Origin of the sequence: Photorhabdus heterorhabditis (assembly GCF_018448905.1) — a bacterium.
Classification (GTDB): Bacteria; Pseudomonadota; Gammaproteobacteria; order Enterobacterales; family Enterobacteriaceae; genus Photorhabdus; species Photorhabdus heterorhabditis.
The window spans coordinates 1-57,671 of the sequence record NZ_RCWA01000002.1 but is presented as its reverse complement, the minus strand read 5'-3'; the positions used below and the strand labels follow the sequence as shown (position 1 = coordinate 57,671).

The window sequence follows — 57,671 nt, the reverse complement described above, 5'->3', positions numbered from 1 at the left end:
ATAGGTAACATAAATATTACCCCCATCTCCCCCTTTGCCTCCATTGCCCCCGTTATTCCCTTTACCTCCATTACCGCCACTCCCTCCTCTTCCAGCACTACAGTAAGAAGTGGAGCCACCTCCGTTACCCCCATTTCCTCCTCTTCCACCCTTACCACCAGTACCGCCATTACCACCATTACCGCCTGTCGATTCTAAGTTTACCGTGCCGGTGAGGTAAGCAATCTTTAGAACAATATCATTTGCGCCGCCGCCATTTTCGCCATTGCTTCCAGCACTACCATCTGTACCATAAGCCCCGTTAGTACCCGACGTTGCGGCCTTTGCACAGGAGCTTTTGTTATCCTGTCCAGCATTACCATGACCACCGGTCTTTCCATCAGTTCCATTCGCCCCATTGCCGCCATGATTTCCATCACTGCCCCGATTAATAATATTGGTCGGATCACTATCTGAACCCAAAGAGCTAACCATCGTCATGGTATTCGCTTGAACAGCCCCATTGGTGCGATAAATAATTTTTCCGCCAGGTTCAACCGTTATCTGCTCATAAACTAATACAATAGGTTCACCGTGATTATCTCGACTTTGAATGATCAATGGCTTGTCCGCAGAAATAATTATGCTATCACCACCATATAGTGCAACTTTCAGCGGGAAACGCTTAGCGTTAAGAATATCTTCATAATCTTTGACCAAAGCAGAATCACCATAGATATAAGCACTAAAGGCTTTACATAAATCGGCATGATTACCCGTGACATTCGCCAGCCGTTCAGCAGAATAAGGTTCAGGCAATGGATGATGCGGCTCCATTCCTCCAGGGCCATAATCACTATCAGGCACACCACCTAATCTTTTCAGTTCTTGTATCGTTTGTACGGTAAAAAATGCGGGTGGAACAGTAGCTATTTTCGGATCGTCGGAAAATATGACCGATCCACCGAAATCCGCTGTCTTCAATTGTTTTGGTTGCCGTTCTATACCCGTCAGACGATAATGTTCACGCAATTCCGCCAAAGTTTCAGCAATAACTTTTACTTTATTCATAAGAAATCTCCTGAGTTTAAGTGGGTATATAACGATAAAAAAAGAGTTATTTATGAACACACCTTCGTTGTCGCAAGTAAACCTTGCCACAAATGATACGGAAAATATGAACCCATTTCCCTTATTTATAGTCTTCAAGCCAGTCTAAAGCCTGATTATTGCTATGCTGCCGTTCATTATTGTTAACATATACCTTGCCAGAAATACCGTCACTACCGGATTCTCCATCAGCACCAGCTTCACCAGATACTCCGGGATGACCACTAGTATCTAATCCTCCATTACCAGCACCACCTATCCCACCTACTCCGCCTATTCCTCCCTTACCACCGACCCCTCCATTACCGCCATCACCTCTATATGACAAAGCATTAATTACTGGCTGACCCTGAGTGAAATTAATATATATGTTACCACTGTCCCCACCTTTACCCCCATTCCCTCCATTACCTCCATTTCCGCCATTACCTCCCCTTCCTCCACATCCAGCATTACATTTGCTTGTTGAATATCCCCCATTTCCACCATTCCCTCCGTTACCGCCATTACCGCCATATCCACCCCTTCCACCCTTACCACCTATCGATGCCGCATTGACTACCCCAGTAAAAATGTCAACATTAATAACTACGTCATTTGCACTTCCAGCCCTTTTGCCATCCATCCCTTGTGCTCCTGAAGAACCGCCAGTTGCATCAGTACCCGGTGTGGATGCAACAGCGCAACCGTGTTTATTATCTGAACCCATCTCACCATTGCTGCCATTCACCCCATTACTTCCCTGTTCACCTTCCAAACCATCGTTTCCATCAGAGCCTTTACTGATAATGCTCTGCTTTTTATCATTACTGCCATTCCCTACAACAGTATTAGCTTCGATCTTACCATTAGTGCGGTAAATAATTTGACCTCCTGGTTCAATGATTATCTGGTCATATATCAAGACAACGGGTTCGCCATAATCATCTTCATCTTCAACAACCAATGGTGCATCTGCGGTAACAGTGATTCTTTCACCAACGTATAACGCAACCTTCATCGGGAAACGCTTAGCATTAAGCATGTCCTCATAATCTTTGACTAAAGCAGAATCACTATAGATATAGGCCCTAAAAGCTTTGCATAAATCAATATGATAACCCGTGACATTTGCCAGTCGTTCAGCAGAAAACGGTTCCGGTAACGGATGATGGGCTTCCATTTTGCCAGGGCCGTACTCACTGTCAGGTACACCTCCAAGTACCTTCAACTCTTGTATGGTTTTTACCGTAAAAAACGCAGGTGGCACAGTCGCGGTCTTCGGATCGTTAGAGAATATTACCTTGCCGTCAAAATCCGAGGTCTTAAGTTGCTTTGGCTGCCGTTCTATACCAACCAGATGGTGATGCTGATGTAATACTGCCAAAGTTTCAGCAACAGTTCTTATTTTATCCACGGGAATTCTCCTGAATTTAAGTTTATATCCTTCATCTTTCAAGCTGCTGCTTTGTTGGCTGCGTTTACTTACCCCAGTCACATAGTTATCTATGCTCCTGGGGATGCGTTCACTTGCCGCCGCACTGCAACTTGAAATCTATTGGGTATATACGTTTAAGATAACTTCATATATCAGCTGCCCATTTGGTCAAGTTCCAAAATCTCTACTGCTATCACGACCGATTGCGGTACTAAATTACTAATAGCCAGAATATTGCCATTGGCTAATCACGAGATTAACCATAGTGAAAACATCGATTTTTTCTGGCAAAGGATATAAGTATTTCAACAACGGGTATGCCAGAAAAATAATTCCTATGATAATCAATTAGGCAAGCATTTATTCACGTTGCAAAAAGCGATTGAATGCGATATTTAAATGACACAATTTAAAATATTAATGCAATTCCCTTCTTTTTTCATTAATTAAAGAGAATATTTCTGTGATACATCACGACCTTTTAATACGAGCCAATTAAATAATTCAATTTTATATTTGTCTCATTAGGTATTATTAAAAAATACAAATAAAAGATAACAAACACGATGATATTTTTCAAAAATCACCACAAGATAGAAACCTATATACCCAATGGATTTCAAGATGGATCGCGACGGCAAGGGAGCGAATCCCCGGGAGCATAGAGAACTATGTCATAGATAACTCTGTGACCGGGTGAGTGCAGCCAACAAAGAGGCAACTTGAAAGATAACAGGTATAGATATTATTTAATAGGTCATAAGCAGGCATCCGTTGAGCAACGGGCACTATTGCCACGCCGATAACAATCGCCATTAATTATCCGGGAACCAATGCGAAACTGGCTTCATATCCAGAACATTTGTAAAACCTGAGTGGCAAAAACGAAGCCAAGCAAGCAAGGGCAGACCCAATAAGTATTCAGTAATTAATAATGTAAACCACTTGAACATAAGCAAAACCAAGATCTGACCCCATTTCCCCGCATTTATAGTCGTTCAGACCCGTCTGATTGCTACACCGCTAACGATTAAGTTTCCGATCAGATTCCCGTTCATGACCGTTGACATGTATTTTGCCGGTGTTACCGTCATCTCCAAATTCTCCTTTAAGACCATCTTTACCATAGTCTCCCTGCAAACCATGTACACCGAATATTCTGGTACTATTTCCAGGATCACCCCCCACTCCTCCCCAACCGGCCTTCCCACCTTCCCCACCAAGACCATTAATTGACATAACCTGAAGTACTGGACTACCGTCAGAGTAATTAATATATATGTTACCACTGTCCCCACCTTTACCCCCCCTGCCTCCATTCCCTCCATCTCCTCCATTGCCCCCATTTCCTGCATCCCCAGCAGAACACCACTTGATTGTTTCATTGCCCCAATTACCTCCATTACCCCCATAACCCCCATGCCCCCCAAGACCGCCTCTTCCACCATTACCACCGTTACCACCTATCGTTGCCGCATTTATTGTTCCAGTAAGAGATTGACTAGTAATAGTCAGGTCATTCGCATTTCCAGCCGCTGCACCATCCCCTCCTAATCCTCCGACAGAACCGTTGGCTCCATCATTACCTGATGTGGCGTTAATTAAGCAGCCATTTTTACTATCTTTACCATCTTTACCATTGCTGCCATCAGCCCCTGTATTTCCTGATGCACCATCAAGACCATCGGCACCATTACTACCTCTATTGACAACATTCTCCTTTCCCGTATTTTCATTCCCTACAATCGTGTTAGCTTCGATTCGACCATTAGTGCGGTAAATAATTTGACCTCCAGGTTCAATGATTATCTGGTCATACACCAAGACAACCGGCTCACCATAATCATCTTTATCTTCAACAACCAATGGATTATCGGAGAAGATAGTCATTTTCTCGCCACTGTATAACGCCACCTCCATCGGGAAGCGCTTAGCATTAAGCATTTCTTCATAATCTTTGACTAAAGCAGAATCACTATAGATATAGGCCCTAAAAGCTTTGCACAGATCAATATGATTACCCGAGACATTTGCCAGTCGTTCAGCAGAAAACGGTTCCGGTAACGGATGATGGGGTTTCATTTTGCCAGGGCCATACTCACTGTCAGGTACACCTCCGAGCGCCTTAAGCTCCTGTATGGTTTGTACCGTAAAAAATGCCGGTGGCACAGTCGCGGTCTTCGGATCGTTAGAGAATATTACCTTGCCGTCAAAATCCGAGGTCTTAAGTTGCTTTGGCTGCCGTTCTATACCAACCAGATGGTGATGCTGATGTAATACTGCCAAAGTTTCAGCAACAGTTCTTATTTTATCCACGGAAATTCTCCTGAGTTTAAGTTTATACCTGTTATCTTTCAAGTTGCCTCTTTGTTGGCTGCACTCACTCACCCCAGTCACAGTGTTATCTATGACATAGTTATCTATGCTCCCGGGGATTCGCTCCCTGGCCGTCGCGATGCATCTTGAAATCTATTGGGTATATACGTTTAAGATAACTTCATATATCAGCTGCCCATGTGGTCAAATTCCAAAGTATCTACTGCTATCACGACCGATTGCGGTACTAAATTACTAATAGCCAGAATATTACCCCTAGCTAATTATCAGATTAGCCATAACGGAGACATCAATTTTTTCTGGCAAAAAATGTAAACACTTCAGCAACAGGTATGCCAGAAAAATAATTCCTATGAAACTTAATTAGGCAAGTATTTATTCACTTTACAGCAAGCAATCGGATGCAACATTTAAATGACACAATTTAAGATATTAATGCAATTCTCCATTTTTTCATTAATTAAAAAGAATATTTCCATGATGCATCACTACCTTTTAATAGGTATTATCAAAAACCTCCATTCTATATTTACCCCAATGATTATTATAAAATACAAATAAAAACAATAAGCATGATTGTATTTTTCAAAAATCACCACAAGATAGAAACCTATCGATATTATTAAACAATAAAATTATGAATAGGATTTAAATTAAAAAACCCGAACTTACTCGTTTCCAAACAGTGTGTATTTAGGAGACGGAATGTTAACGCAATTTGCCGTTGATATATATCTGCCCCTTTTTTCCTGGCTCCCCAGACTCCCCTAACTTTCCATCAATACCCTTTATACCCGGCTTTCCACAACAACTTAAGTTTTTAGTTCTATCATCAATATTACACCACGAGTCACCACCATCACCGCCTTTTCCCCCCCTTCCCGCTCTACCGCTAGCCCCCGCCGAACTAGGTTCTGCCGAATAACTAATTTGTGGATAACCCGCAGAATAGTTAAATTCTATGCTACCCCCATCTCCACTATTCCCCCCATTACCGCCATTACCGCCATCCCCTCCATCTGCTCCATTCCCTCCATACCCAGAATTACACAGTATGCTAGTAGCAATACGACGACGACCACTATACATACTACCATAACCCCCATCACCACCATCTCCCCCATAGCCCCCATCACCACCATGACCACCATCACCCCCATCCCCTCCTTCAGACTGCAAACAAATCACCCCACGTGCCTCAGCACATGTGATAATTAGTTTATCCGCCCCTTGACCGGGTTGGCCATCCGATCCATTCATTCCCGGAGAACCGTGAGTTCCATCAGTACCTGATGTAGGCTGAGTTATACAGCGATTTTTATTCTCATAACCAGATTGACCTCTAACACCACTAACGCCATTGACACCACCTGTACCAACAATACCATTTGCTCCATCTCGCCCTTTATTGACAAAGTTCTGTGGGCCAAATCCAACCCCCTGGATGACATTCGCTTCAACCCTACCATTGGTGTAGCAAATAACTTTGCCTTCCGATTCAATGGTTATCTGGTTGTACACCAAAACAACCGGTTCACCACAATATTCTTTATCTTCAATAATCAATGGATTATCTGCGGTAATCGTGAGCTCCTCACCACTATATAACGCCACTTTCATCGGAAAACGCTTAACATTAAGCATTTCTTCATAATCTTTAACCAAAGCAGAATCACCATAGATATAGGCGCTAAAAGCTTTACGCAAATCAATATGATTACCCGAGACGTTTGCCAGTCGTTCAGCAGAAAACGGTTCAGGTAACGGATGATAAGATTCCATTTTTCCAGGGCCATATCGACTGTCAGGTACACCACCGAATGCCTTCAACTCTTGTATCGTTTGCACTGTAAAAAATGCAGGCGGCACAGTCGCTGTCTTCGGATCGTTAGAGAATATTACCTTTCCGTCAAAGTCGGAGGTCTTAAGTTGCTTTGGCTGCCGTTCTACACCAATTAGATGATGATTCTGATGTAATATTGCCAAAGTTTCAGCAACCGTTCTTATTTTTTCCATGAAAATTCTCCTGAGTTCACATTTATGTATTTAGAATAACTTCATATCTCAATTATCCATCTAACCAAGTTCCAAAGTCTCTATTGCTATCACTACCGGTAAGGATATAGTCACTTCAACAATAGGTATGCCAGAAAAATAATTACCATGAGAATTAATTAGGTAAATATTTACTCACTTTACAGCAAGCAATTGGGTGCAACATTTAAATGACACAATTTAAAACATTAATATAATCCTCCATTTTTTCATTAATTAAAGAGAATATTTCCATGATGCATCACTACCTTTTAATAGGTATTAATCAAAATTTCAATTCTATATTTACCTCATCAATCATTATAAAATACAAATAAAAACAATAAGCATGATTGTATTTTTCAAAAATCACCACAAGATAGAAACCTATCGATATTATTAAACAATAAAATTATAAATAGGATTTAAATTAAAAAACCCGAACTTACTCGTTTCCAAACAGTGTGTATTTAGGAGACGGAACGTTAACGCAATTTGCCGTTGATATATATCTGCCCCTTCTTTCCTGGCTCCCCAGGCTCCCCTAACTTTCCATCAATACCCTTTATACCTGGCTTTCCGCAACAACTTAAGTTTTTAGTTTTATCCGCAACATTACACCACGAGACACCACCATCACCGCCTTTCCCTCCCCTTCCCTCTCTACCGCCAGCCCCTGCCGAACCGGGTTCTGACGAATAACTAATTTGTGGATAACCCGCAGAATAGTTAAACTCTATGCCACCCCCACCGCCACTATTCCCCCCATTACCGCCATTACCGCCATACCCTCCATCTGCTCCATTCCCTCCATACCCAGAATTACACAGTGTGCTAGTAGCAATACGACGACTATCACTATAAATACTACCATAACCCCCATCACCACCATCTCCCCCATAGCCCCCATCACCACCATAACCACCATCACCCCCATCCCCTCCTTCAGACTGCAAATAGATCACCCCTCGTGCCTCAGCACATGTGACAGTGAGTTTCTCAGCCTCTTGACCGAGTTCGCCATCCGATCCATTCATTCCCGGAGAACCGAGAGTTCCATCAGTACCTGATGTAGGCTGAGTTATACAGCGATTTTTATTCTCGTAACCAGATTGACCTCTAACGCCACTAACACCATTGACACCACCTGTACCAGCAATACCATTTGCTCCATCTCGCCCTTTATTGACAAAGTGCTGTGGACCGAGTCCAACCCCCTGGATGACATTCGCTTCAACCCTACCATTGGTGTAGCAAATAACTTTGCCTTCCGATTCAATGGTTATCTGGTTGTACACCAAAACAACCGGTTCACCACAATACTCTTTATCTTCAATAATCAATGGATTATCTGCGGTAATCGTGAGCTCCTCGCCACTATATAACGCCACTTTCATCGGAAAACGCTTAACATTAAGCATTTCTTCATAATCTTTAACCAAAGTAGAATCACCATAAATATAGGCGCTAAAAGCTTTACGCAAATCAATATGATTACCCGAGACGTTTGCCAGTCGTTCAGCAGAAAACGGTTCAGGTAACGGATGATAAGATTCCATTTTTCCAGGGCCATATCGACTGTCAGGTACACCACCGAATGCCTTCAACTCTTGTATCGTTTGCACTGTAAAAAATGCAGGCGGCACAGTCGCCGTTTCCAGATCGTTAGAAAATATTACCGGCCCGTCAAAGTCGGAGGTCTTAAGTTGCTTTGGCTGTCGTTCCAGACCACACGGATGATAATCTTGATGTAATATTGCCAAAGTCTCAGCAACTGTTCTTATTTTTCCCATGAAAATTCTCCTGAGTTTAAATTTATACATTTAAAATAACTTCATATCTCAATTACCCATCTAACCAAGTTCCAGAGAAAACACCGATTTTTTCTGGCAAATAATATAGTCACTTCAACAATGGATGTACCAAAAAAAATAATTCCGACGAGAATTAATTAGGTAAATATTTATTCACTTTACAGAAAGAAATTAGATACGACATTGAAATGACGCAATGATAAAATATTAATGTAAATTCCCATTTTTTCCATTAATTATGGAAAATATTTCTGTGATACATCACTACCTTTTAATAGATACCAATTAAAAATTTCAATTTTATACTTATCTCATGAGGTATTATTATAAAATACAGATAAAAACAATAAGCATTATTGTATTTTTAAAAAATCACAACAAAATAGAAACCTATAGATATTATTAAACAATAAAATTATGAATGTGATTTAAATTAAGAATAGAAAATAATTCTTCTTTATAATAAGAGGATTTTTTACAAATAAGAGTTTGAATAACCGAATCAATCATTATCCTGATACAGTGCAGCCATTGGAAATAGCTGCACATCTTGTAGTTCAACACAGACAAATAATTCAACACGGGCAAATCGGCAATTTGGCATAGTGACGACTCCCCGGCCCTGTCGAAAGAAGCTTCCAACTTCATGGGCTATCTGACCCACTGCCGATTCATATCGATATTTCTTACTCCGATTAATCATTTGTCAAATTATTATACTTACCCATCTACACCAAATCGTCAGCTCAATTATAGTCGTTCAAACCAATCTGATTATTGTGCCCCCAGAGATTAACTCTGTACATTACCGTTAATATATATCTTGCCCGCTACACCCACCCCTCCCGATTTGCCATCAATACCATCTCGACCAGATACGCCTGATTGACTACTGTTACCAACTCCACCTTTTCCACCGTCTCCACCTTTTCCGCCTTTTCCGCCTTTCCCTCCATTTCCACCATTACCTCTATATGACTGAGTATTAATCACTGGCTGACCACCAAGGAAATTAATATATACGTTACCACTGTCTCCACCTTTCCCTCCATTACCCGCGTCTCCTCCATCTCCACCATTACCCCCATTTCCCGCACGTCCCGCACTAGATTTGCCTGTCTTATTACCTCCATTGCCCCCTATTCCACCATTCCCTCCATCACCCCCATCACCTCCATTTCCACCCTTGCCACCTATTGATTCCACATTTACTGACCCAGTAACAAGTTGAACATGAATAACTATGTCATTTGCATTTCCACCCTCTCCGCCCCCTACTCCCAATCCTCCTGAAGAGCCGCCAGTTGCATCAGAACCTGCTGTGGACTCAACAGCACAGCCGTATTTATTTTCTATACCCGCAACACCATCTCCGCCATTAGACCCATCACATCCTGTTTCACCATCAAAACCATCACCTCCATCATCACTTTTACTGATAATGTTCGGTTTCTGATCACTTCCATTACCTACAATCGTGCTGGCTTCGATCCGACCATTAGTGCGGTAGATAATTTGACCTCCCGGTTCAATGATTATCTGGTCATACACCAAAACAACCGGTTCGCCATAATCATCTTTATCTTCAACAACCAATGGATTATCGGAGGCAACAGTCATTTTCTCGCCACTGTATAACGCCACCTTCATCGGGAATCGCTTAGCATTAAGAATTTCTTCATAATCTTTGACTAAAGCAGAATCACTATAGATATAGGCTCTAAAAGCTTTGCACAAATCAATATGATTACCCGAGACATTTGCCAGTCGTTCAGCAGAAAACGGTTCCGGTAACGGATGATGGGGTTCCATTTTGCCAGGGCCATACTCACTGTCAGGTACACCGCCGAGTGCCTTAAGCTCCTGTATGGTTTGTACCGTAAAAAATGCCGGTGGCACAGTCGCGGTCTTCGGATCGTTAGAAAATATGACCTTGTCGTCAAAATCCAAAGTCTTAAGTTGCTTTGGCTGCCGTTCTATACCAGCTAGGTGGTGATACTGATGTAATACTGCCAAAGTTTCAGCAACAGTTCTTATTTTATGCACGGGAATTCTCCTGAGTTTAAGTTTATACCTGTTATCTTTCAAGTTGCCTCTTTGTTGGCTGCACTCACTCACCCCGGTCACATAGTTAGCTATGCTCCCGGGGATTCGCTCCCTTGCCGTCGCGATCCATCTTGAAATCTATTGGGTATATACGTTTAAGATAACTTCATATATCAACTGTCCATTTGGTCAAATTCCAAAGTATCAACTGCTATCACTACCGATTGTGACACTAAATTGCGAATAGCCAGAATATTGCCATTAGCTAATTACCAGATTAGCCATAACGGAGACATCGATTTTTTCTGGCAAAAGATATAAGCGATTCAGCAACGGATATGCCAGAAAAATAATTCCTATGAGAATCAATTAGGTAAGAATTAATTCACTTTATAGAAAGCGATTTGATGCAACATTTAAATCATACAATTTAAAATATTAATGTAATTTCCCACTTTTTTCATTAATTAAAGAGAATATTCCTGTGATACATCACGACCTTTTAATGTATGCTGATTAAATACTTCAACTTTATATTTATCTCATTAAGTATTATTAGAAATAAGAATAAAAAACAATAATTATGATTGTATTTTTCAAAAACAACGACCAGACAGGAACCTATAGATATTATTTAACAATAAAATTATGCATCCAATTTAAATAAAAGGCGGGAAATAATTCTTATCTATAAGAAGATCTTTTTGCGCACAATCTTCAATTTCTAAAAAATTAATTCTACAAATAAATTCTTAAATAACCGACAAAAAGTAAATATACCCAATAGATTTCAAATTGCAGCGCGGCGGCAAGTGAATACATCCCCAGGAGCATAGATAACGATGTGACTAGGGTAAGTGAACGCAGCCAACAAAGCAGCAACTTGAAAGATGAAGGGTATAAAATAGTCTTAATGAAGTCACCCAGTAAATCAAAATAGCGGAGAAATAACAATACAGATTCATAATCTGCATAACACGGTGCAGCCGTTGCCAACGGCTGCACATAAGACTATCAATATATAGGACCTATCAATATTCAAGCACTTGAGCTTTCTGAGGGGCTTTCAGCAAACGCCAGGCGAGCAATACCACGCCTGCGGTCAATACCGCTGTCATCCAACTCATCATATGAATAGCACTGGTGAATGATTCTGCCGCTGCCGCTATCAGTTGCTGCCCTTCCACCTCAGCTAATGAACTCGCGACGACGTAAGCACCGGCCAGAGTCTCTAACGCTAATCTACTATGTTCCTGAGAGATCCCATCCGGCAATTGCAGAGTGACACGATAGAAGGCTGTTACCAATCCACCTATGATAGTCGTGCCAAGTACAACACCAACTTCATAAGCGGTTTCACTTATGGCTGATGCAGCTCCTGCTTTAGATGATGGCACTGCCGAAAGCACCAGATCGTTGGACACAGAAGCAATTGCGCCCACACCAATATTTAATAATGCGAAAGCAATAATCAGAGTGGTTAAATCGCTACCAATACTGGCGACCAGCAGAAATGCCGCTCCCGCAAAACTCAGTAAAAGCGGCACTAGGTAGTAAGCAGGCATCCGTTGAGCAACGGGCACTATCGCCATACCAATAACAATCGCCATTATTTGTCCTGGAACCAGTGCCAGACTAGCTGAAATCGGTTTCATTCCCAGTACGATTTGTAAAACCTGAGTGGCAAAAAAGACAAAGCCAACCAGCAAGGCCAAACTCAATAAGTTGACCATAATCGAACCGGTAAACACACCATTGCGGAACAGAGAAAGATCCATCAGCGGGACAGACAAACTCCGCTGCCGGCGAACAAACAACACGCCAGCCACGAGACCAACAGACAGTTCCAGTACCACACTTATTTCAAACCCGTCACTGGCAAGATGTTTAATCGCGTAAACAATACCAACCAGAGCAATGATCGATAACAGAACGCTATACGCATCAATAATGCCAGTCTGCTTTTTATCGGACTCTGGCAACAACATAGGTCCGAAGATCAGCAGTGGCACTAATACCGGTACCGCCAACAGAAAAATTGAATTCCAATCGAAGAATTGTAATAGAACACCACCAACGACAGGGCCTAATGCCGAACCGATAGTTAATGTTGTCGCCCAAATAGCGACAGCTAACCGGCGCTGTTCTCGATCCTCAAAAAGAGTGCTGATTAAAGCCAAAGTTGAAGGCATCAGCATAGCACCAAAAAATCCTAGTACCGCTCGCCCTCCAATCAACTGTACGGGTGAAGTTGACAGTGCTGTTAACACTGAAACAACGGTAAATCCCAAAGATCCAAATAACAGCAATGAACGATGGCCGACACGATCACCAATACTCCCCATTGATACCAGCAACCCCGCCAATACCAATGAATAAGCATCAATTATCCATAATTGCTGACTTGCACTAGGTCCCAGCGCTTCAGCAATTTTTGGCAAAGCAAAGCTTAAGATCGTATTGTCCACAGTCACCAATAATACTGGCAACATCAATATCAGTAATCCCAACCAACTTCTGAGTCCTGCCCGCCCGTTAGCCTCAGCAACTCTATTTAATGACATCCCCTCAACTCCTTTTCTATATCATTCAAGCGTTGAAAAAATATGCTGGCAATCAGCAGCACTAATATTGAGCTGTTCCCCCAGTTGTTGTGCAATGTGTCTGAGGTTATCGCCAAATTCAGTTTGCTCACCAGCCTGCACTATTGCATCTAACTGTTGTATAGCATGCAGTAACTCTTGACGAGGTTCGGCAGCCATCGGATTTTCATATTGAACGTCCCAGTACACTTCCATTGGATTGCATAAGATCCTTGATAATAACGCCAGCATTGTACGCATAGGTGGCGGCGCAATAGTCGCCAAGGTACGAATATCTAACGGGCTTTTTGCCAGCACCATGCCAAAAATCAGTATCGCGGCATGGGGCAAAGCCTGACAAAACGCCATAACTCTATCGTGTTCCTCCGGCGTCATTCTGCTAATGCGCATGTCAGCCTGCATCAATACCCGCTCAATCCAATGCTCATTAACATGACAGTTATTAAGAACGACTGCAACTGGCCTTTTTTGCTCCGGTAAGGATGGCGAGAACATCGGGTTAACACCAATGAAAGGCTGCCCTGGGGCAGCAGCTCTCAATGCAAAATAGAATGGGGCCTGAACTGAACACGTTGATACCATCTGTACATCATCATCAACCACCGACAATACCCAAGGCAAAGCCTGTATTGCAACGGCTTCCGGTAAGGCAAAGACGACTGCCTTTGCCTGATTAAAAACTTCGCCAGAATCCGCAGCCGGATTTAAGATATCAACCTGATAGCAATTAGAACGCACTCCCTGCGTTCGTTTATCAACACTGTATACTACACAACCGAAGTGAGTAAAAAGACGCCCTAATAAAGAACCAATAGCGCCTTGCCCGCCAAGAATAACGACTTTGTGGTTACTCACACACTTCCTCCGCCATATGACTAAAACTGAAATAGGGCACACTGGCCTTTACCAATGTTTCTTCAAATTCACCATAAGGATCGGAGTGAGCAACAATTGCACCTCCTATGCCGAATTCAGCGCATTCTTGATGTAACACAGCCGTACGTATCACAATGCTCAATTCCACTTCACCACTGAAGGATAACCAGCCAAGTGCACCGGAGTAGACGCCGCGCGCCGATGATTCCAAAACGTCAATAATTTCCATCGTGCGCTTCTTCGGCGCGCCAGTCATTGATCCCCCCGGGAAACATGCCCGGATAGCCTCCATTGATGAGGTTTCGTCACATAATTCACCGCGGATCGTCGACACCAATTGATGTACAGAAGAGAAGCTCTCAACTTTAAACAACTCAGGGACATGCACACTACCGGGGCGACACACCTGATTAAGGTCATGGCGCACTAAGTCAACAATCATCAGATTTTCAGCTCTATCCTTAGCTGATTGACTCAATTCCAGCTGAAGATGTTGATCTTCTGCCTCTGTTTTTCCTCGTGGCCGAGTGCCCTTAATTGGTCTGGATTCAACACCTCGGGTTTCATCAATGCGTAAGAACGTTTCCGGCGATGCACTGAGCACAGAAAACTCTCCACATGCCAAATATGCGCCATAAGGTACAGGGCTGGCATGACGCATCCGTCGATAAGCGTCCAATGGTTGCCCGGAATAAGCCATCTTTGCCCTATTGGTCAGACAGATTTCATAAGACTCGCCATCTGTGATGTATTGAAGTGATTTATAGATTCCATTTATATACTTCTGAGCATCATATTCCAGACAAATCTTATTCTGATCGACAGCACCAGGAATAAAGTTGGGTATGGCTTTACCGGTGTTTTTTGCCGCTGCCACCAACAGCTCCGGTGGCCAATTTTGTGGTTGCCCTACCGGTGTGATAAGACACTCATAAAGCTTATTCTGCTGGTGATCGAACACAAAGAAATGCGGAGTAAATATTAAACTGGCATCAGGCTGTTCTGAATGATATTTGCTGCTACCAATTGTTAACGCCTTTAATTCATACCCCAAATAACCGACAAAGCCACCTTTAAAGACAAATGGCATTGGTTTTGCTGTTGAAATTTCCACAAAACCCAGCAGTTCAGACATCAGTGAGAAAAAATCACCCTGGACAATCTTCTCTCCATCAGGCCCGACCAGACGCAAATTCTCAGTTTGTACACTATATTCAAGCCGGATAGCGTCCTGTTCATTACCGCTTCCCATGATTGAGAAACGCGCATTAGGTCTGTCAGAGTTTTCACTGTCAAGCCAGAAAGCATGCGTATCATTGCCGTAACGATCAATGAACAGCGTTTCAGGATCAACGATGCCCTGACATTCACGATAATTCAGGTTGAGATGCTCACTTCCTCCTACCGCAAGATAAGCTTCATTGACAGAGAGGCGCTTATTCTGGGTGATGGCTTCCTGCTCGTTATTCTCTTTATATGTCTTAGCAATGTGCGCAAAATTACTGAGTAATTCACGCCCGTATTCAGAATCAATCGACTCAGGATGAAATTGAACCCCCCAAATAGGTTTTTGGGTATGCTCAATGGCCATGATTAAACCATCGTCAGTCCAGGCAGTGCACTTAAGATTATCAGGAAGCCGAGTACACACCAGTGAGTGATACCTGACCACTTCAAACTGTTCAGGCAAACCACGGAACAACCCTTCTCCTGTATTCTTGATGCGACTACGATAACCATGTACCGGATTGGGTGCATGTTCTACAAAGCCCCCAAATGCCAGACTGATTCCCTGATGTCCGAGACAAATACCCAACAGTGGAATTTTGGCCCGTGCAATAACTTCAGCACAAACACCAAAATCGCTGTTTTCAGCCGGATGCCCAGGTCCTGGGGAAAGGACTACCGCATCATAATCATCTATGGCTAACTCTTCATAGGTCAAGGAGTTAGTGACGACAACCGGTACATTACCAGTAACTTCATACAGATATTGAGCAATGTTTTGCGTAAAGGAGTCATAATTATCAATGAGCAATATTTTCATTATTATTTTTTTTCTCGCGTAATAACTGATCAATCAGCTCTTCTTCTTGACGGCAGGTTTCTTCGATAACCAATCGAAATACTAATTCAGTATATTCAGGCCGTAACCCAAAATCTGTTGACTTATCCCTTAATATATCCAACAACGAGGTAATACGTTGTGGCTGCATCATCGGAATATCCTGCTCCGCTTTTATTTCAGCGATTTTCATACAGATCTTCATCCGTTCAGAAAGCAGAGTCAGAATCTGCATATTAATAACATCCAGAGATTCCCTGTGAGGTTGCAATATGTCCTGCTTATTTATCATTGATAGAGTCATATATTCGCTCTTCGTCACGAGTTTATTGCGATCATCTTTTTTATCGATAAATTTGTGTCACTTATACCTGTGGAACGACAGCTTGTGGCTCAACCCAATTTAACCCTTTCTCCCGTATTTCGAGCAAAATATTTGCTAAGTGCCTAATCTCGCCGACCCTATGTTCACTGGAGAAGGCAAAACGCAACATTGCATTACCATCCGGGACAAGTGGATAAAATACAGGGAACAATAAGATACCGTTGTCACGCAGCAAACGAGCCGCTTCAAGCCCTTCTGCTTCATTTTCAAATAAAGCGCCACGAACAGGGGATTGCACACCAGCATTCATCAAACTGTTATTCATCAAAGAATCAAACAGATTAATGTTTTTCCATAGCTGCTCCTGCCGTATTTCTATTTCCAGACTAAGATGAAGTTTTGCTGAGGCAACGTTAGCTGCCAACATCGGCACCATAATCGAATGACCAAAAACCAAAGGATTGGCTAAGGTACTAATAACTTCAACATCATCGGCACCCGCAACCACCACAAAACCGCCAGCACCACCAAATGCTTTGGATAACGAACCTGCAAGTATGAGATTGGATGGCAAAATATGGTCAAGTGCTGCAAAGGCGTAACCCGCACCATGACGCCCCACAATGGAAATACCATGGGCATCGTCTACATAGACATAGCCTCCAGCAGCAGCCAATTTTCGGGTTAATTCTGCAACAGGGATTAAACCATTCATTGAACCAATGCCATCAATCAGCAGAATAGGTGTACGCTGGCTCTCCTCACAGTTCTGCAAAGCTTGCTGTATTGACTGCTCATCAGCACTATCAACCCGTGATACCGGTCCAAATTGTTCAAGAATACCGCGTAATACCTGCATAGATGCATGAGCAGTTTTATCCATTAACCAATGTGCAGGTCGAGTAAGTGGATAATTAGGGAGAGAACCGCTCCCCAATAACGGTAATACACCAAGGTGAACGTTACTGGTGGAAGTAAACACAGCAACGGAACCACCCAGATAAATTTCTTCCAGCAGTTTCTCCAATTGCCCCAAATATTGCGGGCGCATAGCACCACGGGATGATGACAAATGTATCCCTGTCTTAGCCATTGCCTGATTTGCTGCTTCGATTAAAGCAGGATGATGTTCCAACCCCAGATAAGAGCAAGAAACAAATTCAGTAAAAACTTTTCTTTCATCTGTAGTAATTTGTTTACCTTGACGTTCTACTACAGTGAAATTGGTTAAACCTTCTTCGATAGCTTGCGCTAAGGCACCAGTTGTCCGTGACCGGCGAATTGTCATCCAGTCCTGCTTGTGTTTTACATTCATTCTCCAGACCTCAACTGTCTAATTTCAAATGAGCTTACAACCTACAGTGATGACCGAACTGCCTGTTGTGTCAGAAATATCTTCATCGATAATTGTTCGTATCAAGTAAAAGCCTGCGTCTGAAAATAATGCTCTGACCATCTCCTCTTGACTTTCGCCATGTTCGATGACCAACCAACCATTTGATTGCAGTAGCTGGTTGGCTTGTTTGATAATCAATCGCGTTAGATCAAGCCCATCATCCCCTGAATACACCGAAGTATAAGGATGATGTTCCTCCCACTCCGGTAATATTGTCTGCTGTTCTGGAACATAAGGTGGATTTGCAACAATTAACTCTACCGACTCGTCAAATTGAGAAAATGCCTGCCAATCCCGTAAATCTGCTTTTAATGCATCGACTTTAATCGCCCAGCTAGCCAATCGATTGATATTGCGTGTCAGGTATTGGAAAGCGACATCGTCATATTCAACACAAGTGATCTTTAAATCCGGGCGGCGTTTAGCAATGGCTAAACCGATAGCACCACTACCGGAACATAAATCCAAAACCGTCGCCCCTTGAGGCACTTGATATTCATTCTCCAGCCATTTATGAATAATCTGGCTATGAGGACGCGGAATAAAGACCCCCGAACCAACTATCAGAGGTAATTCATCAAAATCCACAGTACCGACAATATGTCCTAGTGGGATACGGTTACAGCGCTCATGAACCGCGAGCATGAACTCATCACGGGCACGATCCTTACAGCGCCTTTCCAAATAACGGTCAACCAAGCACTCAAGATCGGTTTCCACATCCCAAACACCGGCTTCTGACAGTAATTCCCGGGCCTTATCAACAGCCGCCTGATCTTTCAGCGAAGAATTCATGACCATGCCTCATAGTAACTACGTAACCGCTCACGCATCGATTCATAAATATAGGAGAAGGCAACCAGTTCTGGCGGTGGAGTGAACTGCGGATGAAGAGATGCAATCAAATCCTGGTAGTTACGCGTCATACCTTCATTCAGCAGTGGCAACCAATAAGGTTTGATATCCCAGCGATATTCGTAACCTGTCGCAAGCATTTGCTGGACAGTCTCTTTAGCCATCACTTCACGGGAGAAACCTACGAGTGGAGGACGAACAGGATTGAAGGAATCAAGGTTAATTAGCGTATTTTCAACGCCAGTTAAAGCATTGGCGATATAATCTGCCAATAATGGCGATTGGTGTAAGCCGTCGCGGTAAGTACCGGTAGCCAGCCAAAGACCATTCACACCACATTCACCAATCAACGGGAACCCATCAGCAGGAATTGGCCGGTTACCAACCTGGATTGAAAGAATCTCTGCATCATGTAAGTTAATATCCAACTGATCTAACGCACAATCTAATAAGAACTGCACATCAGAAATCAGTGCCTGACTGCGTGGTTTTTCAGCCAGAATATTAGTCGCACCAAGATACAGCACACCATCACCACGTGGTACACAATGCAGACCACAGGCAAATGCTCGGTTAGGGGTACGGATGACCGACGTCGGTAATTCCCTGCCTTTTGGCATCCTGACCAGAATTGACACCCCATAACCGGCAAATATTGGCGGGATCTGGCGAACAACAGAAGGGATATTTGATAACAGGTCTAACGAATGCGCACCGGCAGCAACAACGACTTTATCCGCCATTAAACGCTCACCACTTAGCAATTCGACACCAGTAGCGACACCGTCTTCAATCAGCACACACTTAACATTCTCGTCTTTAAGGACACCACCTTCAGCAACAAATGCAGCATCCAGCTTCTCCAGTAATAAATGCGAGTCTAAAGCATGTTCATCAGGGATATACAAGGCACGAAGCGGACGTACCAAGTCGTTGGGCTTTAACCACTGAATTTCACGCGGATCGACGATTTCATGAGGAGCATCGTAATCGATCAGGGTTTGTTCGATAGCCTCATAATTGATCGTATCAACTTCTTCCATCCCGGCAGTGTTGAGTATCACATGAGTACCTTTAGCCGTGAACAGTGAGCTTGTATCACCGGAAGATTCAGCTAATCGTTGTGCCCAAGCAGGCCAAAGTTCCTTAGCGATACAATCCATATTCAGCTTTAACTTACCGTGTTCACTCGCTAATAAACCACTGGTAATTTCGCCAAAACAACCATTCATTGCACCGGCAGCTTTAGAGGCAGCATTGGTTCTATCAGTTTCGCCAACTCGACAAACGGAAAAATTTCTGCTTGCCAGCTCATAGGCGATTGAACCTGCAATTGCCCCTGAACCAACGACAATAAAGTCGTATTTCACTTATTTACTCCTGTATGGCCTATAGCCAGTTTATTTAAAATATTTTGCCAACGACGACGGACAAATAATTACTCCCCTCTTGAATTGGGGATATTTTTACAGCTTTACATTAATGACAAAAAAATAACCTTGTGTTCATCAGCAATTAAAATGACGAATCACACATAGATTTATGCTGAATTTAAAAACAAGCATGCAATAAAAAATTGTCACATTAGAAACAGTTTCAATTTATTATCAAATAAATATAATCACCCATAAAAATTAATTTAATCAAAGTTAAAACACAAAAAAACAAGTAAAAAAACAATCAGTTAAATTATTTCACAAAAATATTATTTATATTTAATGGTAATAATAACAAAATAATACTATTAGGTTGGAAATAAAATTTGTAAATCAGGAGAGAACAATAGTCATCAAATACAAAACTGTCAAATAAATTTATCCTTATATTATAAATAAAAAAATCATATAAATGTTTTCAATATAAAATAAAAACAAATTATATTTAAATTGTTACGGGGAACAATATTCTAAATGTCTTTTATTCTTCAATAAAAGAACAAAAATTCTCAAAATAAGTGATTTTTCAAATTTATATTTGCCATCAATTCTCACCAATATATACAAAATAAAACACATGTTATTATATCAATAATGACTATTATATTGGTGATTATTGATATCGCTAAAAGGAAAAAACCCGTCCCTCTTGCTCAGAACGAAATTATCTCTGCCGGATTAAACGTGCTTATCACTCCCAGAGCACCCTTAACTAACGGAATGACGACCGGAGAGAGATAGGAACCCAGCGGGATACTCACGTGGTCAATGCAGGTAAGCATGGTAAAGTCGTCGTTGCGTCTGGTAAGCTCGTCGCTGATAGCTTTGCCAATGCGCACCGTCTGCGCCAGTCCATGACCGTTCCAGCCATGTACCATATACACGGGTACACTGTCGCCGCTCTTACGGGCATCAGTTGCACCGTTCAGGGTCAGATCGCTGATCCCACCCCAAGAATATTCTAGTTCAATTCTTTCCAGCTGCGGGAACACGGTTCTGATACGCTCAAGCAGATAGTTGTTTACATCACGCGGTGACCAAGAGTTGCCAGTACCCTGTCCACCGAACAGCAGGCGGTTGTTACGCACTGCACGATAGTAGTCAACCTGTAACTGTGTATCGTAGACCGGCATATCTGACGGGATCAGCTCCTTGACATCCACTGGCAACGGCGGCGTTACCGACACATAGGTGAAAAAAGGCACCGTAGTGGAAGGGCCGGAGATAAACTCACCCGTGGAGCTATGCACACCCAGCACCACGGCTTTACTCGCCCTGATAATCCCCCACTCAGTTTCTACCACTGTGCTACCAGCCTCCTGCCTGACACCCTTCACTTTCGTGCTGTCATAGATTCGCCCACCCAGTCTGGCAAAACCGTAAACCAAGCCACGCAACAGTGCCAGAGACTGGACCTGCCCGCTGATACTGTCGATATTTGCTCCATGGTAGATACCCGACCGCACATACTCTTCCTGTAGTTCGTGCGATCCAATAACCTTCACCGCCGTATCGCCCAGCTGGCGCCGGGCATCGGCATTAGCCACCAGTGTCCCCATATGGCCAGCGTGCACCGCAACAGTGATATGACCATATTTGCGGTCACATTCGAAATTGTAACGCTCACGGAGTTCATCCACCAGATTCATCGCTTCAACAGACGCAAAACGCCATAAGCGTTTAGCCTCATCGAATGAAAGTTTTTCCAGCATGGTTTCAGCTTCCCAGCGAGCGAGTCCGGGAGTCATCTGTCCTCCGTTGCGGCCAGAAGCGCCTGAACCAATGTTATCCTTTTCAACCAAAATCACGTCCACGCCCGCTTCTGCAAGATGCAATGCAGTGGAAGCCCCCAGCAATCCACCGCCGATGACCACAACCTCGCAGTTCTGGTCTCCGGGCAGACGTCCAAAAGCGGGCCAGTCAGCCAGAGAAGCTTCATAGTAGTTGGCTGGCATGACGTCAGCAGCAGCGTCTTTATGCCAGTTCCAGATACGCGGGTCCAACCTCAACCGGCTGGCTCTGTGCTGCGCATCCTCCAACAGTATCGGCCGGAGCTTATCAACATTGACGGCAGAAACATCGGCCTCAGTTAAAGCCCGGGCGAGTAGGGAGAAGGAAGGAAGTACGGATGAAAGCACTCCTGCCCCCGCGAGCGTCACGGCGGTAGAGATAAAGTCTCTCCTGTTCATTGTCATTTCAGCACTCCTGTCGTGATCTAAAAATCACCCGCAGTCCTAGTCCGGGGCGTTTCCCTGTAAGTGAATCCGACTCTCTGAGCTGTATTTATTGCTGCCAGAACTCCCTTTCAGACCTGCGAGGATCAGCAGGATAACGGTGCCGATAAACGGAATGAGATGCAGCAGTAACCACCAAGCGCTACAGTTGATGTCATGCAGGCGGCGAGCATTCACTGCTAGCGCGGGCAAAAACGTGAGCAGCAGATAGACGGCGCTGAACCAGCCCATATAAACTTCAGGATTGGCAACAGCAAAGTAGTTTTCAAGGAAAGAGATAATAAATACAGCCAGAATCTGGAACAGAACGAAATACCAAAACTCTTTACGCCTGGCTCGCCCCCTGAAACATGCATAGTTCTTTAATACATTTAAATACCTGTGCATTGTTGTCCTCTCTTGTGAAGCAGCAGGTGCTACCCTGCCGCCCTGCGCATTACCAACCCGCAAGGTCTGCATCCATTCAGTCAGCCACGCGCAAACTCCCAGTCATTACGCCCCCACCCTCTTTACGGCTCAGCCAGATCGAGCAGTACAGACTCCAGAATGTTGAGTGCTTCGTCAAAAACATTATTTTGTATGGTCAGCGGCGGAAGGAAACGTATCACATTGCCGTGTACACCACACATCAGCAGGATCAGACCACGCTCCAACGCTTTCTGACGTACTGCGTTGGTAAAACTGGCATCAGGTTCCTGACTGTCCGCACGGTTAAACTCTACCGCAATCATCAGCCCGAGCCCACGCACGTCGGCGATCTGCGGGACACGCGGTCGCAGTTCATGTAGACGCTGTTTTAACTGGTTTCCCAGCTGCGTCGCCCGCTCATTCAGCTTCTCTTCTTCGATCACATCCAGCACCGCATGGGCAGCCGCAATTGCTACCGGGTTACCACCATAGGTTCCCCCCAGACCACCAAGCACTACAGCGTCCATCAACTCTGCACGTCCCGTCACTGCCGCCAGCGGCAAACCACCCGCCAGACCTTTCGCCATTGTGGTCAGATCGGCAGCCACCTCATGATGCTCCATGGCAAACAGTTTACCCGTACGCGCGAAACCGGTCTGGATCTCATCGGCGATAAGTACAATACCGTGGCAATCGGCGATCTCACGCAGGGCTTTGAGCAGCTCGGTAGGCGCAGGATAGAAACCACCTTCGCCCTGTACCGGTTCGATGATGATGGCAGCGACGCGAGTGGGATCAATGTCGGCTTTAAAGAGATTATCCAGCGCATTCAGCGTCTGTTCCACACTAATGCCATGCAGCCCGACCGGAAACGGAACACGATAAATGTCGCTAACCAGCGGGCCGAACCCCATTTTGTACGGTGCAACTTTGCCGGTTAATGACATACCGAGGAAGGTACGGCCATGGAAAGCACCGCTGAAAGCTACCACGCCACTGCGCCCGGTAGCAGCACGCGCGATCTTCACAGCATTTTCCACCGCCTCAGCCCCGGTAGTGACAAAGACGGTCTTCTTCGCAAAATTACCAGGCACCAGGCGGTTCAGACGTTCGGCCAGCGCCACATAATTTTCGTAGGGCACTACCTGATGACAGGTATGGGTAAACTGTTCCAGTTGTTCTCTGGCTGCCGCGATGACGCGCGGATGGCGGTGGCCGGTATTTACCACGGCGATACCGGCGGCAAAATCAACATAACGTTGCCCATGAACATCCCAAATTTCAGCGTTTTCCGCCCGCTCCGCATAGACTTGAGTGGTCACGCCTACGCCTTTCGCAATAGCCGCGCTGTGTCTTTTGGCTAACATAGATTCAGTCATAAATGAAAATTCCTCTGCAATCTGAATAAGTGGGCTTCAGCAGGCAGACTCCCAATGTAATGATGGTAGGATCACCAAACGCAGTGAAGATACTTCACCATCGGCTGACTGATTAACGTCCTGACACTTCCATAGTGAACCGGAACGCACTCCCGGCACTGTCGAGGTCACGACCCGCGCATCGTCATTAATAACCAATACTGGCTTACCAATGGCTCCCAGAGCGGGTAGAAGTAACCGATCCAGAGTTGAAACCAGCATATCCGCCGCCGCAACGCCGACAAAATCCTCACCGATGAGTACCGGGTGAGCTATTGTAATCGTGTAAGCTCCGTTGCAGACATAATCCACATAGGGACCGTCGATAAAGGGAAGATGGCAACTTGCCGGCTGCCGGAACCAGTCAAACAACCGAAAGTCCAAACGCCTGCACTGCTCTTGATTGTGTTCCAGTTGTGCCTGTTGAATGGTGCTCCCTTCCTGACGCCACCACTCCAACGTCCAGTAGCCTCCCTCTTCCTCAGCCGTCTTCGTTGACACATAACTGGCGAACCCCGCCCCGTTACACCAAGCGTTATCGTGCAGTACATCGTGGATATGTTTTTGCAATGCAGCGCGCTGCTCCCGCGTTAAGCGGGCACCTTCCATATAATGTAAAGGCATTTCCGATAAAATACGCGCCGTCGCATCTGCCAAGGCGGCGGTAGCCCTCTGTGCCGAGGTCAGGATATCGTCTAGGATGTTCCTAGCCCGTTCTGCATGTATGTTGTTGTACATATGCCACTTCCTTTCCTGGGATGAATCCAGCCGCGTTACTCGCGGGCGGGTTTCTGCAAGAACGGCGCATCGGTATCCATGCGCAATTTGCATTCAAGTAGGTGGTCGGTAATTCGGGCAATCATCCTCTGCGCCAGCTGATAACAGGCGAAGTCGTCAGCCTTATGTAGAACATCCAAGAGTGAACGCCAGGCGGTGACAACTTCGCTGTGTACAGCAGCCTCCCGGTACAGAAGCGCCACCAAAGGCGTCCATTCGGCCTGAATCTCCAGCTCTTGGTTAGCAAGCCTCGCCGACTGCGCCTGGGATGCCAAGGTTAACAAGCAGCGCATATCTGCCTGTATACGAGCATCTGGTTGCGTCGCGGCTGCAAAACTGTCGATCAACTGCCCAAGCATCTCCAGTTCACCCGGCGTTGAGCGTTGCGCCGCAAGCCTCGCGCTGTGGCCGATCACCGCACAGTGAAATTCGCTGAAATCCGCTAACTCGCCTGAAGCCATCAACCGCAATGGATGATATTTCCGCATTATCTCAACGGGAACCTGACATACGAAACTACCGCCATGACGTCCTCGCCGAGTATCGATCAGCTGCCTGGTGCGCAGCGTATTCAGAGCATCACGTACCGTTACTGGCGACACACCCAACAGACGCGACAACTCGTTTTCATTAGGCAACTGCTCATCGGCCTGTAATACCCCAGAGATGATCGCGTTACTTAAACGTTCCACAACCTGTTCGGTCCGGGTGGCCTGATCAAGCGGTGCGTAGACGATGGAATATGCCATCATTCTTTAATTCCTGATTGAAAAAACATGGATTTCGACATGTTTGCAAACGACATTAAAAAATACCGTGGCGATGCAGCGCTTGCGCATCCTCCGGGACCGGGGTGATAGCATCCCAAAGCTCAGCCACTTTACCGTTCTCAATGCGCCATAGCTCGAAATAGCTGTGACGCGCTCCGGCAATACTCCCCTCCGAATGGGTCAGAACAAATTGCCCATCGGCTACCATACGGTGAATTTTAGTGTAATGCAGGCCCTGCCCTTCATCCCTAAGTTGTTTAAGAAACGAGATGACTGCCGCCGTACCATCGGGAATATCAGGGCTGTGCTGGCGAAACAATTCACCATTGGTGTAGTTCCCAAACTCTTCGTAGTAACCCTCTATCAGGGTACGTGTAAAAAAGTTGACCACCAGTTCGCGATTCTTCTCCCGGTTATGGCTATGACCTGTTTCAGTCGGGCCATCTAACTGAGTCCAGCCACTGGCGTTGGGTGCGGCCTGTGGTACCAGACCATCCCAATGCTCCACGATTAAGCCGTCGGCAACCCGGTACAGATCGAAACCGACCAACGGACGGTCGTCTAACCCCATAAAACGACCGTGGATAGCGACCAGATCACCATCCTGCAATACACGATACGTTTCGTGGTGCAGTTTAGGATGTGTGCAGACCCGCTCACGTAGCCCAGCAAGCCCCTCTTTGACCAACGGGGAGTGTTCGATGAAATGCGGCGAAAAACAACGCTCAAGCGCCCCTACATCACGGTCAGTAAACAGCTCGTGGTGCGCACGCGACACCAAATCGCGTGGAGATCTATTCTGAGTCATTACGGATGTCCTATGTCAGTCGTTGGAACTCATCACATGTTTGATACGCGTATATTCATCGAAGCCATAAACCGACAGATCTTTACCATATCCAGAGCTCTTAAAACCACCGTGCGGCGCCTCTGCCGTAAGAGGAATATGGGTGTTAATCCAGACAGTCCCGAAATCGAGTTCACGTGACAAGCGCAACGCGCGGCCATGATCGCGGGTCCAGACACTGGCGGCCAGTCCGTATTTCACATCGTTAGCTTTCTCTATGGCATCCTGTTCATCGCGGAACTTCTGCACCGTGATAACCGGGCCGAAAATCTCGGTCTGGATTGCTTCGTCGTGCTGTTCCAAGCCGGTAATTACCGTAGGTTCAAAGTAATAACCTAAACGTTCGGCCTGACGGCCTCCTGTTTCGATACGGGCATAAGAGGGCAGACATGCAATGAACCTTTTGACCTGCTCCAGCTGACGAATATTATTGAGCGGTCCATACAGCGCCTCTTCATCTTCCGGATCACCAAAGCGGGTGACTTTAGCTGCCGCCACCAGTTTGGCGACGAAGGTATCGTAAACAGATTCATGCACCAGCACACGCGAGGCTGCTGTACAATCCTGACCAGCGTTAAAGTACCCCGCAGTAACAATGGTCTCCACTGCTTTATCCATATCTGCATCAGCGAAAACAACCACTGGCGCTTTGCCCCCTAGCTCCAAATGTGTTCTGGTGAGATTAGTCGCCGCCGAAGAGGCAACCTGCACGCCTGCACGCACAGAACCCGTGATGGAAACCATAGCTGGCGTTTTGTGTGAAACGACCAAGGCACCTGCTTTGGCATTACCCAACACCACGTTGAATGCACCGGTAGGAAAGAACGGATTGGCCAATTCAGCCAGCAACAGAGTACTTTCCGGCGTGGTATCGCTCGGTTTGAGTACCACAGTATTGCCCGCAGCCAGCGCAGGCGCTATCTTCCATACGGCCATCATCAGTGGGTAATTCCACGGCGTAACTTGACCCACCACGCCTAGTGGTTCGCGCCGGATGCTGGTCGTCATATTAGGAAGATATTCAGCAGTAGCTTTGCCTTCCAGAAAACGGGCGGCGCCAGCGAAGAAACGGATATGATCCACTGACGTCGCAACTTCCTCAGAGGCAATCATATGCTTGAGCTGCCCCGTATTGCGGCTTTGCACTTCGATCAGACGTTCAGCGCTTTTTTCCACTGCATCGGCTAATGCCAGCAATGCCTGCTGACGGGCTGACGGGGTGCTGCCCCCCCAGATCTTGAACGCCTTTTTAGCTGATGCATACGCTTCATCAACATCCTCCGCAGTCGCGTTAGGGGAACGCGCATAAGCTTCACCAGTGACCGGGCTTACCAGATCAAAATATTCGGAACTTTTAGATTCAACATACTGACCATTAATGAAATGCCTGAGCATTGGCACCGCCATGGTTACCTCCTGATGGATTGGATAACATAAAATATAACCTATAATTTAATATATTAAACGGTTGCATCACTGTCAAATTTGTAACAAAAAAGTAAAAATAAAAGACAATCAGATACATAAATGTAACTTTCGGCACTCCTGCTTAGAAAAATATGCCGATCTATGAACAGGATCGAAGATTTCAGATTTTACGGACAGCAATATAGACAAACCAACGGGTTCAGTCTCTATTACAAAAAACGGCAAATAAAATAGCCCTAATGGGGTAGGTTCTTAATCAATTTCATTTTGAAAAACGTTTATTTATTAAAATAAGCTCGTTATGTGATTTTAGATTTTCACTTAATCCCATTCACCCATGTCTATTTAAATGATGGGTAGATTCACATAATAAGTACAGCATCTTACATAACATATAACTCTATTTATAACAATTGGTTAAAGAAAACGACGTATAGCGGAATGATGAAACCTTATTTACTTTTTCGCCATCATTTTACAAAATAAATCATCAAAATAATGCAATAAAAAAATTGGTAAAACGGGTTAATTAAGCAAAACTTAAATCCTGAGAAAAGGTTGATTATCTGAAAAAACATAAAAGGATATCTTTACATTATCAGGTTATTTACCAGGGCGGGATTCTACTTTGCGTAAAAATTATACATTTCGCAGATATTGATAATTTCTCACATTCAATACGATTTTATTGATAGGTTTTGATATCTGGCATGAACATTTATTGAGCTAGTAGAGGGTTGTTTTTATCCACAATAACCATATAGAAAATGTGAGATCCCGCCCTGGGTTATTTACTGACCAGTGTGGAATCTTACTTTTTATGAACCTCTGCATCATTAAAATGCTCTAATCATCCTATTTCATAAAAAGTGATTTTGACGATGACCATTTTTAATTATATCAATGATATCCCTGACCCGTGCGATGACATCAATAAAAAACATGAATTAATGGATGCGATTTTTCTGGTCTTTGCAGCTGTTCTGAGTGGTGCTTCGGCTGAAAATCCATTCAGAAATTTGGTGAGTGACAATTAAAATGGCTTAAACAGCATGCCGCTTTTACTCACGGCATTCCCCGCCGACACTGTATTACGAATATTATCAAGGCCATTGATAATGATGAACTCATTGGATTACCGAAAAAGATCAGGGATACAGTCGTATAGAACAACGCACTGTGATGCAAATCAGCTCCGAGCTCCCTGAGACATTTCAATGCCGCTGGCCATCGATACACAGTTTGATAGAAATGGCCTTCGAAAGAAGAGTAAAAGGAGAAACCTATTGTGATTCACGCGAGTATGTGAATCCATTACCGTTGGATACTGAAGCAGCAGCAAAAGCAATTAGGCATCAAAACGCCAGAGAGCAGCGTGGTCAGGAGAATTTCGCAGTGAACTTATTTTTGGTTGAATTATGAGCAAAATGGAATCTCGCTCTGAGTACTTGCTGGGCCTATATGTGGAACCGGTACATGGGTTTTAGAAAAACGGCGCTATAGATTTCTCAAATAACTAATAACCACTGGTTTAGCTGCCAGTAGATTTCATACAAGAACTGTTGTCGATAATAATGCCCTAGATGCAACCGTTGGTTCAAACTTTAGATTTTGGTTAAGTAAAGCATCGGACTACGACACGACCTGAAAAACCAATATTGCTAAAGATATAGCTGATGGAAATCTGATCTTACTTATAGCTATGTTCATTGCTGAGAGTTTTATGCTAGTTTTTCTTAATTTTTGATGTAGCATATCAATGAAAAGTGTATAATATGGATCTTTTTTATGTATTATTTTTTTTAATTTTTATCTATAGATGATGCTCCTTAATCCAACAGCTTTAAAGTGACGTTGCATATCGTCTAACACTCAGATTCATCATCATATAAGTACAATATGGCAATTAGATGACACAACAAGATAATAGTAACCAATATAAACCAGTTTTTAGTAAGGCTAACATGCCGTTAACTATGCAATATCTTGGTGGAAAATCGAGAATAGTTGATAATATCTTTGATTCTATTAAACAAAGTTTCCCTGAAGTCAATACATTTGTTGACCTATTTTCGGGTTCAGGGGTTGTTGCTTATCAAGCTTCTCATCTTGGTTATCGAGTAATTGCGAATGACATTCAACCATATTCAGCTTGCATTCTACGTTCTATTCTAAAAAAAACATCAGATAATATGCAGCCTTTAATTTTTCGTTTAGAAGAAATTACTAATAGTGAATTATTTTCTAAGAATAGAGAGGAATATTTACAAGATTTCCTAGTTGAAGATGATTTTTTTAACAAGGCGTTTGAAGAAAATCTTAACTGGAAAGAGTATGAGTATTTTTGCAATAATACGGTACTTATCGATGGTACTAGAGCTGAAGCTGATCGTTTGAGCAAAGAAAAACCATGGACATTATTTCTAGCATATTACCGCAATACTTATTTTGGTGTTAGGCAGTGTGCTGAACTGGATTTTTTAAAAGAATTAAGTTTTGAGTTATCCGAAAATATTAGAGATCAACTTGATGCTTGTATTATTTCAGTGATGACAGATTGTGTATCAAGCACAACTCACTTAGCTCAATATTTAAAACCATCATCAGAAAAATCAGCATATAATTTATTAAAAAAGAGAAAAAAAAGTTTAATTAATGAAACAATAAAGCGCTTAAATTCAATTTCTTCTAAGCCTTTCATTCAAGATGCTGATGTATATAATTTGGATTTTAGGCAAGCTCTTAAAATATTACCTCAATATAAAGATATGATTATATATGCAGATCCCCCATATTTTAAAGAGCATTATTCTCGTTATTATCATGTTCTTGATACGTATATTATTTATGATTATCCGGAATTAACTTTTAATAAAGTTTTAGGAAAAACAACTGTTGGACGATATCGTGAGGGGCGCTTGGTTTCTCCATTTGGAAAGCGTTCAACCGCAAAAAGTGCATTTGAGGTTCTTTTGAAGCAATCAATATCTAAACGAGCAAAATTGGTGATTAGCTATGCCTGTTCTTCTATAGTCGATTTATCCTTTTTTAAAGAATTATCTGAAACATACAAAATACCATTAATTATTGATGAATTTAATCTTGTACATACAGGGCAAGGGCAATCTAGGCATAAATCTGTAACTGAATATTTATTGAAGTTTGATATCAAATGAAACTCGCAGATATTTTAGAGGATATTCAACCTCAACATGACTATCCGGCAGGACTAATTCATCCATATTGGGCTCGGAAGCCAATAAATGTTATTGAGCTACTTATTGAACAGTTCAGCAATGAGGGGGATTTAATTCTTGATCCTTTCATGGGCTCTGGTACTTCTGTATTTGGAGCATTAAAACGAAGACGTCGTATAATAGGTTCTGATCTTAACCCATTGGCTTGTTTACTTGTTAACGCTATTCTAGGTTCTGCAAAGAATATAACGGAACGCAAAGAAGAATTTCTATCTGCGTATAATGTGTTAGCGGAGTATGCAATAGCACTTTATAATATCGGGAACAATGAATGTGTTGAACGTGAAACTTATGAAGTCAAAGGGCAGTACTCGAATGGTGAGTTTGAGCTAAAATTGTTCTCTCATAAGATTAAGCCTATAAATAATAGGTCCCTGAAAGGTAAGTCTAGAGAGTGTCGTAGTGCACATTATTATTATTCCCCCTCTGCATCTTCAGTATCAGAACCATTAGATTTCTCAAATATAGAATTTACTGAAAATACAAGAATTGCCGTTCATTCTGGTGTTAATGCATCGCATTTTTTTACTCGCCGCAATATTGATTTTATCAATTATGCTTTGAGATATATTCAACAACCTTCTATTTCATCAGACACTAAAGAATTATTAACGATTTTTTTATCTTCATTGCTACCAATGTTGCGCTTAAGTGATAAAAAGGCTAGTTCTCAGTGGCCTTATTGGCGGCCAAAACAAACATTGACTTCTCGTAATCCTATTGTTGCTTTACATAGAAGAAAACGTGCATTCTTAGATATGTTTGAATGGGTTAGTCAAGAAATACATAAACCCGAGGATGCATCTATTTTTCAGTTGCCAGCAAGTGTTGTTAATTCAATGATTACGCAGCCTGTAGATCTCATTCTTACAGATCCACCTTATGCAGATCATGCGCCATATTTGGAGTATTCTGAACTTTTTTGGAGTATTGTATCTGGTAAGACAACACGCTCATTGTGGAAGCATGAAATTGTAAAAACTAATGCTGTTGGAAGAGGCTCTGATTCTGAGCAATATGAAGACAGAATGAGAGAAACATTGATATCTACATTAGAGAGCTTGAAGAATGGTGGTTACTTTATTTTCTTTTATGTTGATAAGAATCTTAATCATTGGAATACAATTAAGTCAGCAATAAAAGCAGCATCATGTGTAGTTGAGGAAGTTGTTCCAATTTGCAAACAAAGACGCTCGATGAAAACCGTTACGAGTCCAGGTAGAACACTTGATGGCGATCTTATTATTGTATGTAAAAAGAAACTGAATGATGGTATAGAATTGCCATTATTAACGATGCAAGATATATTGGACACCTTACCGAAGGATGTTTCTTATTTTAATAAATTTTCAAATTTCATGAAAATGTATCTACAAAGCAATATTGTGGATCTTGACTGTTGGAATATTAAAGACATTTCAAGGATTATCTAATATGTATTGGCTATTAAGCGAAGAAAAACAAAAAAAAGTTAGGGAATTAGTTGATCAAGTCGTGTTAGCTCTTTCTGATATACCTCATAAGCCGCCTCATACAGATCAAATATTTCCATTTCAGGGACGTAAAGCAATTAATCATGCAAAAACTGTTATCAATATACTCACAGATGTTGATGCTGTTGTATGTGACCCCTTTGTTGGATCTGGAAGTTTTGGGTATGCATCTGTTCTATTAGGTCGTCATACACTTGTGAACGAGTATGAGCCTTATACATATAGAATGATGTCTGCACCATATGATTTACCCGAACGTTACGAACTTGAAGTAGCGTTTAAACAAGTCATTCCATTGCTCCAGTCTATTACTGATTACTATTATCGAACTATTTGTACTTGTGGACATTCAATAGTTTCTGACTCTTATTTCTATGATCGTGAACCAAAAAGATATTTAAATATTACACATCATGAACGTCTTGGCCCTAATGGCCAGAATGTAACATTTAGAGGAGCTTATCGTTGTAAGAATTGTGGGAACGAAACTAAATTTTTTAACGATTTTGATAAATTAGTATTGGATAAGTTAGAGGAGGAGAATAATGATTTTTTTAATATTAAACTCATTGAAAACTCAAGGATTAATTTAAGTAAAGAATTTGTTTTATATGGATCATTATTCCCTAAACGTAGCAGGATTGTTTCCTTTAAAATGTGGAATGCTCTTGTTTCAAGTAATATTCCAATGAAAAGTAAAGTATTCTTGGAAAATGTGTTTTTATCGATAATCCCATCTTTAAAATACAAGGATTATCGTAGTAAAAGTCAAGATTTGCATTGTCCAAAAATTATGTTAAGGGAAAATAATCCTTTTAATCTTTTTGTAAAACAGTATAAAAAAAGAAGGGATACACTTTATAAATATAATGAATCTTTCTCTGGAACTATTAATCTAAGTTGTAAAGATTTTAGAGTATTTATGAAAGAGCAAGCAGAAGAATCCGTTAATATCGTTATTACAGATCCTCCTTGGCATGATGGAAGTGCTTATTTTGAAAGAGCACAATTATACCATCCTTGGATTGGTTTTAATCTAAAGAATGATGAAGAGAGATTAGCAAATGAAGTTATAGTTAGTGATTCTCCTGAACGCCCAGATAAAAAGAATTATGATAGATGGTGGAATGATATAGACGATTTATTCAGACAAAGCTATCGTATCTTAAAGGCAGAATCCTTTTTGGTGCTCTATTTTCGACCTGTTCCTGCAACTAAATGGATTAGCAATTTCAATAGATTGAAATTGTTAGCTAGGAAAAACGGTTTTGAGCCTTTATTGACAATTGATTTGTCAAATAATGACCCATCAATGAGAATACAACAAAGTGCACATTATGCTTTCAGTAGCGACTTAATTTTGACTTTTTTACGGCTATCTCCCGATGAAAAGCGATATTATGTTAATGATCTAGATTTAGATGAGTTAGGATTTAGAGCAGCAGTTATATTGCAGGATCGTTTAGTTCGTTCATTTACTAAACATGAATGGTGGAATGAAATATTTGAGTCTTTAAGAAAAGAAGAGTTGGTAGAGTTACATTTACCAAAAAACCGCTATGTTATTGAGCGCATTTTCTCTAGAGTCTGTGAAAAGAGGAATGATGGCACATATTTACCAAAAGCAACTACACCATATTCTGACGAAATATTTAATGTGCCATATATTGAACGTGTTTCATTGTATGTCCCATATGTTATTGAGGAATTATTAAATAAAAGTGATAAGTTTACTTTTGATCAATTCTTATTGAAGATTGCTGAGTTTGTTGAAAATGGTACTCGTGCAATCATTGAAGATATTTTAGGTGATGGAGAGGATAACATTGCAAGCCTATTGGAACTTTATGCAGAGCCAATAGATGGTGGCAAGTATTTTACAAAACGCCCTGTACCTAAAATCCCAGAGAATATTGCTAATTTACTTGAACTCAATCCAATTGAGTTTGAAAATCTTGTTGCAAAACTGCTTGAGTTAGAAGGTTATAAAAATGTTGCAGTATCCGGACGATCAGGAGATCGTGGTGTTGACATTCGTTGTCATGATGAAGAAGGTAATTTGGTCATAGTCCAGTGCAAAAGATATACGAAAAGTAAAATTGGTTCGACACCTATACAACGTCTTCATAGTTTTGGGGTTACTAGAGGCGCATCAAAAATGATTTGTATTACAACGACTGATTATACACCTGATGGATATGATGAGGCTAGATTGACTAATGTTGAATTAATTGAGAGAACTAAATTAGAATCCCTCGTTTATAAACATAATCTTTTTAATAATAATTAGACTCTAAGGATTATGTTGAATATTCATTATTATAATGAGAAAGAAATGAGTTAATTATGATATATTAGTTTTAAACTCATAGATGAATTTGTGGGTTTAAAACTGTTTTGTGTCAACAATCAAAAAACATTTTTATAAAATCTTTAATAACCTTTGTACAAATTTTCCCTATCAGTCCATCATACTATGTGACTACGTATTTTGGCGATGAGTGTAGTGGTATAAGAATCCCAGACATCTCAAAAGCCCGTTAATCTAACAGCAGTCAAAGAAGGTACAACCACATCAAATAACACGGTGCCATTTTTCTCCGACATTCAGGCGGGAAGCGGTAGAGCACGCCATTAAATAGCACCAAAAGCCTAAATATGACAAAAATAACAACACCGGTAATTATACCGGTGTTGATTATTATACTGCGGTTATTGATAATCGCTGACAGGTGCACAGGAGCAGTGCAGATTACGGTCACCGTAAACATCATCAAGGCGTTTAACGGCAGGCCAATATTTATTGGCTTTGGTTTCTGCGGTCGGGAATACTGCTATTTCACGGCTGTAACTATGGTTCCAGTCAGAAGCCAGCTCAGTTTGTACGTGGGGCGCATTGACCAACGGGTTATCTTCCAATGACCATTCACCTTTCGCTACTTTGCTAATTTCAGCACGGATTGCCAGCATAGCATCCACAAAGCGATCAATTTCTACTTTGCTTTCTGATTCCGTGGGTTCCACCATTAACGTGCCAGCAACTGGGAATGACATGGTTGGTGCATGGAAACCATAATCAATCAAACGCTTGGCAATATCCATCTCGCTGATACCAAACTTCTCTTTCAGTGGCCGAATGTCCAGAATACATTCATGCGCCACATAACCGTTATGGCCCGTATACAGCACGTCATAATCATTCTTCAGGCGAGCAGCAATATAGTTAGCATTCAAAATCGCCGTCTGACTTGCCTGTTTCAGCCCTTGTGAACCCATCATACGAATATACATCCAGCTAATAGGCAGAATGGAAGCACTACCAAATGGCGCCGCCGAGACGGCGCGTTGTTCAGTGATGCCATCCATTTGAACTACAGAGTGCCCTGGTAAAAACGGTGCTAAATGGGCTTTTACGCCAATCGGCCCCATGCCTGGACCACCACCACCATGTGGAATACAGAATGTTTTATGAAGGTTAAGGTGCGAAACATCAGCGCCAATAAAGCCTGGAGCGGTGATACCTACCTGTGCGTTCATATTCGCACCATCAAGGTAAACCTGACCACCATACTGATGGATGATTTCACATACCTGACGGATAGTTTCTTCATATACGCCATGGGTTGATGGATAAGTCACCATGATACAAGAAAGTTCATCACCTGATTTCTCCGCTTTTTCACGCAGGTCTGTCAGATCAATGTTGCCCTCTTTATCACAACCAACCACAATAACTGTCATGCCTGCCATATGGGCAGAAGCCGGATTGGTACCATGAGCAGAACTAGGAATCAAACAGATATGACGATATCCTTCTCCTCGGCTTTCGTGGTAACGGCGAATAGCAAGCAGACCGGCATATTCACCTTGCGCACCGGAATTGGGCTGCATACAAACGGCATCATAACCTGTTAATTGCACCAACCAGTGAGATAACTGGCTTATCATCTGCTGATAACCCTGCGCCTGTTCTGGCGGACAGAATGGATGCAGTTCATTAAATTCAGGCCAGGAGATAGGTAACATTTCTGCCGCAGCATTGAGTTTCATGGTACAAGAACCCAACGGAATCATTGCCTGGTTCAGTGCCAGATCTCTGCGCTCAAGGCGGTGCATATAACGCATCATATCCGTTTCGCTGTGATAGCGGTTGAAATTCGGATGCTGGAGAATTTCATCGTTGCGCAGCATAGATGTAGGGATAGAGTGGCTTTCCGCTATTACATTCTCATCCAATGCCTCAACATCCAGCCGCTCCTCTGTACCCGTCAGCACAGAGAATAATTTAACCAAGTCATCACGGTTGGTAGTTTCATTCAATGTAACACCCACTGCACCGTGAATATCGGTACGCAAGTTGATTTCTGCCTTGTCTGCTCGTGCCAGCACTGCGGCTTTATCGGCAACCTCAACGGTCAGCGTATCAAACCAAGTTTTGTAACGCAGAGTCAATCCCGCTTTCTGTAACCCAGAGGCTAGAATGTCAGTCAGACGATGAATGCGGCCTGCAATGCGTTTCAGTCCTTTTGAACCATGATATACCGCATACATACCCGCAATATTTGCCAGTAGAACTTGAGAAGTACAGATATTGGAATTCGCTTTCTCACGACGGATATGCTGCTCACGGGTCTGCATTGCCATGCGCAGAGCAGTATTACCTGCCGCATCACGGGAAACGCCAATAATACGTCCCGGCATAGAACGCTTGAACTCATCACGACAAGCAAAAAATGCCGCATGGGGGCCGCCATAACCCATAGGTACACCAAAGCGCTGAGCAGAACCAAACACCACATCTGCCCCCTGTTTGCCCGGAGCAGCCAGAAGCACCAACGCCATTAAATCAGCGGCAACGCTAATAATGATTTTACGTTGTTTCAATTGTGCGATCAGGTCAGTGTAATCATGGATTTCACCTTTGGTACCAACCTGTTGCAGCAACACACCAAATATGCCATCCAACTCCAGGACTTTTTCTGCTTTATCTACAACCACATCAAAACCAAACGTTTCAGCTCGGGTACGGACAACATCCAACGTTTGAGGATGTACATCATCAGCAACAAAGAAACGATCAGCATTTTTCAGTTTGCTAGCACGTTTTGCCATTGCCATCGCTTCAGCCGCAGCGGTTGCTTCATCCAAAAGAGAAGCAGAAGCAAGATCTAACCCCGTCAGGTCGATAGTCACTTGCTGGAAGTTCAGCAATGATTCAAGGCGTCCTTGAGAAACTTCCGGTTGATAAGGTGTATAAGCGGTATACCAGCCAGGATTTTCTAATAAATTGCGTAAAATAACCGGAGGGAGCACAGAAGGCACATATCCCATACCAATATAGGATTGGTAACGCTTATTTTGGCTGGCAATGGCTTTCAGTTCAGCCAATGCTTGTTGTTCAGTTGCACCACCGCCTACATCAGGTGGCTCTGGTAACGCAATATCACGGGGAACAATTTTCTGGGTTAACTCACTAAGAGAATTTGCCCCTACTATCGCCAGCATTTCTTTTTGCTGTTCGGCAGAAGAGCCAATATGACGGCGGATAAACTCGCCCCGGTTTTCAAGTTGGCTTAATGTCTGAGTCATTTGGTACTAATTCCTGAAACTGGCCAGAAATGGCATACAAATAAAAACGCCCCGATCACGATGTGAAACGGGGCGACAGTGGGCATCTTATTCTTCTTCGGCCAGAAGTGCCTGATATTTTTCGGCATCCAGCAAATTCGAAAGTTCACTCTCATCAGAAGCTTTAATACGGAACAACCAGCCTTCATCATAAGGCCCGCTGTTAACTAATTCAGGTGCATCACTCAGCGTTTCATTAACAGCAATAACTTCACCACTCAGTGGCGCATAAATATCAGAAGCCGCTTTTACTGATTCAACAACGGCACACTCATCACCAAAGTTGATTTCATCACCAACTTCTGGCAAATCAACAAAAACCATGTCGCCTAACAGCTCCTGCGCATGCTCGGTAATACCTACAGTATATTCACCATTGCCTTCTGCGCGAATCCACTCATGTGATTTAGCATATTTTAATTCTGCGGGTACATTACTCATTACCATCGTCTCCTTCAATCTTAGAACCTCGCTCATTTAGTCATTTTGGTTTCTTGCACCAATCATGCTTACTGAGATAGGTTGCTATTTACTCATCACGTTATTAGATAAAAATGACTATACCTGTTATCTTTCAAGTTGCCTCTTTGTTGGCTTCACTCACCCCGGTCACAGAGTTAGCTATGCTCCCGGGGATTCGCTCCCTTGCCGTCACGAAGCATCTTGAAATCTATTGGGTATATACGAGGGGCTTACCCGCCCGTACAAAAATAGGTTTGACTACCTGAACCGGCATTTCACGATTACGGATTTGTACAATCGCCTGTTCACCAATCCCTTGCGGCACGCGAGCAAAGGCAATACTGAATCCTAATGTTGGGGAGAACGTACCACTGGTAATAACACCAGAATGTAAGGCGCCCGCCTCATCAGTGAAGCTAAGGGTTAAACCACCACGCAACACACCTTTTTCTCTCATTACTAAACCAACCAACTGTTCAGTGCCATCTTCACGCTGTTTTTCTAACGCTTCACGGCCTATAAACTGGCGATCTTCTGGCTTCCAAGCGATTGTCCAGCCCATATTGGCTGCTAATGGAGAAATAGTTTCATCCATATCCTGACCATAGAGATTCATACCTGCTTCAAGCCGCAAAGTATCACGGGCCCCTAATCCTGCGGGTTTAACGCCAGCATTAAGTAATTTTTGCCAGAAATCTGTTGCTTGCTCTTTCGGCATTGCGACTTCATAACCCGCTTCACCGGTATAACCCGTCGTTGCAATAAACAGATTATCAGCCTGAACACCAAAGAATGGCTTCATACCAGCAATAGCCTGTTTTTGTTCATCATTCAGCAGAGATTGTACTTTTGCCGGAGCTTCAGGCCCCTGAATAGCGATCAATGCCAGATCATCTCGAACTTGAATATCGACAGGGTAATGAGCTGCATGTTCACTAATCCAGGCCAAATCTTTCTCACGAGTTGCAGAATTAACCACCATCCGATAAAAATCATGGCTAAAATAATAAACAATCAAGTCATCAATAACACCACCGGAAGCATTAAGCATCCCGGTGTATAAGGCTTTACCCTTTTCTGTAAGTTTAGCAATGTCATTTGCCAGTAAATAACGCAGGAAATCACGGCAGCCAGTACCATGCAAATCCACAATCGTCATATGGGAAACATCAAACATACCCGCATCAGTGCGGACAGTATGATGTTCATCCACTTGTGAACCATAGTGCAAAGGCATCATCCAGCCATGAAAATCGACTATGCGCGCACCACAGGCCAGATGCTGGTCATACAATGGAGTTTGTTTTGCCATTATTTCCCTCTTTTCATTTCCTACATGAAAACATGCCGCGTATTAACCGACAGATACTGTAAATCATGAACAAAAAGCGGCTAAAAAACACGACGCAAACGATATCTTAAAATGAAAGTTATCACTGAAAACCAAAATGAACCATAAGTAAAAATAGGGTCCAACTCAGCAACAACCAAAAAACACGCGGTGAGTATGCAGAATTTTTAACTATTAAAATGAGCCATAATACTCAAAATTAACAATTAAATTTAGAAAACACTCATATTTCATTAATAGCTCACTGAAATATGAATAAAACCACTTATCCATATTCCAGCAAGACATGAGAAAAACTAATCGGTATGCAGAGGCTAAATTAGATTTTTTCAGCCGAAGAGGACTGAGAAGAGAGCCAATCTGGTAAGTCATTCAATCCCATTGCTTGACGAAGCAATTGAGGTTTAATTCCGGGTAAATTATCTGCCAAAGATAACCCGATATCCCGCAAAAGTTTTTTCACTGGATTATTGCCGTCGAATAACTGACGAAAACCCTGCATTCCGGCTAGCATCACAGCCGCACTATGTTTACGACGGCGTTCATATCGACGTAAATAGAAATGCTGACCAATATCTTTTCCCTGGCAATGCAGGCGACGCAATTCACCTATCAGTTCCGCGACGTCCATAAAGCCTAAATTCACCCCCTGACCTGCCAGTGGATGAATGGTATGAGCGGCATCACCCACTAAAACCAAACGGTGAGCGGCAAAGTTACGAGCATAACGACCAGTCAATGGAATTGTCTGGCGTTCACTGATCAGCTCACACTGACCAAGGCGCATATCAAAATCCACCGCCAATTGTTGATTAAAAAGCGTATTATCAAGCTGTTTGAACTGATCTGCTGATTCACCCGGCAGTGACCAAACAATAGAACACAAATGCGGATCAGCAAGAGGCAAGAACGCCAGAATACCATCACCATAAAAAATCTGACGGGCAACACGGCCATGAGGTTCTTCAGTACGGATAGTCGCCACCAGCGCATGATGCTCATAATCCCAGAACGTCAGGGGGATATCAGCGTGCTGCCGCAACCATGAATGAGCGCCATCAGCACCAACAACTAAACGGGCAGTTAACATGCGCCCATCGGATAAAGTCATAAAAGCTTCATTCTCACCCCAGGCAACCTGCTTCAAAGCCGCAGGAGATAAGATAGTCACATCAGACAGGCTTTCTGTTTTTTTCCATAATGTTTCACGGATGACCCAGTTTTCAATGATATGACCAAGGTATTCCACACCATAGTCAGCCGCACTGAAACGAATACGGCCAAAGCTATCTCGCTCCCAAACCTCCATTCCCTGATAAGGGCTGGTGCGCATAGCCAGAATCGGTTGCCACACACCAAGGTGCCGTAACAGGCACTCACTGGCAGCATTAATCGCAGAAACCCGCAAAGCATACTCTTTTCCCGCTGTAACAGGCTGTGAGGGCGGATAATTTTCTACCACGGCCACTCGCAAGCCACTGCCTTGTAAGCCACAGGCAAGCGCCAAACCAACCATACCGCCACCAACGATAACCACATCAAATGATTGCATAATATAACGTCCTCTTATTTTGCGGTTATCCCCGGGTAACCAAGCCCAAAGTCTGACGGGCCAGCATATCCCGCACAGGAGAGAATTTTTCCATTGCCATCAGGCCAAGATTACGCCCAACTATCAATGGAAAATAATGATTAGCAAATATCCGTATCAATCCATCAGTCATACCAATGGTATTTTCCCGATCTGAAACCCGTTGCTGCTGATAGTTGACCAGAACCGAATAAGTACCAATATCCTGACCCGCTGCAAAAGCTTGAGAAACAATCTGAGCCAGTGTCATCACATCTCTCATACCAAGATTAAAACCCTGACCAGCAATCGGATGTAATGTTTGTGCGGCATTTCCCACCAGCGCCAATCGGTGGCTAACTTGTTGATTTGAAATGGATAGTGTTAGTGGATAACTATGACGCTGACCGGCTTCCAATATTTTGCCCAATCTCCAACCAAATGCACACTGTAACTGCCTCAGAAATTGTTCATTATTCCAGCCAACGATCTCCTTTTGTTGTTCCAATCGATGACACCATACCAGTGAGCTTCGACCTCCAGACATCGGCAACAGCGCAAGCGGGCCATATTCTGTGAAACGTTCAAATGCTCTACCTTGCGGATGCTCTGAAGTTAATACATTCGTAATCACTGCAACCTGTTCATAACGGTGCTGTTGCCGTTGAATGTGACAAGCGTGACCAATAGCAGAATGGCTACCATCCGCTGCCACTAACAATTCACCCTGGAGTTGTTCACCATTATCCAGTGTCACTACCACCGATGATGTCGTTCTCTCAACAGCCAGAACCTTGGATGGACAATACAGCGTAACACCAGGCGCATTTTTCAGTAATCCGAACAAACACAGCCCAGCATCATACAATTCGATAACATTTCCCAGAGCTGGAATGTTATAGTCTTTAGCGCTAAGGTTGACAAACCCCGCATGACCACGGTCACTAACATGAACGTGAGTTATTGGTATCACATAATCTTCCAAAGCAGACCAAACCCCGATCTGTTGTAAACGCTGACAAGTACCGTAAGCCAACGCTATCGCTCTGGCATCAAAGCCGGGGTGTTTCTGCTCCGGCTCTGCTGCTTCAATCAGGGAAACATGAATCTGCCCCTTACTCAGGGAAGATATCGCCAACGCCAGCGTCGCGCCGGTCATGCCACCACCAACTATAATCACGTTCATACTTTAACTTAACCCTGTTTTGCTTTCGCCATCAGAGCTTCAATCTCATCAGCGCCTTTAACAACACTGGCCGTCAGGTTTTCGTTGCCTGTTTCAGTAATCACAATGTCATCTTCAATACGAATACCAATACCACGATATTCCAGTGGCACATCTGCATCCGGTGCAATATAAAGCCCCGGTTCAACCGTCAACACCATTCCCGGCTCCAGAATACGATCGCGCTCTACGCCATAGTGCCCGACATCATGCACATCCAATCCTAACCAATGGCTAAGACCATGCATAAAGAACTGACGATATGCTTTGGTTTCGATCAAATGTTCAACTTCACCGTGCATAATGCCCAATTTCACCAACTCTTCTACCATAATCCGCACAACATGTTCTGTTACTTTGCTGATACTGGTACCGGGCTTGTACAGCTCAAGTGAAACATTCAGTGTTTTCAATACGATATCGTAAATTTCACGCTGCGCACGGGTAAATTTGCCATTTATAGGGAAAGTACGGGTGATATCTCCGGCATAACCCAGATATTCACAACCTGCGTCAATCAGCACCAAATCACCCTCTTTCATCCTGCTTTCATTCTCGGTATAGTGCAAAATGCAGCTATTTTCACCACTTCCTACAATCGTGTTATAAGCAGGATAACGAGCACCTTGATAGGTGAATTCATGATGAATTTCGGCTTCTAGTTGATATTCAAACATTCCCGGGAGACAAACTCTCATCGCGCGCGTATGTGCCTGTGCGCTGATTTCACCAGCCCGACGCATAATTTCAATCTCGGCCTTAGATTTGAACAATCGCATTTCATGTAACCACGGACGCCAGTCAGTCATGGTTAAAGGGGCGGAAAGGTTGCGACGACCACCCTTTCTTAATGTGTCCAGCGCATGAAAAACAATTTCGTCTGCATAGGCAAATTCGCCTTGTGCGTGGTAAACCACATCCAACCCATTCAATAATTGATAAAGCTGTTCATTGATATCATCAAAAGGCAACGCCCGGTCAACACCCAATTTTTTAGGGGCGGCTTCTTGTCCAAGACGACGGCCAAACCAAATTTCCGCCGTCAAATCACGCGCTCGATTAAAAAGAACACTATGATTATGCGTATCATCACTCTTAATTAATATCAGCACAGCTTCCGGTTCATTAAACCCAGTCAAATAAAGGAAATCACTATGCTGACGATAGGGATATTCATTATCGGAATTTCGTGGCGCAGGCAGAACAGAAAAAATAATCGCTGCGCTGGCCGGAGCCATTTTTGCCAGTAAAGCCTGACGGCGGGATAAATATTCTTGTTTGGTCATATCCTCTCCTGCGACGTAGTTAATTATTTTGAGTTCAATATACCTGTTATCTTTCAAGTTGCCTCTTTGTTGGCTGCACTCACTCACCCCAGTCACAGAGTTAGCTATGCTCCCGGGGATTCGCTCCCTGGCCGTCGCGATGCATCTTGAAATCTATTGGGTATAAACACTAATTAATGCAATGTTGGCTTATCATTCTTTAGGATTGATACGGTCTTAGCCTCAGTAAACGCGATATAACAAAGCTGGGCGGCAACCCGCACATATTCAAGGACCTCTTCCAGTGCCTGAGCTAATTCTTCCTGATCATCACTTTCTTCATAACCAAGCAGGCCGATATTGCGCAGGTCACCAACAATCTCACTAACTTCTTTCTTATCTGTCAGCTTTGGTTGAGTGACGCCAAGCCCCAGCAAAAAATGATTCACCCAACCAGCCAATGCATCAGCTCGTTCAAACACATTACCTTCTTCATCAGGCAACAATAAATGGAATGTAAAATTACTGTCATCTAATGATTCAAATGTGATTTCACGTAATTCACGCAATTGCTGAGCCAACGGATGGGGAAAAGCCAAACCATCATTGGCTAAATCATGAACTAAAGCCTGCCAGCTACTACTATCGCGATTACCACCGCACAGCAGGCCACTAATCAATCCATGCATCTCTGCAGCTGTCAGTGCTACTGACTGCTGATGCAATATTTCGTCAAAAGATTGATAATCTGGTAATGAATTATGTATAGACATGTGTATTGGTCATCGTTGACGGTGGAAGTTCATGCTATGCTACCACCAAGGGGAGTCGCTATACTAGACAACAGCCGTAGCTAATCGTTAGTTATCTGTCGGTATCGCGTTGTAATGATTGGCGTCTGCTTTATCCTATTCATCAGGAAGTAAAGCCAAGACGCAGTAATAAGTCAGGAAGGGGTCATGTCTGCACAACCAGTAGATATCCAGATTTTTGGGCGATCATTACGTGTCAATTGTCCATTAGAACAGAAAGAAGCACTGCTAGCTGCCGCTGTGGAACTTGAGCAACGTTTAGAAAATTTAAAAGAACGCACCAGAGTAACCAATACTGAACAACTGGTTTTCATTGTAGCACTGAATATCTGTCATGAGCTGGCACAAGAAAAAGTGAAAACTCGTGACTATGCCTACAATATGGAACAAAAAATAAAGATGCTTCAACAGACTATAGAACAGGCATTAGTGGAACAAGGTCGCACCACTGAGCGTACTATTGCATCAAATGAATGAATTTTATTGATAAATAATACATTAGTGAATGAATCGTTCCATAATTAAGTTGATTTCTGTGTTTAGTTTCATACAATAGGTCCTACAAAAGTTGCTTAGTAAGTACTGAATAAATTTCTCTGAGATGTTCGTGAACGGGGAAAGTCCCCTGAGCCGATATTTCATACATTATAGAATGTAGTGCTCCGTAGCCGGTGTGCATGCTCGGTCCGTCCGAGAAGCCTTAAGGATACGACGCTACGTTCACCTTGAACCAAGGGTTCAAGGGTTACTACCTGTAACGGCATCTTGGAGAACCTCGTCTTTTATCGTTTCTGCTATTAACAGGTAGGTTCCATGCAATCAGATCCCCTGTTATCACTGAGACAGAACCTCAGAAAGGCAATACGCCAAAAGCGCCGAGAGCTGTCCCCTGAACAGCAATCCCTTTTTGCAAAACAAGCAGCTGAGCACGCTATTAATCATCCAAAAATTCGCCAGGCTAATAAAATCGCGTTGTTTCTTTCATTCGACGGTGAAATCAATACGCGTCCACTAATTAACCTAACCTGGCAACAAAATAAGCAGATCTATCTGCCAGTATTGCACCCTTTCAGCCGTCACCATCTGTTATTTTTACACTATCAACCGAATACTAAACTTGTCAAAAATCGTTTCAATATAGAAGAGCCACCACTGAATGTTCAGCAGGTTTTACCCTTATCTGAACTGGATATCATGATGGTTCCGCTGGTTGCTTTTGACCGAACAGGGCAACGGCTTGGCATGGGAGGCGGCTTTTACGATCGTACACTAAGCCAATGGCAACAAAAAAACTTCTACCCAATTGGGCTGGCTCATAACTGCCAATTAGTCGATTCACTACCATCAGCTGATTGGGATATCCCACTACCTGAAATCATCACTCCTGAAAAAATCTGGCATTGGCAGTAAAAAAATGGGCACATCACGCAATGTGCCCATTTACCCCATATCAAAATAATCAGTAAAGCAGACGAGAACGGATAGTACCCGGTAGTGCTTTCAGTTTTTGAAGTACCATTTCAGCCTGAGCGGGAGTCTCAGTCACAATATCAATAACCACATAACCCATATCCCCACTGGTACGCAGGTACTGAGCTGCGATATTGATATCCTGTTCAGCAAATACCTGGTTAATACTATTCAGTATACCTGGACGATTTTCGTGAATATGTAAAAACCGGTTAGTATCATCAGCATGCGCTGGGAGAGAAACTTCCGGGAAATTTACTGCCGATAAGGTAGAGCCATTATCAGAATACTTCGCCAGCTTTCCTGCTACTTCATAACCAATGTTCTCTTGTGCTTCCTGAGTAGAACCACCGATATGTGGAGTCAGCAACACGTTATCAAATTTAAGCAAAGGTGATTCAAACGGATCATTATTAGTCGCCGGTTCAACCGGGAATACATCCACCGCCGCACCGGACAGGTGTTCACTTTCCAGTGCATCACACAATGCCGGGATATCCACTACCGTTCCACGTGAAGCATTGATCAGGATAGAACCCGGTTTCATCAATGCAAGTTCCGTTGTCCCCATTATATTTTTAGTTGATGGCGTTTCTGGTACATGCAAACTGACCACATCACTCATATTCAGTAATTCTGATAAATGACGTACCTGATGAGCGTTACCTAATGGCAATTTATTTTCAATATCGTAGAAGTAGACATCCATACCGATACTTTCAGCCAGAATACCAAGCTGAGTACCAATATGACCGTAACCGATAATACCCAATTTTTTACCGCGAACTTCATAGCAGCCCTTAGCCTGTTTATCCCACACGCCACGATGGGCTTTTGCATTCGCTAAAGGAATACGCCGCAGCAGCAACAGCAACTCACCAAGCACCATCTCAGCAACAGAGCGGGTATTAGAAAACGGTGCATTAAAGACAGGAATACCACGTTTGGCTGCGGCTTTCAGATCAACCTGGTTTGTACCGATACAGAAACACCCCACAGCAACCAGTTTTTCCGCTGCCTGAAAAATATCTTCTGTTAGTTGTGTGCGAGAACGGATACCAACAAAATGAGCATCACGAATCGCTTCTTTTAGCTCTTGGGAATCCAACGCCCCTTTATGATATTCGATATTGCTATAGCCCGCTCCTCGCAGGTTTTCCACTGTACTTTGATGGACACCTTCTAATAGCAAAAATTTAATCTTATCTTTTTCCAGAGATACCTTAACCATTTACCCTGCCTATTATGACGTCAATTTTCGTTACATTTAAGATTCATTCTCTCAACATAACAAAAAAAACAGACACAGCAATATAAACGATTGCTACCCCTATCCAGTCAATCTCAGTAAAAGCGTTATTATGCGGAATAAAATGATGCGGAAAAGAATAATGTCAGAATTTAGACTATCTATTCATTATAGACATAAGATATATCACTAAATTTTTACTTATCATTCCGCGTGAAAAAATTTTAAGGGCGAAATGTTACGCCCTCATAAACAATATTATTAAATGATGGTTTTCACTCCATCTAATGCCCCCATCAATACAACATCCGCGCCACGGTTAGCAAACAGACCGACAGTCACCACACCTGCAATACTATTAATTTTATTCTCTAGCTCAATAGGATCGAGAATTGATAAATTATGTACGTCAAGGATTACGTTACCGTTATCAGTCACAACATTTTGGCGATATTCGGGTACACCACCCAATTTAACTAATTCACGGGCAACATATGAACGAGCCATTGGAATCACTTCAACAGGCAGAGGGAATTTACCTAACACATCAACTTGCTTAGAAACATCAACGATACAAATGAATTTCTTCGCTATTGCAGCAATAATTTTTTCACGGGTCAGTGCAGCACCACCGCCTTTAATCATTTGCATATTGCTATTGATTTCATCCGCACCATCAACATAGATATCAAGGGAATCCACTTCATTACAATCGAATACAGGAATCCCCAAACTTTTTAACTTCTCAGTAGAAGCCTCAGAACTAGATACTGCCCCTTCAATCTGGTCTTTAATTGAACCAAGAGCATCAATAAAATGTGAAGCCGTTGAACCCGTCCCCACACCGACAATCGTTCCTGGAGTGACAAATTCAAGCGCCGCCCAACCTACTGCTTTTTTCAGTTCATCCTGAGTCATATCAATTCATTGCCTATATCAATTATTAAGGAAAACCTGTCGGCTAGTATAAACAATAATTTGCCTCATCCACTGAAAAAATATGGCATAGTGCTATGTAAAAAAATAAATGGAGAATCTTTCTGTAATGAAACGCCCTGATTACCGAACACTGCAAGCCTTGGATGCTGTTATCCGTGAGCGTGGTTTCGAACGCGCTGCACAGAAACTCTGTATCACTCAGTCTGCGGTCTCTCAACGTATCAAACAGTTGGAGAATCTATTCGGTCAGCCTCTGCTGGTACGCACCATTCCTCCGCGTCCTACCGAACAGGGGCAAAAGCTGCTGGCGCTATGGCATCAGGTAGAATTACTGGAAGAACAATGGCTGGGTGATGAATATGGTACAGATACTCCGCTACTGCTTTCACTGGCAGTCAACGCCGATAGTCTTGCCACCTGGTTGCTACCGGCATTACACCCAGTACTCGCTGATTTACCTATCCGACTGAATATTCAAGTTGAAGATGAAACCCGTACTCAGGAACAACTAAGAAGAGGTGAAGTTGTTGGCGCGGTCAGTATTCAACCTCAACCATTACCTAGTTGTCTGGTCGATACACTAGGGGCGCTAGATTATCTATTCGTTGCTTCACCAGAATTTGCTACCCGCTATTTTCCAAATGGAGTTACCCGTTCTGCTTTACTGAAAGCACCAGCGGTAGCATTCGACCACCTAGATGATATGCATCAGGCATTTCTACAACAGAACTTCGATTTATCACCGGGTAGTGTTCCATGCCATATCGTCAACTCATCTGAAGCGTTTGTACAATTAGCAAAACAGGGTTCTACTTGTTGTATGATCCCTCATTTGCAGATTGATAAAGAGTTAGAAAATGGTGAATTGATCGACCTGACACCCGGTTTATGTCAGCGCCGAATGCTCTATTGGCATCGTTTCACACCGGAGAGTAGGACGATGAAAAAAGTGACTGACGCCCTGCTGAAACTTGGGCGTCAGATGTTAAGACAAGATGACACTGATTAATGCTTTAGTTCAAACACAACATCAACCTGATCGCTGAAGTTGATGCTCTCCTGCTGGTAAGTTTCACCCACACCAGCAGCACCTCCCGCCATAAGCACATCACTATTTTGATATCTCATGTGACCAACCGCTTCTGGTGCTCGATAGTTGATACTATATATCGAACCCAGTCTGCTATTAAAGCCTGTTGCCAGTGCACCAGCCTGCTCAATGGCATTCTTGATTGCTTTCTGACGAGCTTCATCACGATATTTTTGTGGATTGTCCACACCAAACTCAATCGACGTGATTTCGTTCAAACCCGCTTTTAATGCACCATCAAGCAGAGGATTAAGCTGATCCAACTTATGAACCTTCACCTCCACCGAACGGATTGCACGATAACCTTTTAGCGTAGACTTGCCAGACACCCCATCATACTCATAATCAGGCTGAGTACGCAGATTAGCTGCATTAATATCTTTCTTTTCAATACCGTTCTTTTTCAGAAAATCAAAATATTTAGCAACAAGCTCATCAACCTGTTTTTTAGCACTAGAAGCATCTTTAGCAGAAATATTGACGTTAATCATCAAAGTTACCATATTCGGTTCTGCTTTAACTATCGCATTACCGGAAGTAACAATATGCGGAACTGCGGGTAAATCAACCGCCTGTGCAGCAAGTGGCAAACTTCCTGCACTTAGCATTGCAGCTAAACCCAATGATTTTAATTTCACACAACCTCCGTAGAAAATCTGTTACAAAAAATTTATCCCCCGGAAAGACCGAAATAGATACGGGATAAATAAAACACTAACACACACGCTGTAAGCAAAGAAGTACCCAAGTTAACCAGAAATTATCAATCCCTGTTTAGCAAGTTGCCAGGCTATATACCACATCACAATACAGATAAACCCATTAATAATCCGTTGAGAACGTGGTTTACTCAGTACAGATGAAAACGATGCAGCCAAAAATGCCAGAGCAAAAAACCAACTGATGGAAGCACTTGCAGCGCCAAAAGTAAACCAAAGCCTAAGTTCTGGGGATAGCTGGCTACCAATACTTCCCAGAATGACAATAGTATCCAGATAAACATGCGGATTTAACCAAGTGACAGCAAAGATGATCATAATGACTCGCCAGCGATCTTTTGCGGCATTGCTATCGTCAGATTGTTCCTGTTCCAATTCAACATTCGCATGTAGAACCGCACGAAAAGCTCCCCAACCGTACCACAATAAAAATACGACGCCCCCCCAAGTGACACATTGTAGTAATAACGTTGATTGTCCAAGTAACGCACTACCACCAAACACACCGACACCAATCAAGAAACCATCGCTGATAGCGCACAAAGTTGCACTCATCAAATGAAATTGTCTCCTGCTGCCTTGCTGCATAACAAAAGCGTTCTGTGGACCGAGAGGTAAAATCATTGCTGCGCTAAGAAAAAACCCCTGCACAAACGTTGTTAACATAAAAAAAACTCCTCAATAATTATTCACTTTGCTATTTCAATATTCTAAATATTAAGAAGAATAGCTCATTAGAGGAAATAAATGCTTCTAATCGATCATTAGAAATTCTAATCACCTAATAAAAGGAAAATTTTTATAGAAAAACCATCGGGTTAATTCAAAGTAAATCAAGATAATACAGACTAAAAGCATTAATAAATCTGTTAATTTTGTGAACATAAGAGGAAGAGATTATTTTGAAAAAAATTATTGGCTTCATGCTGTTAGTAATCATTATTATTACTGTATTCACTATCAGAAATTACTATTTGCTTCGAAGTGATGTTGAAGAAATATTAAACCAATCTGAAATAATTAAATATTATATTGGTACAGCAAATATTACCGATGTAAAGCTCAGTAACTATCAGCCTTTCTCATGCAAAAAAGGCTGTGAACGTTTTATCCTTAAAGTGCAAGGTGAAAATGGTGATGGAACAATCACTGCCGATATTAATTTCCACGATTCTGATGTCTCATCGGCTATACTTTGCTTACCTGATAACAAGAAAATAGTGCTGACAAAAGACATCGGTGATGATTTTATTAAAAACAATCTTGGCACTTTATGTCAATAAAACAAGTCAGATAAACAGATTGCCCGCGCCATTTACGGCGCGGTGCTGGTTTATTCGCAAAAAGCTTACAACATCTTTTTCATCAAGTGATTAAAGCTTACCGCTTTGATTAATCACTGACTTTATTCTGATGCAAATACACATCCATTTGTGGATAAGGAATACTGATATTGTGCTTATCCAATGCGCGTTTAAAGTTCTCCATTAAATCCCAATAAACATCCCAAGCGTCACCATTGGTAGTCCATACACGCACAACAAAATTCAGCGAGGATGGTGCCATTTCATGTAAGCGGACCGTCACACCTCTATCATGCTGAATACGGCTGTCTGCCGCAATGACCTCGCCCAACACTTTTTTAACTTCATCAATATCTGCATTATATGCAACTCCAACCATTATCTGAGTTCGACGGTTTGGTTCTCGACTGGTATTAATGACATTATCTGCAATAATTTTCCCATTCGGAATAACAATGATTTTGTCATCGACTGTACGCAATGTGGTAGCGAAAATCTGCACCTGAATCACAGTACCTTCAACTGATCCCAAAATAACATATTCACCCGCACGGATTGGACGGAAAGCGACTAATAACACACCTGCTGCAAAGTTGGATAGAGAACCTTGTAAAGCCAAACCAACGGCCAAACCAGCAGCACCGATAACCGCAATCACAGAAGCGGTTTGAACACCTAATTTGCCCAAGACCGCAATAACTGTGAACGCAATAATCAAATAACGGACGACAGCAGCCAAGAAATCTGACACAGTCACATCAATGCCGCGCAACGACATAACTCTTTTAATGCCCTTACTGATCAATCTTGCCGCCATCAACCCCAGAACAAGAATCAACACAGCCGCGACCATATTGACCAGATACTGGATGATTAAATCCTGATGATTGATAAACCAATTTGTAGCCTCATTAAGACCACCAGACAAACTGATATCTTCCATTAAAACCACCTTGATTATTTAATTATTCAACTATAATGAAATAAACAAAACTACCTGATGACTATTAATCATAGCAAGCATTTATTGCAAGAAAAAAACTATCATGTCAGAAAATTATTTCTGTCTATACACAAATTCTTATCAATAGTTTTTTTGCAAAATAAAATCCCGATAATTGGACAACATATCCATAAAATCCTTGGTTCCGCAAAAGGCCAGACTCTCATTATCGTAATAACTCATGCCCTCCTCCATCGAATCAGTTTCAAACTCAAGCTGATTGGCACGAATCATAACCTCTTCGTCATCCATCAGTAGCGTATATTCATGGCCCACGAGTTGCCATTGACGTTCACTTCCCTGAATTTCAACCAGCGCTGAAGTAATCTTATCCAGCACAGTCAAATCACCTTTAACTTCTTCATTCAACCACTGACCAATAGCTTCGTGATCCATTGAAAACCGGGTAGTCACCTGTCCAGTAACATCCCGCAAAAATTCATAGTCCATCATTTACCTCCAGTGCGTTTTTTTTCATTCTAATACTTTCCAGCAACTCCAACCCAGAATCAGCCCACAAGCTGGTTAGAAGTGGGAGATAAAAGCCTCTATAACTGACACAACTGCATGATTCTGCACCTGGATGACCGACATTTTCCCCTAGTATTACCAGGGCTTATATCCACTATGGATAAATGGCACCATGCTAATAATATCTCAGGGAAACAAAAACAGCAAAATTGAACGTATAACCGCTGACTGATGAGATACATTAGAAATATTGCAATACAACCATTTATTTTCTATCTTGTCTGGAAAACAGAGACACTTTTCAAGAGTCATTATGATACGTCATATTCTTTTATTAAAATTCACATCCGAGATAAAAGAGCAACAATTAACGACGATAAGAGATACTGCTATTTCCATGTAGCATAAAATTAACGGTATTTCTTCTGTTGAGTGGGGTGGTAATGTAAGTAGTGAAAACAAAAATAAAGGTTTTACACATGCTATCACCATGACATTTGATGATCATAAAGCTATTTCAAGCTATTTCAAGCTATTTCAAACTATTTATACCCTTCATCTTTCAAGCTGCTACTTTGTTGGCTGCACTCGCTCACCCCGGTCACAGAGTTATCTATGCTCCCGGGGATTCACTCCCTTGCCGTCGCGAAGCATCTTGAAATCCATAGGATATATACCACCCAGCGCATGACAAATTAAAAGATTTCCTTATCGATTCTGTCGACGATATCATAGTATTTGACTATGAAGCATAAAGTATGAATGGATAACCTTAAAATCAATTTAAATATTTAACCAATAGTAAGATACAGATAAATTTTCAATTTTGCCTTTTCATTTATATATTTTCCGTAGAATTAGCACTGTAAAAAACAACCAGATAATAAAATGGGAGGTCTTTTTCCTCCCATTATTTATGTTGCAATCTACAAATATAAAGTTACACCACAGTTTGGAAAATCACATCATCTGCTTTTTCAGTGTATTGGTTCAGTTGATCAAAATTAAGATAACGGTAAGTATCTTCCGCAGTCTCATCAACTTTATTCATAAATTGTTGATACTCCTCCGATGTAGGCAAGCGCCCTAACAGAGAAGCTATAGCAGCCAGCTCAGCCGATGCCAAGTAAACATTCGCCCCCGTCCCCAAACGGTTCGGAAAGTTACGAGTTGACGTGGAAACAACCGTTACACCATCAGCAACACGTGCCTGGTTACCCATGCACAGGGAACAACCCGGAATTTCAACCCGCGCCCCACTCTTACCAAAGATGCTGTAATAACCTTCCTCTGTGAGTTGAGCTGCATCCATTTTCGTTGGCGGAGCAACCCATAGGCGAGTTGGCAATTGGCCTTTATGTTGATCCAATAACTTACCTGCTGCACGGAAATGACCAATGTTAGTCATACAAGAGCCGATAAAAACTTCATCAATTTTACTGTTAGCTACATCAGACAGTAAACGGGCATCATCCGGATCATTTGGTGCACATAAAATTGGCTCTTTAATTTCAGCCAGATCGATTTCGATAACCGCTGCGTATTCCGCATCAGCATCGGCCTCCAGCAGTTGAGGATCTTTCAGCCAGTTTTCCATACCTGTTACACGGCGTTCCAATGTACGGCGGTCACCATAACCCTCAGCAATCATCCATTTCAGCAATACAATATTGGATTGCAAGTATTCGATAATCGGCGCTTTATCCAGTTTAATGGTACAACCCGCAGCAGAACGTTCCGCAGACGCATCCGCCAGTTCAAACGCTTGCTCAACTTTCAGATCTGGCAAACCTTCGATTTCGAGGATACGACCAGAGAAGATGTTTTTCTTGCCTTTCTTCTCAACCGTTAGAAGACCTTGCTGAATCGCATAGTAAGGAATCGCATGCACCAAATCACGCAGAGTAATACCAGGTTGCATCTGTCCTTTAAAACGAACCAGAACAGATTCAGGCATATCCAAAGGCATTACACCCGTCGCAGCCGCAAACGCCACCAGACCAGAACCTGCCGGGAAGGAAATACCAATCGGGAAGCGGGTATGAGAGTCACCACCAGTGCCTACGGTATCAGGCAGCAACATACGGTTTAGCCATGAGTGAATAATGCCATCACCTGGGCGTAGAGAAACACCGCCACGGTTCATGATAAAGTCAGGCAGAGTATGGTGAGTAGTGACGTCAACTGGCTTAGGATAAGCAGCTGTGTGGCAGAATGACTGCATTACCAGATCCGCAGAGAAGCCCAGACATGCCAAATCTTTTAGCTCATCACGAGTCATTGGACCAGTGGTATCCTGAGAACCCACAGAGGTCATTTTAGGTTCGCAGTATTCACCCGGGCGAATACCCGCAGTGCCACATGCCCGGCCAACCATTTTCTGAGCCAGCGAGAAACCACGACTGCTTTTCTCTACCGCTTTCGCCTGACGGAAGATATCACTGGGTGGTAAGCCAAGAGATTCACGAGCTTTACTGGTTAAGCCACGACCGATAATCAGTGGAATACGACCACCAGCACGAACTTCATCCAACAATACATCTGTTTTCAGTTCAAATTCAGCCAGTAGTTCATGAGTTTCGTGGTTATGTACTTCACCTTTATATGGATAGATATCAATCACATCACCCATATTTAATTTGGTAACGTCTATCTCTATTGGCAACGCACCGGCATCTTCCATCGTATTGAAGAAGATTGGCGCGATCTTGCCACCCAGAACAACACCGCCACCACGTTTATTGGGTACAAACGGAATATCATCACCCATAAACCACAACACTGAGTTAGTCGCCGATTTACGGGAAGATCCTGTACCAACAACATCACCAACATAAGCCAGTGGGTAGCCTTTCTTATTCAACTCTTCAATCTGTTTGATTGGGCCAATAATACCAGCTTGATCAGGTTCAATTCCTTCACGGGCATTTTTCAGCATAGCCAGAGCATGTAATGGGATATCAGGACGTGACCATGCATCTTGTGCAGGAGATAAATCGTCAGTGTTTGTTTCACCAGTCACTTTAAATACCGTGACGGTGATTTTCTCTGCCAGTTCAGGACGTTCCAAATACCACTGCGCATCAGCCCAAGACTGCATAATTTGTTTAGCTTGTGGATTACCTGCTTTCGCTTTTTCTTCTACATCATAGAAATTGTCAAACATCAACAGCGTATGAGAGAGCGCTTTTGCGGCAATTGGTGCCAGTTTTTCATTATCCAGAGCATCGATCAGAGGATGAATATTATAACCACCCTGCATAGTTCCAAGCAGTTCAACCGCTCTTTCTGGCGTGATTAATGGTGAGGTGGTTTCACCCTTTGTAATGGCGGCCAGAAAACCGGCTTTTACATACGCCGCTTCATCAACACCCGGGGGAATACGGTTAATTAACAGATCTAACAGGAAATCTTCTTCACCTTTTGGTGGGTTCTTCAGTAACTCAACCAGCGCCGCCGCTTGCGCCGCGTCCAATGGCTTAGGGACGACGCCTTGGACTGCACGTTCGGCTACGTGCTTGCGGTATTCTTCTAGCACGACTTTCTCCTCGCTCTCATTGTCATTTATATACCCGGCTGTCTGCACCCGACTTAAAACCTGTCTTATCAGACTATTGTGTTTTCGCTACAATAACGCTGACTGGAGCAAGCTGTGAGTTATGGTTCCGGGTGCCAGGTCAGAGGATTGCGGGCATAACCTAATCAGTTCAAGTTAAGTTATGCCTAGCTTCGGGCGCCCAGCATACCAAAATTTGAATGCTATGTTAATTCGTTCACATAAAAGTAACATTAACTGATAGTAAAATTCTGAATACATAGTAGATAAAGCGGTTAAAGCAGATTATTCCGCTGATTTTCACCAGCTGCATCCATAAAAACCACACTAATGAGATGGCCGCCCTCACCCTGTTAGCGATATATTGACAGCGTGTGATTTATTTTTTATTTAAGAGGCCACCATCATGAACACTATCGCATTGATTGGCATCGATCTTGGCAAGCATTCCTTTCATATCCATTGTCAGGATCAATCAGGAAAAGCGTTGCTGCGTAAAAAATTCACCCGAACTAAATTGATGGAATTCTTAGCTGGCTGCTCTCCGGCAATAGTGGTGATGGAAGCCTGTGCGGGCGCGCATTTCATGGCAAGACGGATCGCTGATTTTGGGCATGAGGCCAAGCTGATTT

The 57,671-nt window shown here is 42.9% G+C and carries 45 protein-coding genes, 1 other RNA gene and 2 pseudogenes (1 of these 48 running past the window's edge); 12 read left to right on the top strand and 36 right to left on the bottom strand.

The annotated features are described in order from the left end of the window. The 22 genes from EAE89_RS01500 to EAE89_RS01395 form a co-directional block, all read right to left on the bottom strand. Nucleotides 1-1,050: the 5' portion of a hypothetical protein gene (locus tag EAE89_RS01500; RefSeq protein WP_054475220.1), read on the bottom strand. The gene continues 207 nt to the left of window position 1, outside the view; only the first 1,050 of its 1,257 coding nucleotides appear in the window; the start codon lies at nt 1,048-1,050; its stop codon lies beyond the left edge, outside the window. 121 nt (nt 1,051-1,171) lie between these two features. Beyond that, nucleotides 1,172-2,485 (bottom strand): hypothetical protein, encoded by a 1,314-nt coding sequence (locus EAE89_RS01495; protein ID WP_054475290.1) that lies wholly within the window; start codon nt 2,483-2,485, stop codon nt 1,172-1,174. 690 nt (nt 2,486-3,175) lie between these two features. Then, complete coding sequence (locus EAE89_RS01490; protein WP_161804198.1) at nt 3,176-3,322, bottom strand: hypothetical protein; 147 nt, start codon at nt 3,320-3,322, stop codon at nt 3,176-3,178. A 207-nt stretch (nt 3,323-3,529) separates the two neighbouring features. Further along, nucleotides 3,530-4,822, bottom strand: a complete 1,293-nt coding sequence (locus tag EAE89_RS01485) for a hypothetical protein (RefSeq protein ID WP_149616379.1) — start codon at nt 4,820-4,822, stop codon at nt 3,530-3,532. 729 nt (nt 4,823-5,551) lie between these two features. After that, the gene (locus EAE89_RS01480) at nt 5,552-6,859 is read right to left on the bottom strand and encodes a hypothetical protein (protein ID WP_214085257.1); all 1,308 of its coding nucleotides are present in this window, start codon (nt 6,857-6,859) and stop codon (nt 5,552-5,554) included. A 503-nt stretch (nt 6,860-7,362) separates the two neighbouring features. Further along, nucleotides 7,363-8,670, bottom strand: coding sequence for a hypothetical protein (locus EAE89_RS01475; protein ID WP_149616378.1), 1,308 nt, complete (start codon nt 8,668-8,670; stop codon nt 7,363-7,365). A gap of 523 nt (nt 8,671-9,193) precedes the next feature. After that, complete coding sequence (locus EAE89_RS01470; RefSeq protein ID WP_161804199.1) at nt 9,194-9,355, bottom strand: hypothetical protein; 162 nt, start codon at nt 9,353-9,355, stop codon at nt 9,194-9,196. A gap of 128 nt (nt 9,356-9,483) precedes the next feature. Further along, on the bottom strand, nt 9,484-10,737 hold the full coding sequence (locus EAE89_RS01465; RefSeq protein ID WP_214085256.1) for a hypothetical protein: 1,254 nt from the start codon (nt 10,735-10,737) through the stop codon (nt 9,484-9,486). A gap of 1,031 nt (nt 10,738-11,768) precedes the next feature. After that, nucleotides 11,769-13,301, bottom strand: a complete 1,533-nt coding sequence (locus EAE89_RS01460) for an MFS transporter (protein WP_054475226.1) — start codon at nt 13,299-13,301, stop codon at nt 11,769-11,771. 21 nt (nt 13,302-13,322) lie between these two features. Beyond that, nucleotides 13,323-14,195 carry a prephenate dehydrogenase dimerization domain-containing protein gene (locus EAE89_RS01455; RefSeq protein WP_214085255.1) on the bottom strand — a complete coding sequence of 291 codons (873 nt, stop codon included), beginning with the start codon at nt 14,193-14,195 and terminating at the stop codon, nt 13,323-13,325. Beyond that, nucleotides 14,188-16,263 carry an aminodeoxychorismate synthase component I gene (gene pabB, locus EAE89_RS01450; protein WP_214085254.1) on the bottom strand — a complete coding sequence of 692 codons (2,076 nt, stop codon included), beginning with the start codon at nt 16,261-16,263 and terminating at the stop codon, nt 14,188-14,190. The genes EAE89_RS01455 and pabB overlap by 8 nt, the downstream gene beginning before the upstream one ends. Then, entirely contained in the window at nt 16,244-16,585 is a 342-nt protein-coding gene (locus tag EAE89_RS01445) for a chorismate mutase (protein WP_217276946.1), read from the bottom strand. Before EAE89_RS01445 ends, pabB begins: the two co-directional genes overlap by 20 nt. 61 nt (nt 16,586-16,646) lie before the next feature. Further along, nucleotides 16,647-17,921 carry an 8-amino-7-oxononanoate synthase family protein gene (locus EAE89_RS01440; protein WP_149616375.1) on the bottom strand — a complete coding sequence of 425 codons (1,275 nt, stop codon included), beginning with the start codon at nt 17,919-17,921 and terminating at the stop codon, nt 16,647-16,649. A gap of 24 nt (nt 17,922-17,945) precedes the next feature. Continuing rightward, entirely contained in the window at nt 17,946-18,797 is an 852-nt protein-coding gene (locus EAE89_RS01435; protein ID WP_054475235.1) for a HemK/PrmC family methyltransferase, read from the bottom strand. Then, nucleotides 18,794-20,227, bottom strand: coding sequence for an NAD(P)/FAD-dependent oxidoreductase (locus EAE89_RS01430; protein ID WP_054475237.1), 1,434 nt, complete (start codon nt 20,225-20,227; stop codon nt 18,794-18,796). The genes EAE89_RS01435 and EAE89_RS01430 overlap by 4 nt, the downstream gene beginning before the upstream one ends. A gap of 719 nt (nt 20,228-20,946) precedes the next feature. Then, nucleotides 20,947-22,302, bottom strand: coding sequence for an NAD(P)/FAD-dependent oxidoreductase (locus EAE89_RS01425; RefSeq protein WP_244866063.1), 1,356 nt, complete (start codon nt 22,300-22,302; stop codon nt 20,947-20,949). 225 nt (nt 22,303-22,527) lie between these two features. Continuing rightward, on the bottom strand, nt 22,528-22,914 hold the full coding sequence (locus EAE89_RS01420) for a DUF805 domain-containing protein (protein WP_054475292.1): 387 nt from the start codon (nt 22,912-22,914) through the stop codon (nt 22,528-22,530). 122 nt (nt 22,915-23,036) lie between these two features. Continuing rightward, the gene (locus tag EAE89_RS01415; RefSeq protein WP_054475240.1) at nt 23,037-24,314 is read right to left on the bottom strand and encodes a 4-aminobutyrate--2-oxoglutarate transaminase; all 1,278 of its coding nucleotides are present in this window, start codon (nt 24,312-24,314) and stop codon (nt 23,037-23,039) included. A gap of 36 nt (nt 24,315-24,350) precedes the next feature. Then, entirely contained in the window at nt 24,351-25,091 is a 741-nt protein-coding gene (locus tag EAE89_RS01410; RefSeq protein WP_054475241.1) for a cache domain-containing protein, read from the bottom strand. Between the two features lie 35 nt (nt 25,092-25,126). Further along, entirely contained in the window at nt 25,127-25,882 is a 756-nt protein-coding gene (locus EAE89_RS01405; protein ID WP_054475242.1) for a FadR/GntR family transcriptional regulator, read from the bottom strand. Between the two features lie 52 nt (nt 25,883-25,934). Further along, nucleotides 25,935-26,708, bottom strand: a complete 774-nt coding sequence (locus tag EAE89_RS01400) for a nuclear transport factor 2 family protein (RefSeq protein ID WP_214085253.1) — start codon at nt 26,706-26,708, stop codon at nt 25,935-25,937. Nucleotides 26,709-26,723: 15 nt separating this feature from the next. Beyond that, a complete protein-coding gene (locus EAE89_RS01395; RefSeq protein ID WP_054475245.1) occupies nt 26,724-28,154 on the bottom strand; it encodes a gamma-aminobutyraldehyde dehydrogenase in 1,431 nt (476 codons plus the stop codon). 902 nt (nt 28,155-29,056) lie between these two features. Between EAE89_RS01395 and EAE89_RS24520 the strand changes: the two are divergent. The 5 genes and pseudogenes from EAE89_RS24520 to EAE89_RS01375 all read left to right on the top strand — a co-directional run. Beyond that, nucleotides 29,057-29,307: pseudogene (locus EAE89_RS24520) on the top strand (transposase family protein); the annotation flags it as partial. Between the two features lie 119 nt (nt 29,308-29,426). Further along, a complete protein-coding gene (locus EAE89_RS24515; RefSeq protein WP_479687596.1) occupies nt 29,427-29,597 on the top strand; it encodes a hypothetical protein in 171 nt (56 codons plus the stop codon). 488 nt (nt 29,598-30,085) lie between these two features. Next, complete coding sequence (locus EAE89_RS01385) at nt 30,086-31,351, top strand: DNA adenine methylase (RefSeq protein ID WP_054475250.1); 1,266 nt, start codon at nt 30,086-30,088, stop codon at nt 31,349-31,351. Continuing rightward, complete coding sequence (locus EAE89_RS01380) at nt 31,348-32,865, top strand: DNA methyltransferase (RefSeq protein WP_054475251.1); 1,518 nt, start codon at nt 31,348-31,350, stop codon at nt 32,863-32,865. The genes EAE89_RS01385 and EAE89_RS01380 overlap by 4 nt, the downstream gene beginning before the upstream one ends. Nucleotide 32,866: 1 nt before the next feature. Then, nucleotides 32,867-35,215 (top strand): restriction endonuclease, encoded by a 2,349-nt coding sequence (locus EAE89_RS01375; protein ID WP_214085252.1) that lies wholly within the window; start codon nt 32,867-32,869, stop codon nt 35,213-35,215. Nucleotides 35,216-35,637: 422 nt separating this feature from the next. Here the strand turns inward: EAE89_RS01375 and gcvP are convergent, their stop codons facing one another. The 7 genes from gcvP to EAE89_RS01340 form a co-directional block, all read right to left on the bottom strand. Then, nucleotides 35,638-38,514, bottom strand: a complete 2,877-nt coding sequence (gene gcvP / locus EAE89_RS01370; RefSeq protein WP_214085251.1) for an aminomethyl-transferring glycine dehydrogenase — start codon at nt 38,512-38,514, stop codon at nt 35,638-35,640. An 87-nt stretch (nt 38,515-38,601) separates the two neighbouring features. After that, the gene (gene gcvH / locus EAE89_RS01365; protein ID WP_054475259.1) at nt 38,602-38,994 is read right to left on the bottom strand and encodes a glycine cleavage system protein GcvH; all 393 of its coding nucleotides are present in this window, start codon (nt 38,992-38,994) and stop codon (nt 38,602-38,604) included. A 229-nt stretch (nt 38,995-39,223) separates the two neighbouring features. Next, complete coding sequence (gene gcvT / locus EAE89_RS01360) at nt 39,224-40,327, bottom strand: glycine cleavage system aminomethyltransferase GcvT (RefSeq protein WP_054475260.1); 1,104 nt, start codon at nt 40,325-40,327, stop codon at nt 39,224-39,226. A 358-nt stretch (nt 40,328-40,685) separates the two neighbouring features. Further along, nucleotides 40,686-41,918: an FAD-dependent 2-octaprenylphenol hydroxylase gene (gene ubiI, locus EAE89_RS01355; RefSeq protein WP_054475262.1), complete on the bottom strand. Its 1,233-nt coding sequence runs from the start codon at nt 41,916-41,918 to the stop codon at nt 40,686-40,688. A 25-nt stretch (nt 41,919-41,943) separates the two neighbouring features. Continuing rightward, on the bottom strand, nt 41,944-43,122 hold the full coding sequence (ubiH, locus tag EAE89_RS01350; protein WP_214085250.1) for a 2-octaprenyl-6-methoxyphenyl hydroxylase: 1,179 nt from the start codon (nt 43,120-43,122) through the stop codon (nt 41,944-41,946). Nucleotides 43,123-43,130: 8 nt separating this feature from the next. Next, nucleotides 43,131-44,447, bottom strand: a complete 1,317-nt coding sequence (gene pepP, locus EAE89_RS01345) for a Xaa-Pro aminopeptidase (RefSeq protein WP_214085249.1) — start codon at nt 44,445-44,447, stop codon at nt 43,131-43,133. Nucleotides 44,448-44,620: 173 nt separating this feature from the next. Next, the gene (locus EAE89_RS01340; RefSeq protein WP_054475267.1) at nt 44,621-45,199 is read right to left on the bottom strand and encodes a YecA/YgfB family protein; all 579 of its coding nucleotides are present in this window, start codon (nt 45,197-45,199) and stop codon (nt 44,621-44,623) included. A gap of 186 nt (nt 45,200-45,385) precedes the next feature. On the opposite strand from EAE89_RS01340, the gene zapA reads away from it, so the two are divergent. The 3 genes from zapA (at nt 45,386) to EAE89_RS01325 (ending at nt 46,648) form a co-directional block, all read left to right on the top strand. After that, nucleotides 45,386-45,715 carry a cell division protein ZapA gene (gene zapA / locus EAE89_RS01335; protein ID WP_054475269.1) on the top strand — a complete coding sequence of 110 codons (330 nt, stop codon included), beginning with the start codon at nt 45,386-45,388 and terminating at the stop codon, nt 45,713-45,715. A 113-nt stretch (nt 45,716-45,828) separates the two neighbouring features. Further along, a non-coding RNA gene (gene ssrS, locus EAE89_RS01330) (6S RNA) lies at nt 45,829-46,014 on the top strand. A gap of 37 nt (nt 46,015-46,051) precedes the next feature. Further along, entirely contained in the window at nt 46,052-46,648 is a 597-nt protein-coding gene (locus EAE89_RS01325) for a 5-formyltetrahydrofolate cyclo-ligase (RefSeq protein WP_214085248.1), read from the top strand. Nucleotides 46,649-46,697: 49 nt separating this feature from the next. On the opposite strand, the gene serA is transcribed toward EAE89_RS01325, so the two are convergent. Together serA and rpiA are read right to left on the bottom strand one after the other, a co-directional pair. Further along, on the bottom strand, nt 46,698-47,939 hold the full coding sequence (serA, locus tag EAE89_RS01320; RefSeq protein ID WP_054475271.1) for a phosphoglycerate dehydrogenase: 1,242 nt from the start codon (nt 47,937-47,939) through the stop codon (nt 46,698-46,700). 279 nt (nt 47,940-48,218) lie between these two features. After that, a complete protein-coding gene (rpiA, locus tag EAE89_RS01315) occupies nt 48,219-48,875 on the bottom strand; it encodes a ribose-5-phosphate isomerase RpiA (RefSeq protein WP_054475272.1) in 657 nt (218 codons plus the stop codon). Between the two features lie 127 nt (nt 48,876-49,002). On the opposite strand from rpiA, the gene EAE89_RS01310 reads away from it, so the two are divergent. Continuing rightward, a complete protein-coding gene (locus EAE89_RS01310; protein WP_054475274.1) occupies nt 49,003-49,905 on the top strand; it encodes a LysR family transcriptional regulator ArgP in 903 nt (300 codons plus the stop codon). Here EAE89_RS01310 and EAE89_RS01305 read toward each other — a convergent pair. Both EAE89_RS01305 and argO read right to left on the bottom strand, forming a co-directional pair. Continuing rightward, nucleotides 49,902-50,624 carry an oxidative stress defense protein gene (locus EAE89_RS01305; protein ID WP_214085247.1) on the bottom strand — a complete coding sequence of 241 codons (723 nt, stop codon included), beginning with the start codon at nt 50,622-50,624 and terminating at the stop codon, nt 49,902-49,904. The two genes, EAE89_RS01310 and EAE89_RS01305, sit on opposite strands and share 4 nt — an antisense overlap. 111 nt (nt 50,625-50,735) lie before the next feature. Continuing rightward, complete coding sequence (gene argO, locus EAE89_RS01300; RefSeq protein ID WP_054475276.1) at nt 50,736-51,371, bottom strand: arginine exporter ArgO; 636 nt, start codon at nt 51,369-51,371, stop codon at nt 50,736-50,738. A 236-nt stretch (nt 51,372-51,607) separates the two neighbouring features. Here argO and EAE89_RS01295 point away from each other — a divergent pair, with 236 nt between their 5' ends. Further along, nucleotides 51,608-51,988, top strand: coding sequence for a hypothetical protein (locus EAE89_RS01295; RefSeq protein WP_054475277.1), 381 nt, complete (start codon nt 51,608-51,610; stop codon nt 51,986-51,988). Between the two features lie 109 nt (nt 51,989-52,097). On the opposite strand, the gene mscS is transcribed toward EAE89_RS01295, so the two are convergent. Further along, nucleotides 52,098-52,952 carry a small-conductance mechanosensitive channel MscS gene (gene mscS / locus EAE89_RS01290; protein ID WP_149617465.1) on the bottom strand — a complete coding sequence of 285 codons (855 nt, stop codon included), beginning with the start codon at nt 52,950-52,952 and terminating at the stop codon, nt 52,098-52,100. A 141-nt stretch (nt 52,953-53,093) separates the two neighbouring features. After that, on the bottom strand, nt 53,094-53,462 hold the full coding sequence (locus EAE89_RS01285) for a YacL family protein (protein ID WP_054475280.1): 369 nt from the start codon (nt 53,460-53,462) through the stop codon (nt 53,094-53,096). Nucleotides 53,463-53,892: 430 nt separating this feature from the next. On the opposite strand from EAE89_RS01285, the gene EAE89_RS24275 reads away from it, so the two are divergent. Next, complete coding sequence (locus EAE89_RS24275) at nt 53,893-54,174, top strand: Dabb family protein (RefSeq protein ID WP_214085307.1); 282 nt, start codon at nt 53,893-53,895, stop codon at nt 54,172-54,174. 249 nt (nt 54,175-54,423) lie between these two features. On the opposite strand, the gene acnB is transcribed toward EAE89_RS24275, so the two are convergent. Continuing rightward, a complete protein-coding gene (gene acnB / locus EAE89_RS01275; protein WP_214085246.1) occupies nt 54,424-57,021 on the bottom strand; it encodes a bifunctional aconitate hydratase 2/2-methylisocitrate dehydratase in 2,598 nt (865 codons plus the stop codon). A 424-nt stretch (nt 57,022-57,445) separates the two neighbouring features. Between acnB and EAE89_RS01270 the strand changes: the two are divergent. Beyond that, nucleotides 57,446-57,671: pseudogene (locus tag EAE89_RS01270) on the top strand (IS110 family transposase); the annotation flags it as partial.

Bases quoted from the DNA above. Each gene is read 5' to 3' on its own strand.
- gcvT (WP_054475260.1), bottom strand. From the start codon at position 40,327: ATGGCAAAACAAACTCCATTGTATGACCAGCATCTGGCCTGTGGTGCG.
- EAE89_RS01435 (WP_054475235.1), bottom strand. From the start codon at position 18,797: ATGAATTCTTCGCTGAAAGATCAGGCGGCTGTTGATAAGGCCCGGGAA.
- EAE89_RS01480 (WP_214085257.1), bottom strand. From the start codon at position 6,859: ATGGAAAAAATAAGAACGGTTGCTGAAACTTTGGCAATATTACATCAG.
- pabB (WP_214085254.1), bottom strand. From the start codon at position 16,263: ATGAAAATATTGCTCATTGATAATTATGACTCCTTTACGCAAAACATT.
- ubiI (WP_054475262.1), bottom strand. From the start codon at position 41,918: ATGCAATCATTTGATGTGGTTATCGTTGGTGGCGGTATGGTTGGTTTG.
- EAE89_RS01475 (WP_149616378.1), bottom strand. From the start codon at position 8,670: ATGGGAAAAATAAGAACAGTTGCTGAGACTTTGGCAATATTACATCAA.
- EAE89_RS01325 (WP_214085248.1), top strand. From the start codon at position 46,052: ATGCAATCAGATCCCCTGTTATCACTGAGACAGAACCTCAGAAAGGCA.
- serA (WP_054475271.1), bottom strand. From the start codon at position 47,939: ATGGTTAAGGTATCTCTGGAAAAAGATAAGATTAAATTTTTGCTATTA.
- EAE89_RS01445 (WP_217276946.1), bottom strand. From the start codon at position 16,585: ATGACTCTATCAATGATAAATAAGCAGGACATATTGCAACCTCACAGG.
- EAE89_RS01460 (WP_054475226.1), bottom strand. From the start codon at position 13,301: ATGTCATTAAATAGAGTTGCTGAGGCTAACGGGCGGGCAGGACTCAGA.
- EAE89_RS01310 (WP_054475274.1), top strand. From the start codon at position 49,003: ATGAAACGCCCTGATTACCGAACACTGCAAGCCTTGGATGCTGTTATC.
- EAE89_RS01415 (WP_054475240.1), bottom strand. From the start codon at position 24,314: ATGACTGAATCTATGTTAGCCAAAAGACACAGCGCGGCTATTGCGAAA.
- EAE89_RS01420 (WP_054475292.1), bottom strand. From the start codon at position 22,914: ATGCACAGGTATTTAAATGTATTAAAGAACTATGCATGTTTCAGGGGG.
- EAE89_RS01410 (WP_054475241.1), bottom strand. From the start codon at position 25,091: ATGTACAACAACATACATGCAGAACGGGCTAGGAACATCCTAGACGAT.
- rpiA (WP_054475272.1), bottom strand. From the start codon at position 48,875: ATGACTCAGGATGAACTGAAAAAAGCAGTAGGTTGGGCGGCGCTTGAA.
- EAE89_RS01395 (WP_054475245.1), bottom strand. From the start codon at position 28,154: ATGGCGGTGCCAATGCTCAGGCATTTCATTAATGGTCAGTATGTTGAA.
- EAE89_RS24515 (WP_479687596.1), top strand. From the start codon at position 29,427: ATGGCCTTCGAAAGAAGAGTAAAAGGAGAAACCTATTGTGATTCACGC.
- gcvP (WP_214085251.1), bottom strand. From the start codon at position 38,514: ATGACTCAGACATTAAGCCAACTTGAAAACCGGGGCGAGTTTATCCGC.
- EAE89_RS01285 (WP_054475280.1), bottom strand. From the start codon at position 53,462: ATGGACTATGAATTTTTGCGGGATGTTACTGGACAGGTGACTACCCGG.
- mscS (WP_149617465.1), bottom strand. From the start codon at position 52,952: ATGGAAGATATCAGTTTGTCTGGTGGTCTTAATGAGGCTACAAATTGG.
- EAE89_RS01400 (WP_214085253.1), bottom strand. From the start codon at position 26,708: ATGACTCAGAATAGATCTCCACGCGATTTGGTGTCGCGTGCGCACCAC.
- EAE89_RS01440 (WP_149616375.1), bottom strand. From the start codon at position 17,921: ATGAATGTAAAACACAAGCAGGACTGGATGACAATTCGCCGGTCACGG.
- EAE89_RS01490 (WP_161804198.1), bottom strand. From the start codon at position 3,322: ATGGCGATTGTTATCGGCGTGGCAATAGTGCCCGTTGCTCAACGGATG.
- zapA (WP_054475269.1), top strand. From the start codon at position 45,386: ATGTCTGCACAACCAGTAGATATCCAGATTTTTGGGCGATCATTACGT.
- gcvH (WP_054475259.1), bottom strand. From the start codon at position 38,994: ATGAGTAATGTACCCGCAGAATTAAAATATGCTAAATCACATGAGTGG.
- EAE89_RS01405 (WP_054475242.1), bottom strand. From the start codon at position 25,882: ATGATGGCATATTCCATCGTCTACGCACCGCTTGATCAGGCCACCCGG.
- ubiH (WP_214085250.1), bottom strand. From the start codon at position 43,122: ATGAACGTGATTATAGTTGGTGGTGGCATGACCGGCGCGACGCTGGCG.
- EAE89_RS01380 (WP_054475251.1), top strand. From the start codon at position 31,348: ATGAAACTCGCAGATATTTTAGAGGATATTCAACCTCAACATGACTAT.
- EAE89_RS01375 (WP_214085252.1), top strand. From the start codon at position 32,867: ATGTATTGGCTATTAAGCGAAGAAAAACAAAAAAAAGTTAGGGAATTA.
- pepP (WP_214085249.1), bottom strand. From the start codon at position 44,447: ATGACCAAACAAGAATATTTATCCCGCCGTCAGGCTTTACTGGCAAAA.
- argO (WP_054475276.1), bottom strand. From the start codon at position 51,371: ATGTTAACAACGTTTGTGCAGGGGTTTTTTCTTAGCGCAGCAATGATT.
- EAE89_RS01340 (WP_054475267.1), bottom strand. From the start codon at position 45,199: ATGTCTATACATAATTCATTACCAGATTATCAATCTTTTGACGAAATA.
- EAE89_RS01385 (WP_054475250.1), top strand. From the start codon at position 30,086: ATGACACAACAAGATAATAGTAACCAATATAAACCAGTTTTTAGTAAG.